This window comes from Streptomyces sp. NPDC029956 (assembly GCF_055574655.1).
Map to the genome: position 1 here is coordinate 139081 of NZ_JBVHZJ010000007.1, position 56299 is coordinate 195379.

Annotated in this window: 48 protein-coding genes, 1 tRNA gene, 6 pseudogenes and 1 riboswitch (2 of these 56 running past the window's edge); of the genes and pseudogenes, 33 read left to right on the forward strand and 22 right to left on the reverse strand. The window is 72.5% G+C overall.

The annotated features are described in order from the left end of the window. The 5 genes from ACZ4XX_RS07890 to ACZ4XX_RS07910 form a co-directional block, all read left to right on the forward strand. A protein-coding gene (locus tag ACZ4XX_RS07890) for a phosphorylase family protein (protein WP_468507064.1) crosses the window boundary here: on the forward strand, positions 1–468 show its 3' portion. The gene continues 192 nt to the left of window position 1, outside the view; 468 of the gene's 660 nt are visible here — the last part of the coding sequence; its start codon lies off the left edge, out of view; the stop codon is at positions 466–468. A gap of 7 nt (positions 469–475) precedes the next feature. Further along, complete coding sequence (gene hpnH, locus ACZ4XX_RS07895) at positions 476–1498, forward strand: adenosyl-hopene transferase HpnH (protein ID WP_467628798.1); 1023 nt, start codon at positions 476–478, stop codon at positions 1496–1498. Positions 1499–1560: 62 nt separating this feature from the next. Further along, complete coding sequence (locus tag ACZ4XX_RS07900) at positions 1561–2946, forward strand: aspartate aminotransferase family protein (protein ID WP_468507065.1); 1386 nt, start codon at positions 1561–1563, stop codon at positions 2944–2946. 73 nt (positions 2947–3019) lie between these two features. After that, positions 3020–3679 (forward strand): helix-turn-helix domain-containing protein, encoded by a 660-nt coding sequence (locus tag ACZ4XX_RS07905; protein ID WP_468507066.1) that lies wholly within the window; start codon positions 3020–3022, stop codon positions 3677–3679. Positions 3680–3723: 44 nt separating this feature from the next. Continuing rightward, positions 3724–3879: a DUF6126 family protein gene (locus ACZ4XX_RS07910; protein WP_198955821.1), complete on the forward strand. Its 156-nt coding sequence runs from the start codon at positions 3724–3726 to the stop codon at positions 3877–3879. A gap of 7 nt (positions 3880–3886) precedes the next feature. Here ACZ4XX_RS07910 and ACZ4XX_RS07915 read toward each other — a convergent pair whose 3' ends face one another. After that, on the reverse strand, positions 3887–4708 hold the full coding sequence (locus tag ACZ4XX_RS07915) for a tyrosine-protein phosphatase (protein ID WP_468507067.1): 822 nt from the start codon (positions 4706–4708) through the stop codon (positions 3887–3889). A 388-nt stretch (positions 4709–5096) separates the two neighbouring features. Further along, a riboswitch (cyclic di-AMP (ydaO/yuaA leader) is annotated at positions 5097–5256 on the forward strand. Positions 5257–5260: 4 nt separating this feature from the next. Between ACZ4XX_RS07915 and ACZ4XX_RS07920 the strand changes: the two genes are divergently transcribed. Continuing rightward, positions 5261–6265 carry a M23 family metallopeptidase gene (locus tag ACZ4XX_RS07920; RefSeq protein ID WP_468507068.1) on the forward strand — a complete coding sequence of 335 codons (1005 nt, stop codon included), beginning with the start codon at positions 5261–5263 and terminating at the stop codon, positions 6263–6265. Positions 6266–6428: 163 nt separating this feature from the next. Continuing rightward, positions 6429–7223 carry an SGNH/GDSL hydrolase family protein gene (locus ACZ4XX_RS07925; protein WP_468507069.1) on the forward strand — a complete coding sequence of 265 codons (795 nt, stop codon included), beginning with the start codon at positions 6429–6431 and terminating at the stop codon, positions 7221–7223. Here the strand turns inward: ACZ4XX_RS07925 and ACZ4XX_RS07930 are convergent. From ACZ4XX_RS07930 to ACZ4XX_RS07950, 5 genes and pseudogenes are all read right to left on the reverse strand, one after another. Next, positions 7210–8088, reverse strand: coding sequence for an STM4011 family radical SAM protein (locus ACZ4XX_RS07930; RefSeq protein ID WP_468507070.1), 879 nt, complete (start codon positions 8086–8088; stop codon positions 7210–7212). The genes ACZ4XX_RS07925 and ACZ4XX_RS07930 overlap by 14 nt on opposite strands. Before the next feature lie 99 nt (positions 8089–8187). Continuing rightward, on the reverse strand, positions 8188–9525 hold the full coding sequence (locus tag ACZ4XX_RS07935; RefSeq protein ID WP_468507071.1) for an STM4012 family radical SAM protein: 1338 nt from the start codon (positions 9523–9525) through the stop codon (positions 8188–8190). Beyond that, positions 9522–10343: an STM4013/SEN3800 family hydrolase gene (locus ACZ4XX_RS07940; RefSeq protein WP_468507136.1), complete on the reverse strand. Its 822-nt coding sequence runs from the start codon at positions 10341–10343 to the stop codon at positions 9522–9524. Before ACZ4XX_RS07940 ends, ACZ4XX_RS07935 begins: the two co-directional genes overlap by 4 nt. A gap of 81 nt (positions 10344–10424) precedes the next feature. Beyond that, positions 10425–11534: pseudogene (locus ACZ4XX_RS07945) on the reverse strand (STM4014 family protein); the annotation flags it as partial. After that, positions 11531–12496, reverse strand: coding sequence for an STM4015 family protein (locus ACZ4XX_RS07950; protein WP_468507072.1), 966 nt, complete (start codon positions 12494–12496; stop codon positions 11531–11533). The pseudogene ACZ4XX_RS07945 and the gene ACZ4XX_RS07950, both read right to left, overlap by 4 nt. A gap of 342 nt (positions 12497–12838) precedes the next feature. On the opposite strand from ACZ4XX_RS07950, the gene ACZ4XX_RS07955 reads away from it, so the two are divergent. From ACZ4XX_RS07955 to ACZ4XX_RS07965, 3 genes are all read left to right on the forward strand, one after another. Further along, positions 12839–13165 carry a hypothetical protein gene (locus ACZ4XX_RS07955; RefSeq protein WP_467714574.1) on the forward strand — a complete coding sequence of 109 codons (327 nt, stop codon included), beginning with the start codon at positions 12839–12841 and terminating at the stop codon, positions 13163–13165. A gap of 25 nt (positions 13166–13190) precedes the next feature. Then, positions 13191–14282: a DUF6745 domain-containing protein gene (locus tag ACZ4XX_RS07960; protein WP_468507073.1), complete on the forward strand. Its 1092-nt coding sequence runs from the start codon at positions 13191–13193 to the stop codon at positions 14280–14282. A 173-nt stretch (positions 14283–14455) separates the two neighbouring features. Then, positions 14456–15223: an SIMPL domain-containing protein gene (locus ACZ4XX_RS07965; protein ID WP_468507074.1), complete on the forward strand. Its 768-nt coding sequence runs from the start codon at positions 14456–14458 to the stop codon at positions 15221–15223. 254 nt (positions 15224–15477) lie between these two features. Here the strand turns inward: ACZ4XX_RS07965 and ACZ4XX_RS07970 are convergent. Together ACZ4XX_RS07970 and ACZ4XX_RS07975 are read right to left on the reverse strand one after the other, a co-directional pair. Beyond that, a pseudogene (locus ACZ4XX_RS07970) lies at positions 15478–16065 on the reverse strand (TetR/AcrR family transcriptional regulator); the annotation flags it as partial. A gap of 39 nt (positions 16066–16104) precedes the next feature. After that, entirely contained in the window at positions 16105–17304 is a 1200-nt protein-coding gene (locus ACZ4XX_RS07975; RefSeq protein ID WP_468507075.1) for a glutamate dehydrogenase, read from the reverse strand. 229 nt (positions 17305–17533) lie between these two features. Here ACZ4XX_RS07975 and ACZ4XX_RS07980 point away from each other — a divergent pair, with 229 nt between their 5' ends. The 7 genes from ACZ4XX_RS07980 to ACZ4XX_RS08010 all read left to right on the forward strand — a co-directional run bounded on the left by ACZ4XX_RS07980 (position 17534) and on the right by ACZ4XX_RS08010 (position 23324). After that, the gene (locus ACZ4XX_RS07980) at positions 17534–18841 is read left to right on the forward strand and encodes an MBL fold metallo-hydrolase (RefSeq protein ID WP_468507076.1); all 1308 of its coding nucleotides are present in this window, start codon (positions 17534–17536) and stop codon (positions 18839–18841) included. Positions 18842–19231: 390 nt separating this feature from the next. Further along, positions 19232–21064 (forward strand): sensor histidine kinase, encoded by a 1833-nt coding sequence (locus ACZ4XX_RS07985; protein ID WP_468507077.1) that lies wholly within the window; start codon positions 19232–19234, stop codon positions 21062–21064. A gap of 5 nt (positions 21065–21069) precedes the next feature. Then, complete coding sequence (locus tag ACZ4XX_RS07990; protein ID WP_468507078.1) at positions 21070–21510, forward strand: roadblock/LC7 domain-containing protein; 441 nt, start codon at positions 21070–21072, stop codon at positions 21508–21510. Continuing rightward, positions 21507–21878 carry a DUF742 domain-containing protein gene (locus ACZ4XX_RS07995; protein WP_468507079.1) on the forward strand — a complete coding sequence of 124 codons (372 nt, stop codon included), beginning with the start codon at positions 21507–21509 and terminating at the stop codon, positions 21876–21878. The genes ACZ4XX_RS07990 and ACZ4XX_RS07995 overlap by 4 nt, the downstream gene beginning before the upstream one ends. Beyond that, on the forward strand, positions 21856–22479 hold the full coding sequence (locus tag ACZ4XX_RS08000; RefSeq protein WP_468507080.1) for a GTP-binding protein: 624 nt from the start codon (positions 21856–21858) through the stop codon (positions 22477–22479). The genes ACZ4XX_RS07995 and ACZ4XX_RS08000 overlap by 23 nt, the downstream gene beginning before the upstream one ends. Next, a complete protein-coding gene (locus tag ACZ4XX_RS08005) occupies positions 22476–23048 on the forward strand; it encodes a GAF domain-containing protein (RefSeq protein ID WP_468507081.1) in 573 nt (190 codons plus the stop codon). Before ACZ4XX_RS08000 ends, ACZ4XX_RS08005 begins: the two co-directional genes overlap by 4 nt. A gap of 202 nt (positions 23049–23250) precedes the next feature. After that, positions 23251–23324: transfer RNA gene (locus tag ACZ4XX_RS08010), tRNA-Pro, on the forward strand. Between the two features lie 216 nt (positions 23325–23540). Here ACZ4XX_RS08010 and ACZ4XX_RS08015 read toward each other — a convergent pair. Then, complete coding sequence (locus ACZ4XX_RS08015; RefSeq protein WP_468507082.1) at positions 23541–24257, reverse strand: peptidoglycan-binding domain-containing protein; 717 nt, start codon at positions 24255–24257, stop codon at positions 23541–23543. A gap of 518 nt (positions 24258–24775) precedes the next feature. Between ACZ4XX_RS08015 and ACZ4XX_RS08020 the strand changes: the two are divergent. Further along, positions 24776–25105, forward strand: a pseudogene (locus tag ACZ4XX_RS08020) (hypothetical protein); the annotation flags it as partial. Positions 25106–25173: 68 nt separating this feature from the next. Here the strand turns inward: ACZ4XX_RS08020 and ACZ4XX_RS08025 are convergent. From ACZ4XX_RS08025 to ACZ4XX_RS08035, 3 genes and pseudogenes are all read right to left on the reverse strand, one after another. Continuing rightward, a complete protein-coding gene (locus ACZ4XX_RS08025; protein WP_468507083.1) occupies positions 25174–28515 on the reverse strand; it encodes a S8 family peptidase in 3342 nt (1113 codons plus the stop codon). Between the two features lie 418 nt (positions 28516–28933). Then, on the reverse strand, positions 28934–30169 hold the full coding sequence (locus tag ACZ4XX_RS08030) for a serine hydrolase domain-containing protein (protein ID WP_468507084.1): 1236 nt from the start codon (positions 30167–30169) through the stop codon (positions 28934–28936). Between the two features lie 476 nt (positions 30170–30645). Further along, positions 30646–31116, reverse strand: a pseudogene (locus ACZ4XX_RS08035) (RrF2 family transcriptional regulator); the annotation flags it as partial. Between the two features lie 110 nt (positions 31117–31226). Between ACZ4XX_RS08035 and ACZ4XX_RS08040 the strand changes: the two are divergent. After that, positions 31227–31973, forward strand: coding sequence for an SDR family oxidoreductase (locus ACZ4XX_RS08040; RefSeq protein WP_468507085.1), 747 nt, complete (start codon positions 31227–31229; stop codon positions 31971–31973). A gap of 203 nt (positions 31974–32176) precedes the next feature. On the opposite strand, the gene ACZ4XX_RS08045 is transcribed toward ACZ4XX_RS08040, so the two are convergent. Then, positions 32177–33391, reverse strand: a complete 1215-nt coding sequence (locus ACZ4XX_RS08045) for a glycoside hydrolase family 64 protein (protein ID WP_468507086.1) — start codon at positions 33389–33391, stop codon at positions 32177–32179. A gap of 523 nt (positions 33392–33914) precedes the next feature. On the opposite strand from ACZ4XX_RS08045, the gene ACZ4XX_RS08050 reads away from it, so the two are divergent. The 3 genes and pseudogenes from ACZ4XX_RS08050 (at position 33915) to ACZ4XX_RS08060 (ending at position 35744) form a co-directional block, all read left to right on the forward strand. Then, positions 33915–34739, forward strand: coding sequence for a class I SAM-dependent methyltransferase (locus ACZ4XX_RS08050; protein WP_468507087.1), 825 nt, complete (start codon positions 33915–33917; stop codon positions 34737–34739). A gap of 111 nt (positions 34740–34850) precedes the next feature. After that, positions 34851–35042: an ATP-binding protein gene (locus ACZ4XX_RS08055; RefSeq protein ID WP_468507088.1), complete on the forward strand. Its 192-nt coding sequence runs from the start codon at positions 34851–34853 to the stop codon at positions 35040–35042. Continuing rightward, a pseudogene (locus tag ACZ4XX_RS08060) lies at positions 35039–35744 on the forward strand (response regulator). Before ACZ4XX_RS08055 ends, ACZ4XX_RS08060 begins: the two are co-directional and overlap by 4 nt. Positions 35745–35794: 50 nt before the next feature. Here ACZ4XX_RS08060 and ACZ4XX_RS08065 read toward each other — a convergent pair. Continuing rightward, complete coding sequence (locus ACZ4XX_RS08065; RefSeq protein ID WP_468507089.1) at positions 35795–36088, reverse strand: hypothetical protein; 294 nt, start codon at positions 36086–36088, stop codon at positions 35795–35797. 425 nt (positions 36089–36513) lie between these two features. On the opposite strand from ACZ4XX_RS08065, the gene ACZ4XX_RS08070 reads away from it, so the two are divergent. Continuing rightward, a complete protein-coding gene (locus tag ACZ4XX_RS08070) occupies positions 36514–37320 on the forward strand; it encodes a VOC family protein (RefSeq protein WP_468507090.1) in 807 nt (268 codons plus the stop codon). Positions 37321–37421: 101 nt separating this feature from the next. Here the strand turns inward: ACZ4XX_RS08070 and ACZ4XX_RS08075 are convergent, their stop codons facing one another. Both ACZ4XX_RS08075 and ACZ4XX_RS08080 read right to left on the reverse strand, forming a co-directional pair. Then, positions 37422–37766 (reverse strand): GNAT family N-acetyltransferase, encoded by a 345-nt coding sequence (locus tag ACZ4XX_RS08075; protein WP_468507091.1) that lies wholly within the window; start codon positions 37764–37766, stop codon positions 37422–37424. A gap of 111 nt (positions 37767–37877) precedes the next feature. Then, on the reverse strand, positions 37878–38801 hold the full coding sequence (locus tag ACZ4XX_RS08080; RefSeq protein ID WP_468507092.1) for a pirin family protein: 924 nt from the start codon (positions 38799–38801) through the stop codon (positions 37878–37880). 111 nt (positions 38802–38912) lie between these two features. On the opposite strand from ACZ4XX_RS08080, the gene ACZ4XX_RS08085 reads away from it, so the two are divergent. Continuing rightward, a complete protein-coding gene (locus tag ACZ4XX_RS08085) occupies positions 38913–39518 on the forward strand; it encodes a carboxymuconolactone decarboxylase family protein (RefSeq protein WP_468507093.1) in 606 nt (201 codons plus the stop codon). Here the strand turns inward: ACZ4XX_RS08085 and ACZ4XX_RS08090 are convergent. Beyond that, positions 39508–40236, reverse strand: coding sequence for a YoaK family protein (locus tag ACZ4XX_RS08090; protein ID WP_468507094.1), 729 nt, complete (start codon positions 40234–40236; stop codon positions 39508–39510). The two genes, ACZ4XX_RS08085 and ACZ4XX_RS08090, sit on opposite strands and share 11 nt — an antisense overlap. A 177-nt stretch (positions 40237–40413) precedes the next feature. On the opposite strand from ACZ4XX_RS08090, the gene ACZ4XX_RS08095 reads away from it, so the two are divergent. Beyond that, the gene (locus ACZ4XX_RS08095; protein WP_468507095.1) at positions 40414–40707 is read left to right on the forward strand and encodes a hypothetical protein; all 294 of its coding nucleotides are present in this window, start codon (positions 40414–40416) and stop codon (positions 40705–40707) included. A 78-nt stretch (positions 40708–40785) separates the two neighbouring features. Here the strand turns inward: ACZ4XX_RS08095 and ACZ4XX_RS08100 are convergent, their stop codons facing one another. Continuing rightward, positions 40786–41037 (reverse strand): EF-hand domain-containing protein, encoded by a 252-nt coding sequence (locus ACZ4XX_RS08100; protein ID WP_468507096.1) that lies wholly within the window; start codon positions 41035–41037, stop codon positions 40786–40788. A gap of 212 nt (positions 41038–41249) precedes the next feature. Between ACZ4XX_RS08100 and recQ the strand changes: the two genes are divergently transcribed. Next, positions 41250–43358: a DNA helicase RecQ gene (recQ, locus tag ACZ4XX_RS08105; protein WP_468507097.1), complete on the forward strand. Its 2109-nt coding sequence runs from the start codon at positions 41250–41252 to the stop codon at positions 43356–43358. 101 nt (positions 43359–43459) lie between these two features. Here the strand turns inward: recQ and ACZ4XX_RS08110 are convergent, their stop codons facing one another. Continuing rightward, on the reverse strand, positions 43460–44737 hold the full coding sequence (locus ACZ4XX_RS08110; RefSeq protein ID WP_468507098.1) for a YhgE/Pip domain-containing protein: 1278 nt from the start codon (positions 44735–44737) through the stop codon (positions 43460–43462). A 267-nt stretch (positions 44738–45004) separates the two neighbouring features. On the opposite strand from ACZ4XX_RS08110, the gene ACZ4XX_RS08115 reads away from it, so the two are divergent. Both ACZ4XX_RS08115 and ACZ4XX_RS08120 read left to right on the forward strand, forming a co-directional pair. Then, positions 45005–47563: an ATP-dependent Clp protease ATP-binding subunit gene (locus ACZ4XX_RS08115; RefSeq protein ID WP_468507099.1), complete on the forward strand. Its 2559-nt coding sequence runs from the start codon at positions 45005–45007 to the stop codon at positions 47561–47563. A 3-nt stretch (positions 47564–47566) separates the two neighbouring features. Beyond that, positions 47567–47731: a hypothetical protein gene (locus tag ACZ4XX_RS08120; RefSeq protein WP_468507100.1), complete on the forward strand. Its 165-nt coding sequence runs from the start codon at positions 47567–47569 to the stop codon at positions 47729–47731. A 54-nt stretch (positions 47732–47785) separates the two neighbouring features. Here ACZ4XX_RS08120 and ACZ4XX_RS08125 read toward each other — a convergent pair whose 3' ends face one another. The 3 genes from ACZ4XX_RS08125 to ACZ4XX_RS08135 all read right to left on the reverse strand — a co-directional run bounded on the left by ACZ4XX_RS08125 (position 47786) and on the right by ACZ4XX_RS08135 (position 52133). Further along, positions 47786–48721, reverse strand: coding sequence for a LysR family transcriptional regulator (locus ACZ4XX_RS08125; protein ID WP_468507101.1), 936 nt, complete (start codon positions 48719–48721; stop codon positions 47786–47788). Positions 48722–48874: 153 nt separating this feature from the next. Continuing rightward, positions 48875–49711 (reverse strand): formate dehydrogenase accessory sulfurtransferase FdhD, encoded by an 837-nt coding sequence (gene fdhD / locus ACZ4XX_RS08130; RefSeq protein ID WP_468507102.1) that lies wholly within the window; start codon positions 49709–49711, stop codon positions 48875–48877. 109 nt (positions 49712–49820) lie between these two features. After that, entirely contained in the window at positions 49821–52133 is a 2313-nt protein-coding gene (locus ACZ4XX_RS08135) for an FdhF/YdeP family oxidoreductase (RefSeq protein ID WP_468507103.1), read from the reverse strand. Between the two features lie 297 nt (positions 52134–52430). Between ACZ4XX_RS08135 and moaA the strand changes: the two genes are divergently transcribed. From moaA to ACZ4XX_RS08160, 5 genes and pseudogenes are all read left to right on the forward strand, one after another. Next, positions 52431–53450, forward strand: a complete 1020-nt coding sequence (gene moaA, locus ACZ4XX_RS08140; protein ID WP_468507104.1) for a GTP 3',8-cyclase MoaA — start codon at positions 52431–52433, stop codon at positions 53448–53450. A gap of 110 nt (positions 53451–53560) precedes the next feature. Continuing rightward, entirely contained in the window at positions 53561–54880 is a 1320-nt protein-coding gene (locus tag ACZ4XX_RS08145) for a molybdopterin molybdotransferase MoeA (RefSeq protein ID WP_468507105.1), read from the forward strand. Positions 54881–54928: 48 nt separating this feature from the next. Continuing rightward, entirely contained in the window at positions 54929–55204 is a 276-nt protein-coding gene (locus tag ACZ4XX_RS08150) for a MoaD/ThiS family protein (protein ID WP_468507106.1), read from the forward strand. Positions 55205–55323: 119 nt separating this feature from the next. Beyond that, positions 55324–55541 (forward strand): annotated as a pseudogene (locus tag ACZ4XX_RS08155) (hypothetical protein). A 215-nt stretch (positions 55542–55756) separates the two neighbouring features. Then, positions 55757–56299: the start of an FUSC family protein gene (locus tag ACZ4XX_RS08160; protein WP_468507107.1), read on the forward strand. It continues 1185 nt past the right edge of the window; the window shows 543 of its 1728 coding nt (coding positions 1–543); the start codon lies at positions 55757–55759; its stop codon lies beyond the right edge, outside the window.

Consider the following 56299-nt stretch of genomic DNA (forward strand, 5'->3'; position numbering starts at 1 on the left):
GACGCCGCCGTCATCGCCTCGGGCTTCTGCGCGGGGCTCGCGCCGGGGATGCACCCGGGGGACCTGATCGTCGCCGACGAGACCCGCGGTCCCGACGGCACGATCTCCTGCACCGGGACCGATCTCCTGGTGAAGGCCCTGGTCAGGGCCGTGCCCGGGCGGGCCGTCCACACCGGGCCGCTGACCGGCTCCGACCATGTGGTGCGCGGTCCCGAGCGGGCCGCGCTGCGTGCCACCGGCGCCATCGCCGTCGACATGGAGTCCGCCGCGACGCTGGGCACGGCCCGGGGCGGTCCGGGGCCGGACGCCCGCCCGGTTGCGGCCGTCCGGGTGGTCGTGGACGCTCCAGAACATGAACTGGTCCGGATCGGCACGGTACGCGGGGGAATATCGGCCTTCCGTGTTCTTCGTGCCGTCCTTCCCGCATTCTTCGAATGGCACCGTTCTTTGCTGCTCCCCAGGAGGTGAGCGAGTTATGGCCATGCCGCTCCGTCAGTCCATCCGGGTCGGGACCTACCTCTTCGAACAGAAGCTCCGCAAGCGTGAGAAGTTCCCGCTGATCGTCGAGCTCGAGCCGCTGTTCGCCTGCAACCTCAAGTGCGAGGGCTGCGGAAAGATCCAGCACCCGGCAGGTGTCCTCAAGCAGCGCATGCCGGTCGCCCAGGCGGTCGGCGCCGTCCTCGAGTCCGGCGCGCCCATGGTGTCCATCGCGGGCGGGGAGCCCCTGATGCACCCGCAGATCGACGAGATCGTGCGCCAGTTGGTGGCCAAGCGGAAGTACGTCTTCCTCTGCACCAACGCGATGCTGCTGCGCAAGAAGCTGGAGAACTTCACACCCTCGCCGTACTTCGCCTTCGCCGTGCACATCGACGGCCTGCGCGAGCGGCACGACGAATCCGTCGCCAAGGAGGGCGTGTTCGACGAGGCGGTGGCGGCCATCAAGGAGGCCAAGCGGCGTGGTTTCCGCGTCACCACCAATTCGACCTTCTTCAACACCGACACCCCGCAGACCATCATCGAGGTGCTCAATTACCTCAACGACGACCTCCAGGTCGACGAGATGATGATCTCGCCCGCGTACGCGTACGAGAAGGCCCCCGACCAGGAGCACTTCCTCGGCGTCGAGCAGACCCGCGAGCTCTTCAAGAAGGCCTTCGCCGGGGGAAACCGGCGCCGCTGGCGGCTCAACCACTCGCCGCTCTTCCTGGACTTCCTGGAAGGAAAGGCGGACTTCCCGTGCACCGCCTGGGCCATTCCGAACTATTCGCTCTTCGGCTGGCAGCGGCCCTGCTATCTCATGAGCGACGGATACGTCCCCACGTACCGTGAACTCATCGAGGAGACCGACTGGGACAAGTACGGCCGCGGCAAGGATCCGCGCTGCGCCAACTGCATGGCGCACTGCGGCTACGAGCCCACCGCCGTCCTCGCCACCATGGGTTCCCTCAAGGAATCCCTGCGCGCTGTCAGGGAGACCGTCTCGGGGAACAACGGGTGACCGACCGTGAAAGGGCGACCGCCCACGAAGCCGATGACCACCCAGGGAACGGGTGAGCGACCATGAAGGGTGAGTTCGACGTGCGGGCGCTGCTCGCCGAGCGCGGCGGCGAGCGGTACGAGCTGCACGCCCGCCATCTCAACCACCAGCTGCCGCGCATGCTCCACACCATCGGCTTCGACAAGGTGTACGAGCGAGCCGAAGGCGCCCACTTCTGGGATGCCGACGGGGTCGACCACCTCGACATGCTCGCCGGCTTCGGCGTGATGGGCCTCGGACGACACCACCCCGTCGTCCGCAAGGCCCTCCACGACGTCCTGGACGCCCAGCTCGCCGACCTCACCCGTTTCGACTGCCAACCGCTGCCCGGGCTCCTCGCCGAGCGCCTGCTCGCCCACAGCCCGCACCTCGACCGGGTCTTCTTCGGCAACAGCGGCACGGAGGCCGTGGAGACCGCCCTGAAGTTCGCCCGGTACGCCACCGGGCGGCCCAGGGTCCTCTACTGCACCCACGCCTTCCACGGGCTCACCACCGGCTCCCTCTCCGTCAACGGGGAGAACGGCTTCCGGGACGGCTTCGCCCCGCTGCTGCCCGACACGGCGATCGGGCTCGGCGACCTGGACGCCCTGGAGCGGGAGCTGGGCAAGGGCGACGTGGCCGCCTTCGTCGTCGAGCCCATCCAGGGCAAGGGCGTCCACGAGACCCCGCCGGGCTTCCTGCGCGCCGCGCAGGAGCTGTTGCACCGGCACGGGGCGCTGCTCATCGCCGACGAGGTGCAGACCGGCCTCGGCAGGACCGGCGACTTCTACGCCTACCAGCACGAGGACGGCGTCGAGCCGGATCTGGTCTGTGTCGCCAAGGCGCTCTCCGGCGGCTATGTGCCGGTCGGCGCCACCCTCGGCAAGGACTGGATCTTCAAGAAGGTCTACTCGTCGATGGACCGGGTCCTGGTCCACTCGGCGAGCTTCGGATCGAACGCGCAGGCCATGACGGCTGGGCTCGCCGTCCTCTCGGTCATGGAGGACGAGGGGACGGTCGCGCACGCCCGCCGGATCGGCGACCTGCTCTCCGGGCGGCTGAAGGAGCTCGTGCCCCGGTACGAGCTGCTCCACGAGATCCGCGGGCGCGGACTGATGATCGGGATCGAGTTCGGCCGGCCGTCCTCGCTGGGCCTGCGCGGGCGCTGGACCATGCTCCAGGCGGCCCGGAAGGGTCTCTTCGCCCAGATGGTCGTCGTCCCGCTGCTCCAGCGGCACCAGATCCTCACCCAGGTCTCCGGGGACCATCTGGAGGTGATCAAACTGATCCCGCCGCTGGTGATCGACGAGGCGGACGTGGACCGGTTCGTCACCGCGTTCACCGCGGTCATGGACGACGCCCACGGGGGCGGCGGACTGATGTGGGACTTCGGGAAGACCCTGGTGAAACAGGCCGTCGCGCAGCGCTGACCGTATGACCCCGGGCTTTTGCCTCTGAGGCAAGAAACTTGCCTCAGAGGCACGATCCTGGCGGAATGGACGCATGGACCACGTCCCCGGGGAGACCTCCCCGGACCCCGCCACCCCGGCCCCCGGCGTTCCGGGCGCCGCCGGCCCCGACGTCCTGCCGGACGTCGCCCCGCAGCTGCGGGCCCTGCGCCGCCGCCGGGGACTCACCCTGGAGGCCGCCGCCCAGCGGGCCGGCCTCTCGCCGGCCCACCTCTCGCGCCTGGAGACGGGGAACCGGCAGCCCTCGCTCCCCATGCTGCTCGCCCTCGCCCGCATCTACGGTACGACGGTCTCCGAGCTCCTCGGCGAGACGCCCCCCGAACGGGACCCCGTGGTCCGCGCCGGACGCTCCGAACCCGTCGAGGCCGACGGCTGGATCTACCGCCAGGCGGGCGGCGCCGGGCGCGCCCTGCAGTGCCTGCGGGTCCACGTGCCGTACGCCACCCGGGGCGACATCGTGCGCGTCCACCCCGGCGAGGAGTGGATCCACGTCCTGGAGGGCCGGGTGCGGCTCGCGCTCGGCGAGGCCGTCCACGTCCTCGACCCCGGGGACAGCGCGCACTTCGACTCGCTGACCCCGCACCGGATCGGGGCGGCGACCCCCGGCGGGGCCGAGCTGCTCTTCGTGCACACACTGATGCAGAGCCCCGTCGCCGAGCTGTGTCTCGGCGACGGAACTCCGCACCGGCGCTGATCCCGCGTACTCCTTCGACCTTCCTTCGAAAGAAAAGGACCGAGATGTCCGAGAAGTCACGAGCTGTCACCGGTGAAGAGCGAGGCGAGGGCAAGTTCCCCAAGGGTCTCGTCCTGCGCCTCTTCGCCTATCTGATCGCCGGGCACCTCTTCGCCGGCTTCCTCTACCTGCTCTTCATGCTCGGCGGGCAGAACCAGTAGGTCCTGCTCACGCCTCCGTGAGCAGTCGCTCCCGCAGCCGCTCACGGGTCTCGGGGGACAGCTTCAGGCCCTCCGTGAGGTAGGCGTCCACCGAGCCCCAGGTCGCCTCGATGGTCTCGAAGGCGCCCCGCAGATACTCCACCCGCGCGTCGAACAGCGGGCTCAGCAGCTCCATCACCTCGGGCGACATCGCATCCGGGGCGGTGGAGCTGCGGCGCACCTTGTAGCGGCGGTGCGGGTCGTTCGACTTCACGTAGTCGGCCTCGATCGCCTCCCGCTCGACCCCGAGGGCCAGCAGGGTGATCGCGATGGAGAGTCCGGCGCGGTCCTTGCCGGCCGCGCAGTGCATCAGGGCGGGGAGGCTGTCCTCGGCCATGGCGTGCAGGATCCGGCTGTGCTCCGCGGTCCGCTCGACCACCATCTTCCGGTACGAGTCGGACATTCGGGTCGCTGCCTTGCCGTCGCCGAGGATGCCCCGCAGCTGCTCGATGTCGCCGTCGCGGACCAGCTTCCAGAACTCCTTGCCGTCGGCCGGGTCGTTGAGCGGTATGTTCACGTTCCGCACGCCCGCAAGATCGACGTCCGGGCCCTCGATCTTCCGGTCGGCGAGGTTCCGGAAGTCGAAGACGGTGTGCAGTCCGAGCGAGTCGAGGAAGACGACGTCCTCCTCGGTGGCGTGGGCGAGGTGGCCGCTGCGGAAGAGACGGCCGGGGTGCACGGCGCGCCCGTCCGTCGTCGGCAGGCCGCCCACGTCCCGGAAGTTGCGGACCTCGGCCAGCTCGGGTTCGTTCGCTTCGATGGGCGGGACCTGCGGCAGCTGCTGCGTCACGGATGCTCCTGGTGGTCGACGTTCGGGTGCCCGACGCGAGATCGGTTCCAGGGGCAATCATCCAGGTGGGGCCGTGTCCTCGCACCCCCCTGGACGGGAATGGGTGATCTGTCCGAATTAGGGCGTTGCGTATAACGCGCCCTGTTTACAGGCGAGATGGGCCCAGGCGCGTGAGCAGGGTCATAGAAGTGACGGATCGTGGCCGACGGGCCGAAGCAATTGCCGTACGGAAAAGGGAAATCGAGGGTCCGTCATCCACGGAGGGTGACCGGCTTTCCCGGGGAAATGCCGTACCCGGAATGCCGGGAAAAATCATTGGCTTGTTCGCGCCGACCCCGCTCGTCTAGCGTCACCGTCAATCCGGTCGGACCGCCGAATCCTGCCACCGTCCGGAATTCCACTCATCCCATGCGTGGCAGGAGCGGGGGACCCAGGAAGTACGCCGGTCCCGCGATGCAGGACGGCTTGGGGTGAAGCCGCGTGAGAGCGCGGCCGGGCATCTCCAGTCCGAACCCGACAGCTCACCTCGCAGGCGCCGGAGAGGAATTCGCCATGCCCGCGAAGGGTAAGCACCGCCGCATCAAGTCCAACCGCCTCACCCGCGGAATCGCCGCCGCCGGTACGGGAGGCGCCGTCGTCGCCCTCCCGCTCCTCGGTGCCACCGGCGCCCAGGCCGCCCCGGCCGCCGCTCCCGGCCAGGCCGTCACCGCGGCCGCCCAGGTGAAGGCCCCCGCCGTCGCCAAGGCGGCGCCCACCGCCAAGCAGGCCGCGCCGAAGACGTACTCCGTCGCGCGGGGCGACTACCTGTCGAAGATCGCCGCCGAGCACCACCTCGCCGGCGGTTGGCAGAAGCTGTACGCGGACAACCGTCAGGTCGTCGGCGAGAACCCCTCCCTCATCCTGCCCGGCATGAAGCTCACCCTCGGCGCCAAGAGCACCGCCAAGGCCGCCGCGCCGAAGAGCGCCGCGCCCAAGGCCGCCGCGCCGAAGAGCGCCGCGCCCAAGGCCGCCGCGCCGAAGAGCTCCGCGAAGAACGGCGACACCTCGCGCGCCTCCCGGAGCAGCGAGCGCTCCTCCGCCCCGGCCGCGAGCGCGCCCTCCTCGGACACGTCCGCCGCGCAGACCTCGAAGTCCTCCGCCGCGACCTCTGCCTCCGGCTGGTTCGCCCCGGTCAGCGGCGGTATGTCCACCCCGTACCGCGCCTCGGGCTCCATGTGGTCCTCCGGCTACCACACCGGTGTCGACTTCATGGCCTCCACCGGCACCACGATCGTCGCGGTCGGCCCCGGCACCGTCTACTCCGCGGGCGACGGCGGCGCGTACGGCAACCAGGTCGTCATCCAGCACGCCGACGGCACCTTCTCGCAGTACGCCCACCTCTCCTCGATCTCCGTCTCCGCCGGCCAGACCGTGAGCGGCGGCGAGCAGATCGGTCTCTCCGGCGCGACCGGCAACGTCACCGGCCCGCACCTGCACTTCGAGATCCGCACCGGGCCGGAGTACGGCTCCGACATCGACCCGATCTCCGCCCTGCGTCAGCACGGCGTGAGCATCTGACGCACCGTCGTCACCCGGAGGCCCGGCACCCACGTGCCGGGCCTCCGGCGTGTTCCCGGTCTATTCCGGCTTGGCAAATTCTTTATCGGTGGCATATGTCACCCTGCGTCAACCCCTCCTTACGGTCGCGTAGGTCACATCCGAAGGGGAAGGATGTGCTCCTGTGGCAGACGATTCGAGATCAACAGACAAGCATGCAATCGGGTCGTACGCGGCGATCGGTGACAGCTTCACCGAGGGCGTCGGAGACCCCGGGCCCGACGGGACGTACGTCGGCTGGGCGGACCGCTTCGCGGTGCTGCTCGCCGACCAGCTGCCGGAGCACGACGCCTTCCGCTACGCCAACCTGGCCGTACGCGGGCGCCTCCTCGACCAGATCGTGGCGGAACAGGTTCCGAGGGCGAAGGAACTCGCCCCCGACCTGGTGACCTTCTGCGCCGGCGGAAACGACATCATCCGCCCCGGCACGGACCCCGACGAGGTCGCCGAGCGCTTCGAGCGCGCCGTCGCCGAACTGACCTCCGCCGTCGGCACCGTGATGGTGACCACCGGCTTCGACACGCGCGGCGTCACGCTCCTCAAGCACCTGCGCGGCAAGATCGCCACGTACAACGGGCACGTCCGGGCCATCGCGGACCGCTACGACTGCCCGGTCCTCGACCTCTGGTCCCTGAGGTCCGTGCAGGACCGACGCGCCTGGGACGACGACCGGCTGCACCTCTCCTCGGACGGCCACACCCGGGTCGCGCTGCGCGCCGCCCAGGTCCTCGGCATGCCGGTGCCGGCCGACCCGGACCAGGCGTGGCCGCCGGTACCCCCGCGCGGCACGCTCGAGGTGCGCCGCGACGACATCCACTGGGCCAAGGAGTACCTCGTGCCCTGGATCGGGCGCCGGCTGCGCGGCGAGAGCTCCGGCGACCACGTCGAGGCGAAGCGCCCCGACCTCATGCCCCTGTAGTTCCGGGGATCGTCGGCGGGTGCACGACGGCGGGGATCCGCTCCAGGACCCCGCCGGCGAACACGTCGTACAGCGGCAGCGTCTCCAGATGGACGTAGCCGATGTGACAGTCGCAGACGGCGAGGGGACAGGCCCGGGGACGGAGGGCGGCGCGGTACGAGCCGTCGTACAGGTTCCCCAGCTCGGCCTTGACGAAATGGCAGCGCCGTACCGTCCCCTCGCCGTCCACCGAGATCACCGACTCCCCGGTCCGGCACGGCAGCCCCGCCGAGCGGTGCGGATGACGGCTGTACGGGAAGAGCGGATCGATCCGCGTCCACTCCGCGGCCTCCGCGTCGGTGTACGTGTGCCCCTCGGCCGCGTTCACCCAGAGGTACACGTGCGCCGGAAGCGCGGCCCGCAGCCGCCGGGCGTGCTCCGCGTGCTCGGGAAGCCCGACGACGCCGACGCTGAAGCGGACGCCCCGCTCCGCCAGCTCCCCGCACGTGGCGAGGAAGCGCTCGTAGGGCGTCTGTCCCGGGTGGTACGTGCACCAGAGCGCCACGCTCTCCGGGTCCGCCTCCGCCAGCCAGTCGGTCCGGCAGCTCAGGTTCGTCTGGATCGCCACCCGCTCCACGTGGGGCAGCCGGGACAGCTCGACCAGCGCCCGCCGGTACCAGGACCGGACCAGGCCCTCGCCCCACGGGGTGAAGAGGACGCGCAGCCGGTCCCCGGTCTGCCCGGCGGCCCACCCGGTGAACCGTTCGAGCGCCGCCCGGTCCGCGCGCAGCTGCTCCCGGCTGTCCCGGCGCTTGGCGAACGGGCAGTACGGACAGTCGAAGTCGCAGGAGGAGAGCGGCCCGCGGTAGAGCAGGGTCAGGTCCATGCCCCGGTCCGTGATCGGGCTCGGGCTCGGCGACGGTGTCAGGTCTCTGCCCGGGCCGGTGCCCGGGATCCGCGACGGAGTCAGGTCCACGGCCGCCGCCTACTTCGGCTCGTACGCGGCCATCGCGGCCCGCACCGAGGGGGAGAAGAGCTCCGGGCCGAGGCCGTCCGAGTGGGCCAGGCCCTCGGGGGAGAGCCGGAGCAGCCCGGCCGGAGCCTCCTCGTCCAGCCAGCCCAGGGCCTCGAACCGGTCCAGCTCCGCCGGGAAGTCCGCGAACGGCGAGGCGCCGAAGCGCTCCTCGTACCCGGCGACCGGCATGCCCTCGGCCTGGAGCAGCGACTGGAGCAGATGGCGGCGCCTGGCCTCCCCGGCGTCGACCCACCGGCCGACCTCGGCCCGCGAGAAGTCCGCGGTCTCCGTGTAGGCGTCGATGATCGTACGGATCTCCCGCATGTCGACGGCGTAGTCGAAGGAGTAGTGGAGGGCCGAGGTGTACGAGCGGGCCCCGCAGCCCAGGCCGATCATCCCGTCGGTCTGGCAGGCGTAGTCGTCGGGACCGAGCGGTGCGGCGTCCGTCCGGCGGAACATCCGCATCGACACCTGCTCGTAGCCGTGGGTGAGAAGACGGTCCCGGCCGTACCGGTACAGGCGCAGCCGCTGCTCGTCCCACTCACGGTCGGCGGCGGGGGACATCCGGCCGAGGCCGGTGAGCGGCCGCACGTACAGCGGATAGAGGTACAGCTCCTCCGGGCGCCAGGCGAGGGCGGCGTCGAGCGAGGAGCGCCAGGACTCCTCGGTCTGTCCGTCGATGCCGTAGATCAGGTCGATGTTGAGCACGGGGACGCCGGTGTCCCGGATCCGGCCGAGGGCCGATTCGACGTCGGCGCGGCGCTGAGGGCGGACGGCCGCCCGCGCCTCGGCCTCCACGAAGCTCTGCACCCCGATGCTGAGCCGGGTCGCGCCCCGCTCGGCGAGCAGGGCGAGGCGGTCGGCGGTCGCCGTCGCGGGGGAGGTCTCCACGGACAGCGGCACCGCCCGCAGATCCACGCCCACCCGCTTCTCGGCGATGTCGCAGAGCCGCTCCAGCTCGCCGGCGGTGAGGAAGGTGGGCGTTCCGCCGCCGAACGCGGCCGTCGCGAACCGCACCGGATCCCGGTCCCCGAGGGCCTCTCGGACGGCCGTGGCCTGGCGGTCGAGCGCGTCGAGATAGCGCGTGGTCAGCTCGTCGGGGGCGCCGATCCGGGTGAAGAGATTGCAGAAGCCGCAGCGGACCTCGCAGAACGGTATGTGCGCGTAGAGGGAGAGCGCGTCCTTCGGCTCGTCCCGCCAGAGCGCGGCGAGCGAGGGCGCGGGGTCGGGGAGCGGCCGGTACGCCGTCTTGTGCGGGTAGGCGTAGACGTAGCTCCGGTACGGACGCGGGGCGGCGCTGTCGCTCATGCCACGGCCTCCCGCTCCGGGCCGGCGAGCTCGAACTGCGTGTACGGGACCGTCCACACGACCTCGTGGCCGAGCCGGTGACCGGTGTACCCGTCGTCCCCGTACGCGGTGCCGTGGTCGGAGCAGACGATCGCGAAGCACGGCCGGCGGCTGCTCATCGCGGCGAAGAGCCGCCCGATGTGCCGGTCGACGTACTCCAGGGCGGCGGCGTGGGTGGCCCGGGAGTCACCGGTCTCGCGGGTGGCGCCCGGCAGGTGGAACCAGTTGGGCTGGTGCAGCGCGGATACGTTGACGAAGAGGAACAGCCGCCGCTCGTGCGGGAGTGCGGCGACCACCTCCTCGGCGCGGGCGACCTGCGACTCGAAGGAGGTGGGAGAGGCGACGCCGAACGACGGCTCCCAGTGGCTCTCCTGGAACAGCCCGGGGAGCACGGTGCCGAGCGGCGGCTGCTGGTTGAAGAAGCCGACACCGCCGACGCAGACCGTCCGGTAGCCCGCGCCCGCGAGGGCGGAGACGAAGTCCGGGGTGTCGTGGACGTAGGTGCCGTCGGCGGTCGTCTCGCTGCCGGCGAAGCGGGCCGCGAACAGCCGCGGGTGCGGGCCGGGGGAGTCCGGCGTCGGCAGGAATCCGGCGAAGATCGCCTGGTGGGAGGCGTAGGTGAAGCTGCCGGGCGCGTGGCGCCGCTCCCAGGCACCGCCGGGGAGATGACGGGCCAGGTTCGGGATGCGGCCCGCGGCCGCGAGCTCGACCGCCACGTCGTACCGCAGTGTGTCGAGGGTGACCAGGAGCAGATCGTGGCTCCCGACGATCGTGTTCATGTCGGGCTGGTTCACGCGGTGCTCGTTCCTGTGGTGCTGGTGCTGGTGCTGGTGCTGGTGCTGGTGCTGGTGCGGGTGCGGGTGCCGGTGGGTGCGGGGGAACTGCGCGGCGACCTGGGCCGCGTACGTGTCGAGGCCCTCGGCGCCGCTGCCGGGCAGACCCGTGAGGCCCGGCAGCAGATCGCCGAAGGCGTTGACCTCGCCCACGGCGAAGCGGCGCCAGCCCGTCGAGGGCAGCAGGTCGACGCCCACACAGCGGGTGCCGGGGAAGACCGCGGCGGCCCGCTCGCACACGTCGAGCGCGTCCGTCCACCGCGCGCCGGCCGCGGCGATCGCGGCCCGGGCCGCGAGCAGATCGCCCCGGGCCCCGCCCAGATGCAGATTGGTCATGGGGGAGCGGCTGGTGCGCAGTACCGCGTGGGTGGCCCGCCCGTCGATCACCACCACCCGCAGGTCGGCCGCCCGGCCGCCCTGGGCGGCCTTGGGCAGCCAGCGCTCGACGTGCAGCCCGTCGGGGGCGAGCGCGTCCACGATCGCTCCGACCTCGCGCTCGCTCGTGTAGCGCCGCACCCGCAGGGAGTTGAAGAGCCGTCCGTCGGGCCCGCGCTCCACCGAGGTCGTGGCGTGGACCCGGCCCGCGCCGTTCGTCTCGACCGCGAGCACCCCCGAGGCGGAGGAGCCGTGCGCGAGCTTCACGAAGACCCGGCGCAGTCCGGACTCCGACGTCAGGGCCCTGACGTCGGCCCAGCCGCGGACGACCGGGGCGGAGGGACCGGACGTCGGCGAGTCGGGCACCGGCACCCCGGCCGCACGGAGCAGGCCGTGGCTCAGCCGCTTGTCGAACAGCTCCGTCAGCTCGGCGGGGTCGTCGACGAGTGCGGCGCCCGCCTCGGCGACGGACCGGGCGAGGTCCGCGGTGGCGGCGACGAACCGCGCGTACCAACGGCCGGTGCCCTCGACCCGTGCCGGATCGTCGACCTCCCGGAGCAGCCGGTCGGCCTCCGGGTCCTCGCCGGGCGAGTCCAGGCGTACGGTCTCGCCCTCCGCGAAGCGCGCCGCACCGCGCAGCACCTCGGGCCAGGACACCACCCGCGCCCCGGGCAGCCCGGCGGACCGCAGCGCGTCCTGGAAGAACGCGACGCGGCGGCCCGCCGGATCCCCGACGACCACGAGGCGCGGGTGGGCGGTCATTCGGCGACCGCGACGTACCGCCAGACCCGGCCGTCCCCCTCGTCGTCCGCCTCCTGCGCGTCGTCGAGGTCGACGACCACGCCGTGCGGGGCGAGCGCGGCGAGCACCCGCTTCCGCATGTCCTCCGACAGGTAGTGGTGGGAGAGGTCGAGGTGGCCGAGGTGGGTCAGCGGCTGCCCGTCGAGCAGGGCCGCCGCGCCCTCGTCCGTGAGGACGCCCATCGACAGGTCGAGCCGCTCGATCCGGGCGAGGACGGGGGCGCCCGCCACGGCGGCGGCCACGGCGTCCTGGATCACGCTGTTGCGCAGGCCGAGCGAGCGGAGGGCGGGGAACGCCGCGCCGGAGAGCAGCGGCGCGAGGTCGTCCGCCGTGCTGTCGCCGCCGTACTCGTCGGTGCCGAGCCAGAGTTCCAGCTTCTCCAGGGCGGGCAGGTCACTGCCCACGATCCCGCGCACGACCTCCGCGCCCAGACCGCCGGTCTCCACGACCAGGCTCTCCAGACCGCTGTGCCGGATCGAGGGGAAGGCCAGGTGCGAGCCGCCACGCACACCGAACTCCCGCAGGGCCGGGTAGGCGGCGAGCAGCGGAGTCACATCGGACTGGACGATCCAGGAGATCTCGCAGTCCTCGCCCGTCATGTCGCCCAGGAAGACCGCCTCCAGAGAGGTCAGCCGGTTGTTGGCGGCGATGAGTGCCGTGACGATGTCCGCCGAGGAGTTCTCGTACGCCTCGTCCCAGCCGCCGACGACCAGGGCGCGCACCCGGCCCACGTCGACCGTCTTCAGGAACCGCTCGAACTGCGGGCCCCACTGCTCGTCGTCGTCCTCGCAGTAGGTCGGGGACGAGATCCGCCAGGCGACCGCCGCGGCGTCGGGCAGTTCGACCCGCGTGTCCGATTCCGTGTCCTGGAAGGGGAACACGGGCAGCCCGTGGAATTCCTCGAGGTAGTGGCCAACGGTCATGACTGCGCTCCCGGCGACGGACGGCGTGGTTCGGCTGATGGCAAGAGTTCTACCAAGCGGCACCGACAACGCCCTCCGCCGGGTGGGCCCTCGGCGGAGTCCGGGCCGGAGCCGGGCCCCGACGGTGCCCGCAGTCCGGCTCCGACCGTGCCCGCAGTCCGGCTCTTACGGCGCCCGCAGTGCGGCCCCGAGGGTGCGCGAGTCCGGCTCCCACGGTGCGCGAGTCCGGCTCCCACGGTCGACCGCGGACTTCGAGTCGGAGCCAGGGCCCGATTGTCAGACCCGGCCTCTAGCGTCGTTCTCGTGTTCGGCCCCACCGCGCCGAACGGGGAGGGGAGAGCCATGTACCGGCAGGGAGACGTACTGATCGCGCCCGTCGAGGAGACGGCCGTTCCGGAGCGGGTGAAGGCTGCCGCGGGAGAGCCGAGGGACGCGCGGGGCCGGCTGGTCCTGGCCCTGGGCGAGGTCACCGGGCACGCCCACGCGATCCCCGGGCCCGGCCGACTCGTCCGGGAGCCGGGGCCCTTCGGCCCGCTGCTGCTCGAACTCCCCGAGGGCGGCCGGGTGGTGCACGAGGAGCATGCCCCGATACCGCTGCCCAAGGGCTGGTACCGGGTGGTGCGCCAGCGGGAGTACGTGCCCGGGGCGTACCGGATCGTCGCGGACTGACCGAGAGAGACCTGGGGGCTTCCACATGAACCACGCCGACACGAACCACACCACCGCACAGGACAGGTGGCGGTCCGTCGCCGCGGCCACCGGCCCCGCCGACCGCGCCGCCGCGGAGGCCGGAGTCCGGCTCGCCTACCGCTCGGCGGGCCTCGCCGAACCTGCGCGCGTGCTCTGGGCGGACTCGCCGCTCGCGGCCGTCGCGCTCGTACGGGGACTGGGGGACCAGGGCCGTTCGGTCCGGGACGAGGTCCGCACCCGGCCGTGGGCCGAGGAGCGGCGCCGGCTCCACGACGCCCTCGGACCCGCCGGCTGGGCTGCCCACTGGCAGGCGACCGGGGCCCATCTCTGGGACCTCACCCGGAGCCTGGCCGACCGGATACGGGCCGGCGTGGCGGAGGCCGCGACCGCCGTCGGCCCGGACGCGCCGGGCGCCGGTGCCGCTGCCGGGGACGGCGGGGCCGCCCGTCCGGCGTCTTCCGGAAGGGAGGCGGCCGCCGTGCGGCTCGTCCTGCTCGACGCGGTGCTCGGTCAGCACGGCGCGGCCTGGCTCGCCGCCTTCGACGGTCACGGGGACCGCCTCGCGGGCCTCGCCGCCGTCGCCGGACAGGCGGGCTGGTGGTGGCCGTACGAGAACGTCGCCGTGGTCTGCGAACGGCCCGTCGAGCTGCACCGGGACGAGGCCGGGCGGCTCGACCGGGGCGACGGCCCCGCGCTGGCCTTCGCCGACGGCTTCGCCCTGTACGCCTGGCGGGGGATGACCGTGCCCGCCGACTTCCTCGCCGGGCTCGCCGGTCTCACCCCGGAGCGGATACGGGAGGAGGAGAACGCCGAACTGCGGCGCGTGATGCTGGAGTACTACGGCTACGACCGCTACCTCGCCGCCTCGGGCGCACGGCACGAGCACCGCGACGAGACCGGCGTCCTGTGGCGGATCGAGCTGGCCGACGACGAGGACGTGGCGATGGTCGAGGTGGTCAACTCCACGCCCGAGCCGGACGGCAGCCACCGCACGTACTGGCTCCGGGTCCCGCCCACGACACGGACCGCGCGGGAGGGCGTCGCCTGGACCTTCGGGCTGCACCCCGACGCGTACGAGCCGCTCGTCCAGACCTGAGCGCACGGCCGGGGAGCGGCGACCCGGCAGCGCCGGTCCGGCCGTGCGGAGAGGTGACTGGTACGGAGAGGTGAAGGGCGCCGGCGGTCGGGAGTGGCGTCCCGGAGGCGGCGGTGGCGGGTGCTGGGATGTGCCCGCCGGAGCCCCGGCACCCAGCCTCGAAGGGACCGCCTGTGACGATCCGCCGGCCAAGCGCCGCCCGCACCGCCCGTCTGCTCGCCGCGACCGCCGTGCTCGGCGGGCTGCTCGTCGGCACCGCGGCGCCCGCCCTGGCCGTCGCGTCCGAGCGGACGGCCCCGCGTGCCCTCCGGGCGGAGGCACCCGCCACGGTCACCGTCACCGGCCACGGCCGCGCGTCCGCGGCGCCCGACCTGGCCATCGTCTCCGTCGGGGTCGAGGCCACCCGTAAGACGGCGAAGGAGGCGATGGCCGCGCAGAACACCGCCGCCGAGACGCTCCTCGCGGTGCTGGACAAGCAGGGGATCGCCGAGCGGGACATCCGTACCGACAGCCTCTCGCTGTCCCCGGTCTACACGCAGAACGCCGCGGGGGAGAGCAAGGTGACCGGCTACCAGGCAGGGCAGTCCTTCTCCGTGAAGGTCCGGGAGATCGACCGGGCCGGCCAGGTCATCGGCGCCGTGAACGACGCCACCGGGGACTCCGGCCGGATCAACGGTGTGGTCTTCGACGTCGCCGATCCGTCGGCCCTGCGGGTGAGGGCACGCGAGGCCGCCTACCGGGACGCGTACGACAAGGCGGCGCAGCACGCCCGGCTCAGCGGCCACGAGCTCGGCCGGCTCGTCTCGCTCAGCGAGGGGGAGTCCGCGCGCCCCGGTCCCGGTGCCGTCCCCGGCGTCGCCCATGACGAGGCGAGCGTCCCGATGGCCCCCGGTGAGATCGAGGAGCAGGTCACGGTCTCGGCGGTCTTCGAGCTGGTGTGACCCGGTGCGGGCGGCCCTGAGGCCCCCTGCCGCCGCCCGGAGCGGTGGTGGGGCGCCCGGGGGGCGGTGGTCGGTGCCGGAGGCGGTGGTCAGGTGCCGGAGGGCGCGTCGTGGCCGTCCCGGCCCGTACCCGTGCCCTCGCCGACGGCCGTTCCCGGGCCTTCCTCCCTGCCTCCGCCCTCGCCCCCGCGTTCGCCCTCGTCCCTGCCCCCGCGTTCGCCCTCGTCCGTGCCCCCCTGCTCGCCCTCGTCCGGCAGGTTCAGCTCGCGGGCGAGGGCGGCGTCGGCCCAGCGCAGCATCGCGGTGCGGGAGAGGGAGCCGGCGTAGGCCGTCGTCTGGACGGCGAGACCGTCGAGGAAGGCGGTGAGCCGCCACGCGGCGGCCGCCGGGTCGGCACAGCGGAACTCCCCTGCCTCCGCCCCCTCCGCGATCACCCGGGTCAGCGCCGCCTTCCACTCCTGGTCGAGGGAGGCGGAGACCCGGCGCAGCTCGGGGTCGCGCAGGGAGGCCGCCCAGCCCTCGATCCACAGCCGCCAGCCCTTGGCCTGTCCGGTCGGGGCGTACCAGCGCACGGCGGCCCGGAGGCGGCGTACGGCGCTGGAACGGCGGCCGAGGAGCCGGCGCAGATGGGCGAGGTCGGCCTCGGCGGCGTGCGCGAAGGCCGCGGCGACCAGTTGTTCCTTGGACGAGAAGTGGTAGAGCACCAGGGCGTTGCTCACCCCGAGCACCGAGGCCACGTCGGCGATCCGGACGGCCGCGACCCCGCGCGCCTCGATCTGCTCGACGGCGGCCCGCAGCAGCTCCTCCCGCCGCTCGGCCACGCTCAACCGCACTCTCGCCACGTCACGCACCTTACACAGCACGTGACGCGGGCATGATCGTCAGCGGCTCGGGTCGGGGTCTCCGTACCAGCCGTAGCGTTCGGTGATCTGCGGCAGCCGCTCGTCCACCAGCGCGTGCGCCGCGGCGCGCGGGCTCGTGCCGTCCGCCTCCGCCCGGTCGAGCATCCCGTCGACGAGCGTCCGCATGGCCCCGCGCACCCGGGCGAAGGCCTGGTCGGCGTCGGCCTCGATGTCGCCGAAGAGCGTCCACCACCACCAGGCGTTCGTGCACGAGTTCACGACCACGTCGGGCAGGACCGTGACCCCGCGCGCGGCGAGGGCCTCCTCGGCCTCGGGCAGGACCGGCATGTTCGCCGCCTCGGCGATCCAGCGGGCCGTGATCCGTCCCTGGTTCCCGGCGTCGATCGCGTACGAGACGGCCGCCGGGACCAGCACCTCCGCCTCGGCCGCGAGCCAGGCGTCCCCCGGCTCCTCACGGTCGCCGGGCCGCAGGGCGGAGCGGTCGACGGCGCCGTGGGCGTCCCGGGCGGCGAGCAGCGCCTCGACGTCGAGGCCGTCCGGGTTCACGATCGTGCCCCGGACGTCGGCCACGGCCACCACCCGAAGCCCGGCGCGTGCCAGGAACCGGGCGGTCGCCCCGCCCATCGTGCCGAGCCCCTGCACCGACACCCGGGTCCCGGCGTATCCCCGGTCGGCCCGGTCGAGGGCGGTGAGGACCGACTCGGCGACCCCCAGTCCGCCGACCAGCTCGTCGAGGCCGATGCCGTCGACCTCGATCGCGAAGGCCTCGGCGAGCCGCTCGCGGGCCGCCGCCTCGTCGTCCAGGAGCGGGTACACGGCCTGCACGGAGGAGACCAGGCCCGCCTCGGCCACGGCGCGGTCCACCAGGTCCTGGGTGAGCCCCAGGTCCTCCCCGGTGGTCCAGAACCGCTCGACGTACGGCCGCATCGCCCGCAGATAGCGCACGAGGACGCCGTAGGCCTCGGGGGAGCGGGGGTCGCAGTCGATGCCGCCCTTGGCGCCGCCCAGCGGCACGTACCGGGCCTTCGGGTCGTAGTGCAGGGCCTCCTTCATGGTCATCCCGCGGGCGAGCCCGGTGACCTCCTCGACCGTGCAGCCCTCCCGCATCCGCAGGCCGCCGCTGGCCACCCCGCGTACGAGCCGGTCGATCACCAGATGACCCCGGCGTCCGGTCACGTGGTCGGTCCAGCCGACGGAAAGCAGCGGGGCGGAACTCATCGGTCGTCTCCTCGGGAGGCGGGGCCCATGCGGGCCGGCTGGTGCGGGCGGCGAGTTCGTACGGGCAGGCGGGCGAGCTCGTGCGTGCGGGCGCGCTCGTACGGGCGGGGCGGGAGGCCGGTGGGACCGGTTCCGCATACTGAATGGCGGTTCAGTATGGCTGACGGCCCCGGCCGTTCGCGGCGAGGGCCGCCCATAATGGAACGACCCCCAGAGATCAGGAGGTCCTGTGACCGGTACCGGCTCCGACCGTTCGCCGCGGGCCCGGCTGCGCGCGCTGCGCCCCGAGTCCTTCGGCGCGGACCCCACGGGTGAGCGCCTCGCCCGTATCCACCGCTCGCCGAATTTCGCGGACGGGATCTTCCAGAACCCCGAACCCGCCCGACGCGGCCCCTCGGGCTCAAGTGTCGAGTTCGCCAAGATGTACTTCGACAAGGAAGGCCGTTCGCGCCGCGCCCCCACCGGCACGATCCCGGTCCATCCCACCACGGTCGCCGACCTGGCCAGGCCCCCGGCCACCGGGCTGCGCCTGACCTGGATGGGGCACTCCGGAGTCCTGGCCGAGATCGACGGGCACCGGGTGCTCTTCGACCCGGTCTGGGGAGAGCGCTGCTCTCCCTTCCCCTTCGCCGGCCCCAAGCGGCTCCACCCGGTGCCCGCGCCGCTCGCCGCCCTCGGTCCGGTCGACGTCGTCGTGATCTCGCACGACCACTACGACCACCTCGACCTGCCGACGATCAAGGCACTCGCCACCACCGACACCGTCTTCGCGGTGCCGCTGGGCGTCGGCGCCCACCTGGAGCGCTGGGGGGTGCCCGCCTCCCGGCTCCGCGAGCTGGACTGGGACGAGTCCACCGAGATCGGTGAGCTGCGGCTCACGGCCACCCCGGCGCGGCACTTCTGCGGCCGCGGACTGCGCAACCGGCAGGTGACGCTCTGGGCCTCCTGGGTCGTGACGGGCCCCTCCCACCGGATCTTCCACAGCGGGGACACCGGGTACTTCTCCGGATTCAAGGACATCGGCGCGGCCCACGGCCCCTTCGACGCCACCATGATCCAGATCGGTGCCTACTCGGAGTTCTGGACCGACATCCACATGACCCCCGCCGAGGGCATGCGGGCGCATCTGGACCTCCAGGGCGGCGAGCCCGCCGGGGTGATGCTGCCGATCCACTGGGGCACCTTCAACCTCGCCCCGCACCCGTGGGCCGAACCGGGGGAGGGCACCGTCGAGGCCGCTGCCGGAGCCGCCCAGCGGATCGCACTGCCCATCCCGGGCGAGCCCTTCGAGCCGGGCGCCGAGCAGGTGCCCGACAGTCCCTGGTGGCGTCCGGTCGCCCGCGTCCCCTCCGGCGGATGGGCGGCGCCGGAACTCACCGACGGTGACGGTCCGCCCGTCGGCGTGTCCCACGGGAGGGCGGACGCGAACGCGGATGCAAACACGGATGCGAACACCGGCGCGGACGTAGGACGGACCTCCGACGGGCCCGGCACGGACACCGGCCGGGGTGCGCCGGAGGCGGCACGGACCCCCTGAGGCCGCGAGGGACCGGGCGGTCCGCGACCCCGACGGGGCTCCGGTCGGGGAGGATTTCCGCAGAGGGCGGAGGCGTGGGAGCGCCTCCGCCCTCTGTCGTTCCCGGTGCCCGGCGCTCCTCCGTGCCGCGATGTCGAGTTTCGGCCGAAGCATCTCGGCCCGTCAGGCCGGAGGCGTTACCAGAGCGGGCCGGTCCACGGGCAAGTTTGCCAACTGTGCATCGCACATGAACGGTTGACGACTACAGTGTGTGGCTGGTGATCATCGGTAGGCTCTTCGCGCATACGGCGCACATCCCCCTGAACCACTCCTCGCAGTCCCCCCGCCGTCCCCCCTCGCATTTCACCCGCAGTACACAGATTCCTGGGCACGTACGCACCAAGGACACCCATGTCTCAAGTTCGCGCACCCGCCTCGCGGTCCGATCGACGCGAAGGCGGCCGGCACGGCCGGTCAGGCGCCCGCCCCGCCCCCGGTACCGGTGGCAACCCCCCGACACAGCCCCCCGCGCCGCACGCCGTGGAAGCCCGTTTACGCCCCCAACTCCTCCGAACCTCCGTGCTTCCCGCCGTCGCGGTGGCGCTGGGCGGGGCCGCGGCCGTGCTCTTCACCCTCCGCTCCACCGGCGCCACCCCGACGCCCGGCCTCTGGGCCGCGCTCACCGGCGCCGCCGCGATCACGGTGGCCGCCGTGACGGCCGCCGCGCTCGGCGCGGACCGGGCCGCCAGGACGGTCCTCGACCGCTGCAACGCCCTGCGCCGCACCAGCGCCCGCGGCCGGAGCGAACTCCATTCGATCATCGAACAGCTGCGTAAGGGAGAAGGGCTTCCGCCCCGCCCCGAGCCGCCGACCCGCACCGCGTCGGGCGACGAGTTCGACCTGCTCTCCCAGGAGCTGACGCGCTCTCACGAGACCGCGGTGGCAGCGGTCGTACAGGCGTCCAGGCTCTCCAGCAGCGTCGGCGACGAACAGAAGGTCGAGGTCTTCGTCAACCTCGCCCGGCGCCTGCAGTCCCTGGTCCACCGCGAGATCCAGCTCCTCGACGAGCTGGAGAACGAGGTCGAGGACCCGGAGCTGCTCAAGGGCCTGTTCCACGTCGACCACCTGGCCACCCGCATCCGCCGCCACGCCGAGAACCTCGCCGTGCTCGGCGGCGCCGTCTCCCGCCGCCAGTGGTCCAACCCGGTCACCGTCACCGAGGTGCTGCGCTCCTCCATCGCCGAGGTCGAGCAGTACCCGCGGGTCAAGCTCGTCCCTCCGATCGACGGCGCGCTCCGGGGCCATGCCGTGGCCGACGTCATCCACCTCCTCGCCGAACTCGTCGAGAACGCCACGCTGTTCTCCGCGCCGCACACCACGGTGCTGCTCCGCGCGCAGTACGTCACGGCCGGCCTCGCGATCGAGGTCGAGGACCGCGGCCTCGGCATGCCCGTCGCCGAGCAGGACAAGATGAACGCCCTGCTCTCCGACCCCGACCAGGTCAACGTCGCGCATCTGCTCCAGGACGGCCGCATCGGGCTCTTCGTCGTCTCGGCCCTCGCCCGCCGCCACGGCATCGCCGTACGACTCCAGTCCAACATCTACGGCGGCGTCCAGGCCGTCCTCGTGCTCCCGGAGAGCCTCCTCGGAACCGACCCCGTGGGTCTCGCCCAGCACGAGCCCCGGACCGCCGCCGGGACCGCCGGATCCCCCGCGGCCCTGCCGAACCAGGTGCCGACGCAGCCCCAGCCCCAGCCGACGGCACAGTCGCTGATGCCGTCGCAGCCGTCGCCCCCGCCCCCGGTCACCGCCCCGGCGCCGCCAGGGGCCACCACCGCCCCGGCGTCGGCCCCGGCTGCCCCGGGGACGCCGATGACGGGCCCCGCCCACGACCCGCTCACCCACCCCCGTACCACCGAATGGCACCACGGCTACGCGGACTCCGGCCGGCCCTCCGCGACACCGGCGCAGTCGGCCGGAGAGGAACGCCCGGGCCCGCCGGCCTCCCTCCTCTCACCGCTCCCCCCGGCACCCGAGACCGACGGCCGGCCCACGCTCCCCAAGCGGCGCGCCCAGGAGCACCTCGTCCCGCAGCTGCGCGACGAACCGGTGGCCCGCAGGCCCGAGGAGCACGCCCTGCACGACCCCGGCCTGATGGCCGCGTTCCAGCGCGGCATCGGTCTCGCCGAGTCCCAGCCCGCCCCCCACGAAACGCCGCGTCCAGGCGACGCGCACAAGGAGTAGACACCATGGCGAGCAATGTGCCGACCGGCCATTCCTCGGACCTCGACTGGCTGCTGACCGGACTGGTCCAACGGGTCCCGTACACCCGCAGCGCCGTTCTGCTCTCCTCCGACGGCCTCGTGAAATCCGTCCACGGCCTCGACCCCGACGCCGCCGACCACATGGCGGCCCTCGCCTCCGGCCTGTACTCCCTCGGCCGCAGCGCCGGCGTCCGGTTCGGCGACGGCGGAGAGGTGCGCCAGGTGGTCGTGGAGCTCGACTCCACCCTCCTGTTCGTGTCCACGGCGGGCTCGGGCACCTGCCTGGCGGTGCTGGCCGGACGCGAGGCGGACGCCGCGGTCCTGGGGTACGAGATGGCGATGCTCGTGAAGAGCGTCCGGCCGTACCTGGTCACCCCCGCCAGGCAGGCAGCCGGAGCGGTGGGCGGCATCGGCCCGCGAACGTGACGCCCTCCCAGGAGGGGCCCTGGCTCGACGAAGCGGCCGGCCGGCTGATCCGTCCGTACGCCGTCAGCGGTGGCCGGACCAGACCGACCACCGCACTGGATCTGCTGTCCATGGTGATGGCGACCGGATCGTCCCCCCAGGCCCACCTGGGGCCCGAGCACAGCCTGGCCCTCGGGCTGTGCGACGGGCCCACCTCGGTGGCCGAGATCGCGGCGCACCTGCGGCTGCCCGCCGTGGTCACCAAGGTCCTGCTCTCCGACCTCGTGGACTGCGGGGCGCTCACCGCACGCGCTCCCGGGTTCCACGCCATCCCGACCGACCGTTCCTTGCTGGAGGCAGTGCTCGATGGCCTACGACAACGGCTCTGAGCGTCACGACAGTCGCGCGACCGCCCCGTTCCCCACCGCGCTCAAGATCCTGGTGGCGGGCGGCTTCGGCGTGGGCAAGACGACGCTCGTGGGCGCGGTCAGCGAGATCGAGCCGCTGAGCACCGAAGAACTGCTGACCTCGGTCAGCGCCGCCACCGACAGTCTGGAGGGCGTGGAGTCCAAGACCACGACCACCGTGGCCCTGGACTTCGGCCGCATCACCCTCGACGACCGCCACGTCCTCTACCTCTTCGGCACACCGGGCCAGGAACGTTTCTGGTTCCTGTGGGACGAGCTCTGCGAGGGTGCTCTCGGGGCGGTCGTCCTGGCCGACACCCGTCGGCTCCAGGAGTGCTTCTCCGCCGTGGACTTCTTCGAACGGCGGGGCATCCGGTTCGTCGTGGCGGTCAACGAGTTCGACGGAGCCTTCCGCTACGAGCCGGACGAGGTACGGGCCGCGCTCGACCTCAGCCCGGAGGTGCCGGTCGTCCTCTGCGACGCCCGGCTCTCCAGCTCGGGCATCCGCACCCTGCTGACCCTCGTCCAGCACCTGCTCACCACCATCCCGGCCGCCGTGCCGAGCTACGGAGCCCCGTCGTGACGTACGACCCCACCGGTCATCTCCTGCTGACCCCCGTCGACAAGGACGCGCCGGCCCGTGTGCGGCGGCTGCGCGAACTCGGCCTCGGGGAGGGGCCGGAGCCGGCGTTCGACGCGTTCGCCCACCGGCTCGCGGAGGTGACCGGAGTCCCGTTCTCGATGGTCAACTTCATCGACGAGAACCGGCAGTTCTTCGCCGGGCTGCACACCCCCGAGGGCGCACACACGGGCAGCGACCCGGGCGCGGCCGGCGCGGGCGCCGGCGGCGTCGGCCGCTTCATGGCCCGCGACCACGGCTACTGCCCGCACGTCGTGGTGCGCCGGAAGGCGCTCGTCCTGGAGGACGTCTGCGACTACCCGCGCTTCGCGGGGAACCCGGTCGTGGACGAGATCGGCATCCGCTCCTACATGGGGGCGCCGCTGATGGACCGCACGGGAGTCGCCCTCGGCACCATCTGCGTGGTCGACACCGACGTCCGGCCGTGGGGGCGCGCCGGGCTCGAGACGATCAAGGCGATGGCGGCCGAGCTGATGGAGCAGATCAACCGTCGAGAGGGCGGCATGTACTGACCGTCCTGCCCGGGACGCCATGCGGGGAGCCCGGTACGGCGACGACCGGGGCGGTGAGGCGGTGCGCGTCACGGAGCGTGAGTGTTCCGTCTCTCGCGTGCACCGCCTCCGGGCGCGGGGAAAGGGTTCGTGACCACCGGGGAAAGTGCGGTATTGTTCTCATGCGCGTCCAGCCGGGGGAAACCCCAGGTCAGACGGGCAGCGGGACGTGGCGCAGCTTGGTAGCGCACTTGACTGGGGGTCAAGGGGTCGCAGGTTCAAATCCTGTCGTCCCGACTTTTCGAAGTCGTCGATCGAGGGGCCGTTTCAGAGCAATCTGAAACGGCCCCTCGATCGTTTTCGCGACCCGTGGGCGACCAACTCGCCTTGACCGTGACAGCGGTCGAGCGCGATGACCGGCCCCTGCGGTCGGGCGACGGCCAGGACGCTCCCGGGCCCGGACCGCGTGCTTCCGTGGCTCCCGGCACCCGGCTCCCTTCGACGTCGCACCCCTCATCCGATGTCGCCCAGGTCGTCCCATCCGCCGCGGTCGCCGCGCCCCGGACGATCGCCGCGACCGGTCTCGGCCCGAAGGGCGGCGCGGGTCAGGGGACCGTAGACGCCTCGCTCCTCCGGGATGGCGTGGAGTCTCTGGAAACGGCTCAGGGCCACCTCCAGGAGGGGGCCGAACACGCCGTCGGTCGATCCGACGTACAGGTAGAGCCGATGGAGCCGACGCTGCAGGTCCTCGACCTCGGGTCCGGTGCTTCCGAGGCGGAGGACCTGCCGGTCCGGGCGCTCGGACGGCGGGGAGGTGCGGGTCGGATCGGGGCGGTGGGTGGCGGGGCGCGTGGGCGGTGGGGATGTCCGCGGCGCGGCGGGCGGCGCCGTCGAGACCGCCGGGTGGGTGGAGGCCGTCGGCTGCGCGCCGGCCGTGCCGGCGGCCGGGGGAGTCGCCGTACCGGTGCGCGTGGCCGGGGGCGTGGTGGCCGGCGTCGCGGTCGGCGGAGGTGTCCTCGGCCCCGACGCCCGGGTGGGGGAGGGCGGTTCGGCGTCCGTGGTCTCCTGGGGCGGCGGGAGATCGGGCATCGTGAGGGTCAGCTTGTCCGCGGGCTCCCGTTCCATGGCCGAGGTCAGCCCCACCGACAGTCCGATCCCCGCCGCGAGCGCACCTGTGATCAGGAGCGGCAGCGACATGCCGCCCCGGCTCTCGCGCTTGGGGCCCGCCATGGTCCTCCGCACCCGCGGGGCCCTCCTCATGTGCCGGGGTTTCCCCGCCCGGTGGCGCGCGCGAGAGCCACCTGCCGTGGCGACCGTCGGTGGGCCCGGCGTGGCGTCGAACAGCTCGACGTCCTGCACGCGAGCCCCCGGACCGTCGCCGGCGGGGCCCGCGACCTTCCCGAAGATGTCGTCGCCAGGTGCGGGACATGGCTCCGGTGCGGGGGCGGCGCTGGGTGCGACTGCTGTGGTCAGGGCAGTCCTGTTGCGCATGCGGATGCTCCATATGTGGTGAAGCCGTGAAGGTCGGAAGGAGTCGAGGAGACTTTGACCGTCGGTCAAGACAAGCGTCAACTGCGGACGAGTGACGCAAAATCGGGCACTCGCGACGTTGATTCTTAAACAACTCTTAATAAGTGACGCACATCACCTCCCGCACATCGGGGTAGGTCTGACGTGCCACCAGATCGGTCTCCGTCCATGCGACTTCACGGGGCGAGACCCCCGACACCGCGCTCGTCGGGCGCACGCTGCTGGATCTGCTGCCGGCGTCCGGCGCGCGGCTGATCCCGGGTTCGGCGCGCCGCCCGGATCGGGCGGACGAGCGGGGCCGTACCGAGCCGTGCGGATGATCGCCCGGCGCGCGGACGGCGGCGAGTTCCCGGTGGAGGTGACCGGCGTCGGCCTGGAGGACGGAGGAGTCCCCGCTCGCCGACACCCTGAGGTCCGGCCGGAAGCACCGTGTGCGCGGCCAGGTCCTGTGGTCCGAGGCCGGCGACCGCGTACCCGTCGACCTCACCACCGCACCAGTACGCGACGGGGAGCGGGTGACGGGCGAAGCCCCCCGGGAGCGGGACCGCACGGCGCCACCACCCGGGGTGGTGACGCCGTGCGGGGCGTGCGTGGTCGAACGGCTAACGCGGCGGCGTCACTTGCCGAGCCACGCGTTGTGGAGGGTCAGCGTCGAGGTGTTGCCCTGCTTGTCCTCGACCACGGCGGAGAGCGAGATCCCGCCGTCCTTCGCCGGGCTCTTCACGGAGATCGCGCCGTTCCGGACCGGAACGCGCTGCCAGGTCTTCCCGTCGTCGTAACTCACTGAAATCTGGAGCGACTTGAGATTCCTACCGGCCGCGGAGCCTTGTATGGTCACCGGGACGACGACCTGAGCGTGCTCCGGGGCCCGCGAGGTGAGATCGACGGGGGCCGCGAAGCGGACCGTGGACACCGGCAGTGCGGTGGTGGCTGTGACCTGCTTCGAACGGAACGTGAAGGCGGTCTCGACCCGTGTCGAGGTGGCGGCGAGCTGCGCCGAGCGCTCGACGGAGGTCACCAGCCGGTACTCGGCGTCGGATCCGTCGACCGTGAAGGGCTTCCATCCCGTCAGCGGGTCGTCGTTCTCGCCGACCTCGACACCGTCGCGGTACAGCGTCGACGTGGCCGAGACGGACGGGGAGTAGCCCGTGTGACCCTTGCCGTCGGCGAACAGCGGCAGCGCGCCGACGATGTGCTGCTCGCCCGTCGCCGGGTCGGGCGCGGTGCGGAACACGCCCGCGGTCCCGCCGAGGAGCGGGCCGAAGACGCCCGTGCCGAACGTCTCCCGGTACGTGCGGCCTGCCGCGTAACGCTTCGGCCGGACCATCTCCCAGCTGCCCTCGACGGCCGGGTAGCCCCACTGGTCGGGCTCGCCCACCTGGTCGAACCTGGTGAGCCACTCGACGTTGTCGGCGGTGGAGACGTAGAAGGTGCGGGTGCCCGGCGCCGGCTGCGGGTCGTAGAAGCCGTTGCCCTCCGGCGCGCCCGGGATGCGGGCGAAGGGGGAGACGAAGGCCGACCTCCCGGGGACGGAGGCGCCGAGGCCGACCTTCAGGGTGGCCAGCTCGTTCGCCTTCACGTGCTTGGTGTAGCCGGTCGAGACCTTGTCCGTCTTCCCGCCGAAGGCCACCGAGTACTGGCTGGTGGCGTCCTTGAGGAAGTGGGCGTCCCAGGTCTGCAGCAGCGAGCCGTCGGTGACGGCCGGACCCATGTGGGCGGTACGGAAACCGGCGAAGCTCCCGAGGGCCCAGCCGCTGCCGACACGGCCGATGTCGGTGCCGCCGAGCTCGTAGTACGTGCCGCCGTGGTCCACCGAGTCGATGCCGGGCACGGTGAGGTCCACGGGCTTGGCGGTGCGTGCGTCGGAGGTGACGGTCGTGTCGCCGGAGACCTTGAGCATGGGCTGGGCGATCCAGTCGGTGCCCTTGGTGTAGTCCGACGGATCCTGGTAGACCGCCGTGCTGAAGGTGTACGAGCCCTTGGGGACCCGGATGGTGTGGCTGCCCGGCTCGTTGTCGATACGGGTGATGAGGCCGGCTGCCGCACCCGAGACGCCGATCAGCGTGCTGCTGTAGTTCTGGGCGTCGGCGCCGTCGCGGCCGACGGTACGGAGCGTGACGTCGTACGACTCCGCCTCGCGTACGGCCACCGCGGCCGTACGCACGGACTGGCCCGCGGTGGTGGCGGTGACATAGCCCGAGTAGCTGCCGTCGGCGGCACCGATCCGGGTGTCGGCGGTCAGGTCGACCTCGGCCCGGCCGCCGGCGGGCACGGTCACCTTGCCCGCTCCGAGCGTGAAGAATCCGGCCGGGGCCGGCTTGCCCTGCGGGTCGAGCGTGGCCACCGACAGGTCGAGGGTCACGTCGGCGGTCCCGAGGTTGCGGTAGGCGACCTTCCGGGTGACGGGCCGGTCGTCGGCGTGCGGCCACAGCGCCGTACCGAAGTTCAGCGAGACCGGGTCGGCGATGACGCTCTGGGCCAGTGCCTTGTCGACCTGGACACGACCGGAGCCCTGCTGGAAGGCGGTGTGGTCGCCGCCCTTGGCGGACGCGGTCAGAGCGCCCTTGAGCTCCGTGGACTTCCAGTCCGGATGACGCTGCTTCAGGATCGCGGCCGCGCCCGCGACATGCGGGGTGGCCATGGAGGTGCCGTCGATCTGCAGATACCCCGGAGCGGGGTGCGGGGTGCCGGGACGCGTGTCGATCTCGCTGCCGGCCGCGGCGGCCGCGGCGATGGCCACGCCGGGTGCGGTCAGGTCCGGCTTGACGGCGCCGTCGCCGACGCGCGGGCCGGTGCTGGAGAAGGGCGCGAGGCGGTCGTCCCTGTCGACGGCGCCGACCGTGAGCGCGGCGTCCGCGCTGCCGGGCGAACCCAGCGTCGAGGCGCCGCCCTCGCCCTCGTTGCCCGCGGCGATCGCGAACAGGATGCCCTTCTCGGCGGACAGCCGGTCGACCGCCTCCTCCAGCGGGTCGACGCCGGGGCTGTCGGGGCCGCCGAGGCTGAGGTTGATCACGTCCGCGCCTTCGGCGGCGGCCCACTCCATGCCGGCGAGGACGGCGGAGTCGTCACCGAAGCCGTTGTCGTCGAGGACCTTGCCGCTGATCAGCTTGGCGCCGGGGGCGACGCCCTTGAACCGGCCGCCGGACCTGGCGCCCGTACCCGCGGCGATCGAGGCGACGTGGGTGCCGTGTCCGACGCGGTCCACGGCGTCGGCGGCGGCGGAGAAGTTCTTCTCGCCGACGACCTGGGAGCGGAGGTCTTCATGGGTCTTGTCGACGCCGGTGTCGAGGACGGCGATCGTGACGCCCGTACCGTCGTACCCGGACTCCCACGCCTTGTCGGCGCCGATCTGCCGGACACTGCGGTCCAGGCTCGCGGCCCGCACCCCGTCCAGCCACACCTTGCCGATGCCGGAGGCGGTGGCCCGCAGGCCGCTGCTGCGCCGGTCGGTCAGCGCGTCCCATACCTGCGCGACGTCGTCCGGGGAGGTACGGATGGCGTCGGCGTCGAGGGTCGGGAACGTCCGCCGCAGTCGGGTGTCGCCCGCCGCGCGCACCTCGGCCCGTGCGGCACCGGCACCCCCCTCGTACTGCACGATCAGTTTGAGCCCGTCCCGATGGCTCTCGCGCAGTCGCGCGTCGGTGAGCACGTCGAGGTCGAAGAGCCGCTCGTCCAGTCTGCCGGCGGCTATCAGGCGCTGCGCGTCGCTGGGCACGACCAGCGTGCGGTCGTTGATGCGCTGCACCTGGACGGGTATGTGCTCACGGCCTCGGGCGGCCTCGAAGCCCACCATCCGGCCCTTGGTGTTCACCACCACGCGGTCGCCGGTGACGAGGGTGATCCGCTGGGCGCCGCCGGGGCGCGGGGTGTCGGACGTGGCCGTCGCGGGGCCGGTCGTGCCTGCTACCAGGGCCACGGATGTGGCCGCTGCGATGGTGAAGGCGCTTGCTCTCTTCACATGTGCGCGCAAGTCTCCCCCAGGAGCTTGGGATGAGGTCGAGTGGTCGGTTCCGGCCGGGACGCAAGGACGCCCGCCACCGGTCAGCGCAGTATGTGAGCTGATCAACAACGGGGCGGGCGTGGGGGATTGAGCTGCGTGGTTTCCGGCCATCGCGAAGGCCCCGAGTTCGATGGGGCCACGACGGCTCCGTGACGGCACTGTGACGACCGGGCGATCCTTGTGCGACACCGGCCGCCCCGAACCCTCCGCATCGCAGTACCCGCCGACCTTCCGGGCGGCGCCGCGTTCACGGCCGGAGCGCGTCCCTCCTCTTGGCCGTATCCGTGCCCTGGGGAAGGGCCTTCCTCCAGGGCGCGGGAAGCCGGCCGACGACGCGCGACGCCCGGGGTGGGGCGCCGCCGCGGCGAGGCCCGGGTCAGCCGAAGTCGGGGACGGGGTGGTCCGGGGCGAGGGCCGCGGCGATGCGCTGGGCGATGGTGTGGGCGCTGTGTCCGGCCTCGGCGGTGGGGCCGTCCGTGGTCGAGACGGCGATGGCCAGGCGCTTCGACGGGAGGTAGGCCTGGGAGGCGGAGTAGCCGAAGAACAGCGGGTGTTGGGCGATCCATTCGCCCAGGATCAGCACGCCCATGCCGTAGTGGGTGACCTCGGTGTTCGGCAGGCAGACCGTCGCGGGGCACGTCTTGGTCGCGTGACCGAGGCCGACCGTTCCCGGGTTCAGGAGTTCCCGGTACGAGGCAGGGGACACCAGCTCGCCCGAGCCGATGCCGGCGGCCGAGCGGGCCAGGTCGCAGATGTCGGTGGTCTGCACCGCGCCGGGGGCCGTGGTCCAGGAGGGGTTCCAGAAGGTGGACTCCTCGTACGTCCCCCGATCGGCGGTGAAGGCGTGCAGGACGGGCTCGGGGATGTCGGGCGTGAAGCTGTTCCGGGTCTCGCGCAGTCCGAGCGGGCGCAGGACCTCGTGCCGGAGCAGGACGTCGAGGCGGGTCCCGGTGATCTTCTCCAGGGCGGCGCCGAGGAGGACGAAGTTCGCGTGCGAGTAACTCCAGTTGGTGCCCGGCTCGTACCAGCGTGGACGGCTCGTCGAGATGGCGACCAGTTCCCTGGCCGTCCACTGGCGGAACGGGTTCGCGTAGACGCTCTCGCCGAACCCGGCGGCGGTGACGTAGTCGACGAGCCCCGTGGTGGAGGCGGCCAGCATCCGCAGGGTGATCCGGTCGCCGTCCTCGAGGTCGGGCAGCCAGCGAGCCACGGGGTCGTCGAGTCGGACCTTGCCCTGGTCGACCAGGCGCAGCAGCGCGGTGCCCAGGTAACTGATCGCGATGTTGCCGTTCCGGAAGTGCACGGCGGGGGTGGCCGGCACGCCCGTCATCGACTCGCCGAGCGCGGCGGTGACGACCTCGCGGTCGCCGGCCGTGACCCGCACGATCACGGACCTGAGGTCCATCTCCGCCTTGGCCCGCTCGGCGATCCCGAGGACCTCGCGTGCCGGGCCGCGGTCGGGAAGCCGGGAGGCGACGCAGGGACGGCGGTCGTGGCCCTCGCCGCCGGTGGGGCCGCCCACGGCCGCGACCGGGGAGCCGAGCGCGAGGAGTGCGGTGACCGCGGTGACCGCGGCGACGCGGGACCGGAAGGGGGAACGGGCTGATCTCATGGCGGGAGTATCGGCCGTGGCGTACCCGCCCGGTGGTGGAGCCGCCGCCGCCCCGCACGCATGTCACCCGTCAGGACCGCGCTCGCGGACCCGTCAGGACCGCGCTCGCGGGCCTGCCCGGAGGACGGTGGGCGCGTGGGCTTCGCCTCGGATCCGGCAGGTGTCGGTGCCCGTCGGTCCGGCCGCGCCGGTGGTCGTGCCCGCGTCCGTCGGCCCGCCTCGGCTCCGGCAGGTGTCGGTGCCCGTCGGACCGGCCGCGCCGGTGGTCGTCCCGCGCCCGTCGGCCCGCCTCAGCTCCGGGAGGCTTCGGCGCCCGTCGGTCCGTCCACGCTCGTGGTCGTATCCGTGCCCGTGCCCGTGACCGTATCCGTATCCGTATCCGTGCCCGTGCCCGTGCCCGTGCCCGTGCCCGTGCCCGTATCCGTATCCGTGCCCGCAGTTCCGCCCGCGCCCGCGCCCGTGGCCGCGTCCGTTCCGGACGTCAGCCAGGTGCCGATGCCCGGGAGCGCCTCCGGCCCGCTCTCGCCCTCCACCGTGGTGACGAGATCGGCGATCGTGGTGCCCGCGAGCGAGGCCCTCCACGCGGCTTCCGCGGCCCCCATCGCGCGGGCGATCGGGCAGGCCTTCGTGCACTTCTCCGGTGGGGTCGCCAGCGGTCCGCGCTGCCGGATCTCGGTGCAGACGAACGCCGGATCGGGCCCGTCGACCGCCTGTACGACATCGAGCAGGGTGATCTCGGCGGCCTCTCTGGTCAGCACGTATCCGCCGGTCTTCCCCTGGACGGAGCGCACCAGACCGGCCCGCGACAGTGCCTGCATCTGCTTGGCCAGGTAGCTCGGCGAGACGTCGTGCAGCTGTGCGAGCCGGGCCGCCGGCACCGGGCGGCTCGCGGCCGTGAGCACCACACAGCAGTGGAGCGCCCACTCCACACCACCGGACAGTTTCATGTCGCCTCCCCGTTTGACTCGGACACATACTATCCGAGTATCATCTCGGACATCGGGTATCCGAGTTTGCGCTCCAGGGGCCCCGCCGGGCCCACGAAGGAAGGCACACCATGAAGATCACCGTCATCGGCGGCACCGGCCTCATCGGCTCCCAGGTCGTCGCCATGCTCCAGAACGCCGGCCACGACGTGGTCGCGGCCTCCCTGTCCTCGGGGGTCGACCTGCTCACCGGTGCAGGCCTGGACGAGGCGCTCGCAGGCGCCCACACGGTCATCAACGTCAGCAACTCCCCGACCTTCGACGACCGGTCGCTCGACTTCTTCCGCACCACCGTGGGCAACCTGCTCGACGCGGGTGAGCGCGCGGGCGTACGCCACCAGGTCGCGCTCTCGATCGTCGGCGTGGACCAGGTACCCGACCTGGACTACTACCGGGCCAAGGTGCTCCAGGAGGACCTGCTGCGCGACGGCCCCACCCCGTACTCGATCGTCCGCGCCACCCAGTTCTTCGAGTTCATGGACGCCGTGATGTCCTGGACGGCGACCGACGGCGAAGTCCGGCTCCCCGCCACGCCGCTGCAGCCGATCGCGTCCGCGGACGTGGCCGCCGCCCTCGCCGACGTCGCCGTCGGGGAACCGCTGAACGGCACGCTCGACGTCGCCGGACCCGACGCCCTCGCGCTGGACGAGATCGGCCGGATCACCCTGGCCGCCCGCGGTGACGACCGCCCGGTCGTCGTCGACGGCGGGGCCGGCATGTTCGCCGCCGTCCGCGGCGACGTCCTCACCCCCGGGCCCGGCGCGCGCCTGGCCCCCACCCGCTATCGCGACTGGCTGAGCGCCTCCCTCGCCGGCTGATCGCACGAGGGGTCGGGGACGGCGGGGGAGGGGCCGGCCCCGTCGACCCGCCGGTGGAGTCGACGGGCCGACGGCTCGGAGGGGCCTCGGCCTGGAGGCCCTGGGCTCGGGAGGTCCTCGGCCCGAAGGGTCCTCGGTTCCGTGAGGACCCGGTTCGGGAGGGGCCTCGGTTCGGTGGGCCGGTGGTCGGCCCGGACGCTGCCCTAGTTGAACGGGTCGAGCGTGACGTACGCCTGCTGCGGGTTCCCGTCGTGCACCAGGGATTCGTGCGCGCCGACGTCGTCGAAGGCGAAGCCGTACGCCTTGCCGTCGGCCATCTGGGCGTGGATCTTCCGGGAGTAGTGGTTGGTCACCGCGTCCTTGTAGAAGCCGGCCGACGACGTGTCCGGCTGGTTCGGGTTCGTCAGCAGGGTGGAGCGGTTGTAACCCGCGCAGAGCGTACGGGAGATGGGCCCGCGCACCTGGTCGTTGGGGGCGTCGAGGTGCTTGTAGCAGCCGAAGACGCTGTCGGAGTCGGGCTTCTGGAACGAGGTGACGACGGCCCCGGACGTGTTGGTGAAGTTCATGACGTTTCCGGAGACCCGGCCGAAGTACTTCACGGAGGGCTGGTTCGCGAACGGCGTCACGGTCAGGGTCGACGAGGCGTACTTGGTCCAGACGCGGTTGATGTAGTCGTTCATCACCCCCGAGGGCAGTGCCCCGGCCTCGATGCCGTGACCCGGGGCGAGGGCACGGAGCACGGTGCCGTCGGCGCGGGTCTGGATGAGGTTGGCCCAGCCGCCGGGCTGGCCACGCAGGGCGTCGTAGAAGCCGCGGTAGCCGCCGGGCTTGAGGCGGCCCGTGTTCGCGACGGTGCCGTCGGGGCGCTTCACGCCGACGGCGTAGGGCGCGGAGACCATGTCGACCTGGGTGCTGTTGATCCAGATGCCCGCGTCGTTGAGCGTGTATTCGGACCAGTTGAAGAGGATGTTCCTGTTGGGGTCGCTCGGGTTCTGGACCGCGGGCTGCACGAGGCCGCCCGTCGCCACCTTGAACACCAGCTTCTGTCCGTAGCTGAAGTAGATCCGGCCGGAGAACTTCGGCAGCCGGATCGTCATCGACCCGCCGTTGGCGGGACCGGTGATGGCGGCGTCCGGTGCGGGAACGGGGACGGAGCCCCCGGCCGGCCAGGGGTGGAACGTGCCGTTCGCGTCGGCCCAGCCCTGTCGGCCCGTCGAGAGCTCGGTGCCGAGGTTGTAGACGTAGACCTGTTCGCCGCGACCCGAGTTGTTCGTGAAGGTGAGCGGAATGGTCGCGGGAACGGCGGCCTCGACGGTGTCGGACGGGCCGGCGACGGTGACGACGGTGCCGATCGACGCGGCGGCGGCCAGGGTCACGAGTGCGGCGCGGCCGTGCCTGCGCCTGCGGTGTGCGGACACGTGGGGCTCCTCGGAGGTGGGGACTCCGTGTGGGGGGAATCCGTGGGCGGTTGGGGGGACTTGGGGTCCTGAAGGGATTGAGAGCGCTCTCAAGAATGGTGAGGGTGAGATGGACCTGTCAATGCCTGGGGGTGGGGTGATGCGGGTCGGGGGTGGGACGGGGGGTGGGTTCGGAGGAGGGCCGGGACGGGCTCGCCGCGGGGCGCGAGGCCGCCCGATCGGCGCAGGTACGGCGCGCCTCGGCCGACCGGGACGGGCTCGCCGCGGGGCGCGAGGCCGCCCGATCGGCGCAGGTACGGCGCGCCTCGGCCGCTTGCGCGGTGGTCCGTGGAGGATCGACGGGAGGTGGGCCGCGGTGTCGGTGTCCAGGGCGTCGGCGACGCTGCCCGGCCGCCCGGAACCGCCCCGCCACCTGGAGAGATCCGGTCATGACACTGTTCGAGGACCCGCTGTTCCCGTGCCTCGCCGGCCAGGCGCCGGAGCGCGTCGAGGCCGACGCCCACCCCGTCGCCCCGGTGGCGGCGTGACCGCCGTCCCGCGCGGGGACGCGCCGGGTGAAGGCCGTTACGGCGAGGCCGTGTTCCCTCCCGAACGGGCGGGCGAGGGCGAGCGCATCGACTTCGGCGCGCTCGCCTACGACGACATCACCATGGCGCGATTCCGTGCGCTCGGGGTCGGTCCGGGATGGCGGTGCCTCGACGTGGGTGCCGGCACGGGCACCGTCTCCCGTCGGCTGCTCGACGAGGCCGGAGTGACGGGCGTGCTCGCCGTGGACCGCGACGTACGCTTTCTCGTCGAGCGCCCCGTGACCGGCCTCGACGTCATCGAGGCCGACGTCACCGACCCCGGCTTCGACCCCGGGCGATTCCGGCTCGTCCACGCGCGATTCGTGCTCATGCACCTTCCCGAGCGGGACCGGGTGATGAGCCGCCTGGCCGAACTCGTCGAACCCGGCGGTGTGCTGGTGCTGAGCGACGCGGTGGACCTGACGAGCGACCGGGCTCCCGGCACTCCGTACACCACGGTGATGCGGGCGATGTGGCAGGCGTTGAAGGAGACCATCGGCACCGACGTCTCCTGGGTTCCGTCGTACCCGCTGCTGCTCCGCGGTGCGGGCCTCGTGCCCGTGGCCGCCGAGATCCACGTACCGCCGCTGCTGGCGGGGAGTCCGATCAGCCGCTTCTGGGCGGACACGTGGGAACGGAGCAGGGGGCCCATGCTGGCGACCGGTCTGGTCGACGACGCGGCCGTCGACGAGGCGCTCCGGTACCTGGGATCCGACGAATGCGCCGCGCTCTCGGCAGGCATGCTCACGGCCTGGGGCCGGAAGCCGGGGGAGAGCCTGTAGGCGTCGATACGGGTCGATGCGGGGCGATTCGCATCGACCAGGGTCGGCCGCCGGCCGGCCTGCGAGGGCCACGTCACCGCCGCCCGCGCCGACACCGTGCGGGTGCGCCGGGTGGCCGGTCGCCTCGAGGTCACGGTGTCCGACGACGGCGCGGGCGGTGGGCAGGGGCCGGGAACACGGCGGGGCGGCAGCGGGCTGGCCGGGCTCGCGGCCAGGGTGGAGGCGCTGAGCGGAACGCTCGCCGCAGCACCGGTGCGGGACGGTTGGCGGGTCGCCGCGACGATGCCCCTGGAGGGCCGATGAGCATCAGGGTTCTGCTGGCCGACGACGACGAGGCGATCCGCAGCGCGTACGGGATCATCCTCGGCGCCCAGCCGGACATCGACGTGGTCGGGGCCGCCGCGGACGGTCTCGAGGCGCTCGAACTCGCCGGGCGGCTGCGGCCGGACGTGATCCTCGCGGACATCCGGATGCCGCGCCTGGACGGTCTGGAGCTGACCAGGAGGCTCGGTGCGGAGTCCCGGGTCGTCGTGGTCACCACCTTCGACCTCGACGAGTACGTGCACACGGCCCTGCGGGAGGGCGCGGCGGGCTTCCTGCTGAAGCGGTCGGGCCCGGCGCTGCTCGCGGAGGCCGTACGCGCGGCGGTCGCCGGGGACGCACTGATCAGCCCGCAGATCACCGGACGGCTGCTGAGGCGACTCTCCTCGCCGCGACCGGAACGGGCCGACGCGCGTACGGGTGCGGGAGGGCCCGTCGCCGCCGCCGGCGCGATGGTCCGGCCGCCACGGAGGCGCTGACCGCACGGAAAGCGAGATCGCCGGGCTCGTCGGGGAGGGTGCCACCAACGCCGAGATCGGGGCGGCCCTGTTCATCACGCCGGGGACGGTGAAGAACCACCTCGCCACGATCCAGCCCAAGATCGGGGCTCGCAACCGGGTCGGCATCGCCGCCTGGGCCCGGGAGCACACCCGCGTCGACACCCGGGAGCCCCGACACGGGTGATCCCGCCCGCACTGGAGCGGGCCGTGGCCGCCGCGCGGGCGGCCGGGGTCTCACCCGCCGGGGGTGATGGCGTCCAGTCCCTTGGCCAGGTCCTCCGGGTTCATGACCGGCGAATAGTGCACCTTGGCGTTGAGCTTGAGGAAGAACGGCTCCGAGATCTTCGGCATCAGCGACGGATCGGCCATGTCGAAGAAGAGGTACCCCGTCCGGCAGCCGTTCTCGACGGTGAAGTAGGCCGCTTCGGGGCGGAGCTCCCGGAGGGTCTCCTCCATGATCTTCCGAAGCGTGCCTGCTCGGATGGCCTCGTTCGAGGCCGGGGTGTCCATCTCGACCTTCAGGAGCATGCGCATGATGGTCGCTGCCTCTCCCGACCGGGCGGGCACTCTGCCGGCTACGCCCTCGACACCCGGACGTGCTCGGTTCCAGCGTCCCTCTTCCCCTCCGGCGCGACCACTCGGCGGGCGTACGCCGCCTCCGTGCTGCCGCGCAGAACACGAAGAGCGGCGAGATCAGCCCGTCGTGGAAACCGCCTTCGATGTGGAGGGCTCGAACGCGGTCCTGCCGAGCGGCGGGTCGAGGCCGAACCACGGGCGCGCCAGGAGTGCTCGAACGGGGGGAGCCGGTCGTCCACCTCGGCGAGAGACTCCGGCCGCAGGTGGAAGGAGCGATGGCGTCCGTCGACGCGCGAGGGGTCGTGTCCGGTGCGAGGCTGAGGGCGTACCCGGCGTACCCGGCGTACCCCCCCCTGGAACCGCGAAAGGCCTTCGCCATGATCACCACCGACTTCGTTCCCGGCTCCCCCTGCTGGCTCGACCTCGGCGCCCCCGACGTCCCGGCCGCCGCGGCCTTCTACGGCGGTGTGCTGGGGTGGGACTACGAGTCCATGGGGGAGGCGGAGGGGGAGGACGGCATGGAGGGCGGGATGTTCCGGAACGACGGGAAGATCGTCGCCGGCCTCGGCAAGCTCACCGAGAAGGGCGCGCGTTCGGCCTGGATGATCTACTACAGCGTCGCCGACGTGGACGCCACGACGCGGGCCGTGGAGGAGGCCGGCGGGACCGTGCGCGTCGCCCCCATGGACCTCGACGAGTGGGGTCGGATGGCGCAGTACAGCGACCCCCAGGGCGGCCAGTTCGCCGTCTGGCAGCCGGGCTCGAACAAGGGTGTCGAACAGGTCGACACGCCGGGCTCGTTGTCCTGGACCGAGCTGTACACGAGCGACGCCGAGGCGGCGAAGCGGTTCTACGGCAGCGTCCTCGGCTGGCAGTACAGCGAGATGCCGATGCCCGGCGGGGAGGGCACGTACACGATCATCACCCCCGCCGGACTGCCCGAGGAGCGCATGCACGGCGGTCTCATGCAGGTGAGCGAGGCGGACCTCGCCCTCGCGCACGGACGGCCGTACTGGCACCCCGTCTTCGCGGTCACCGACTGCGACGCCGCGGTCGCCAGGGTCACCGCGGGCGGCGGCAACGTCCAGATGGGACCGGACGACGCGGAGGGCGTCGGACGGCTCGCCGTCTGCCTCGACCCGTCGAACGCGGACTTCGTCGTCCTGGCCCCGCCCGCCGGCTGAACGGCCCCGCGGCCCGGCTCGCCGGGTGAACGGCCCCGCGGCCCGGCCCTGCCGCGCCTCGGCCCTCGCCGCAGCCGGATGGGGCCGGGGCCGGCGCGGGGTCAGCGGGCCAGCCGGCCGTCCAGCCACTGCAGCACCTCGGGCGTCACCGGGTCGGTGATGTCGGCGAACTCCTCGTGCTTCTTCAGGAACTTGGCCACGTACGGGCAGACCGGAACGATCCGCATCCCGGAGGCGCGCACGTCGGTCAGGGCCTGCTCGACCAGGATCGAGGCGAGGCCCTGGCCCGCGTAGGCGTCGTCGATCTCGGTGTGGAAGAAGACGCGCCGGTCGTCGCGGTCGCGATATGCCGTGAGGCCGGCGCGCCGGTCGTCGACCAGGATCTCGTAGCGGTGCCGGGGGTCGACGCGGCGGACGACGGGGGTGGTTGCTGCCTGCTCGGTCATGACGTGCCTTTCGGGTCGAACGATGCGAACGATGCCTACGGTCCGTGGAGTCCGTGGAGTCCATGGAGTCGGTGAAGTCCACGGAGCCTGTGAGGTGCGGCGGTAGGCGGCTCAGGCGCGGGGCGGGTTTCCCCGGGGGGTGAGGGCGGCGTTCGGCAGAGCAGGGGCGGGGAGGCGGTCGCCGGGGTAGCCGTCGACGTGCCCGAAGCGGTCGGAGGCGCGCTCCCACTCCTCCCTGGCCTCCGCGATGTCCTGGTTGCTGCGGCCGATGAAGTTCCACCACATGACGATCTCCTCGCCGAACGGCGTACCGCCGATGAGGACCGCCCGCGCGCGCAGGTCGGACCCGTTCGTCAGGGTCAGCGTGTCGTGTCCGGTGTCGACGTAGCCGAGTTCGGCCGGGCGGAGGAGGGTGCCGGCGAACCGGACGTCCCCTTCGTCGACGAGCAGACCGTGCTCGTGTGCCGGATCGACGGGAAGGGTGACCGTGGCGCCGGGGTCGATGAGGAGTTCGGCCCCGAGGAGCGGGGTGAAGGTGCGTACGGGGGAGGTCTCGCCCGCGAGCGAGCCGAGGAACACCCGGAGTTCCGCACCGTCGAGCCGCACCGGCTCGGGGGCGTGGTGCTGGAAGTCGCGGTCGGCGTGGCGGTGTTCGTCGGGCAGTGCCACCCACAGCTGCACTCCGTGCAGGACGGTGGTGCCGGGGGTGGAGACCTCGGTGTGGCTGATGCCGTGACCGCCGGTCATGAGGTTCAGTTCCCCGGGCCGTACGAACGCGTGGCTGCCCAGGCTGTCGCGGTGCTCTATCTCCCCGCTGAAGAGCCAGCTCACCGTCTGCAGACCGGTGTGCGGGTGGGGGGCGACGTCCATGCCGCCGGACTCGGCGACCCGGTCGGGGCCGTAGTGGTCGGCGAAGCACCAGGCGCCGATCAGGGTCCGGGAGCGCTGGGGCAGGGTGCGCCGTACGGTCATGGCGCGCGGCCCGCCCAGCGGGACGTCCCGCGCGGAGAGAATCTCGACCTCCGTGTCGCTCATGTCCGACCCCTCTCCCTGCGTTCTCGTCGCGCGATATAGTTTCGCTTTCAACAACTATAGATGATCATAGCCTCAGAACCCGTGACGCGCACGGATTCATCGAAGGAGCGCATGGTGAACGACGCGAACAACGACGCGAACAACAACCCCGGCAACGACACGAACGGCGCGAACGACGGCGCGAACGGCCGGAACGGCGTGACGGACGGCCGACGGGTCTACCTCGACAAGCAGAGCCCCACGGCCTACCGGGCGCTGGTCCACACCGCCGACGCCGTCCGCGCGACCGCCGCAGACGCCGGGCTCGACCGGATCCTGGTCGAGCTGGTCAACCTCCGCGTGTCGCAGATCAACGGTTGCGCCTCCTGCCTCGACGTCCACACCAGGGCCGCGCTCCGGGCCGGCGAGACGACCCGGCGCCTCGGCGTGCTCCCCGCCTGGCGGGAGACCGAGCTCTTCACCGCACGGGAACGCGCGGCCCTCGCCCTGGCGGAGGCCACGACCGACCCGTCGGACGGTCTCGCGCAGGACCGGGCGTACGGCACGGCGCGCGCGGTCCTGACCGACGAGGAGATCTCGGCGGTGATCTGGGTGGCGATCACCATCAACGCGTTCAACCGGGTGTCGATCCTGAGCCGTCATCCCGTACGCGACGGGTCCTCGGCCCCCGCCCCCCTCCCCGTCTCCGCCCCGCTCCCGGTGGACGCTACGGCCTGACCCACGCCGCTTCGGTGGCCGCCAGACGTCTCGTGACGGCGGCGGCCACCGCCAGCACGGCGAGGGCCGCTCCCAGGGCGACCGTGAGTCCGGCGTCGAGAAGCAGGGCGCCGACGAGGGCGCCGAGCACCAGCGCCAGGACGGACAGGATCTGCCGACCGCGCCGGGGAGCCTCGCCACCGGACGGAGCGGAACCCGAGGCCAGGCCGGTCAGCGTCTGGGTCAACACGGTCGTGGTCAGGTCCGGCACGCCGATGCGGCGGGCCACCGCGGTCTGCACCCCCATGGCCAGGCCGAGGGCGACGATCAGGGTGTACCGGCCCGGCGTGCCCACCCTGTCGTGCGCCACGAGGGCGATGACGAGCGCCGCCGCGACGAGCGCCGCCTGCAGGGCCAGTGCCGAGGCGAGCAGTCGCCCGCGGTGCGCGGCGAACCGGGTGCCGAACCGGCCACCGGCCACCGCGCCGACGAGGAACGAGGCCAGGGACACGAGCGTGGCGGGCGCGGACAGGCCCTCGGCGCCCGCGAGGGCGAAGCCCAGGAGCGCCACGTTGCCGGTCATGTTGGCCACGAAGACCTGCCCGAGCCCCAGATAGCTCACCGCGTCCACCAGCCCGGTGACCACGGTCAGCGCCAGCATGAGCGGCGGCAGCGGCCCGTGCCGGTCCCCCTTGGGCGGCACCAGAGTGCGAGCGACGTCCACCAGCAGCTTGCGCATCCCTCGGACGCTCCTTCCGCGACGGGGCCGTGGCCAGGTTCCGGAGCCCTCCTGTGACGTACACCGATGCACCCCCGATCGCGTGCGTCGCCACGCCGGAGCGGCCCGCGCACCGTGTCGCGCCCCTCGTCACGACCTGCGGCCGTGTCCGTCGGCGGGGCGGGGCGTTGTGAGGGTGTGATCTCTACACGACGCATTTCCTCAGTTCTCGCCGTCGCAGCCGCCTTCTCGTGCCTCGGCGCGTCCGCCGCGCAGGCCGTCGCCACCACCAGTCCGCTCGGCCCGCCGATCAACCCGGTCACCGAGCTCGACGCGCTCGCCACGACCGGGATTCCCGAGGAGTCCAAGGCGCAGTTCCCCGGCATCGCGGATCAGCTCGGTGGGCTCAGCCGGGTGCACGACGTGCAGCAGCTCCACCAGCTCACCGATCTGGCCGCCCCGGTCACCGGGCTTCTGCCCGAGATCTCCTGACCGGTCCTCCCGGTCGGCGTACCGGCATCGCGCGGACTGCGCGGTGCCGGTTTCCTGTCGTACGGGTACGGACCGGTGTCACCAGCCGAAGCGACGGTCGATCAGGGCGGCGAACTCCTCGAACGACAGGACGCGGTCGCCGTTCTGGTCGGCCTGGTCGAACAGGGCCGAGGCGTCGTCGTCGGTCCCCACGCCCCACACGGGGATCACGCCCTGGGCGGCCAGGGTCGGGCCCTTGACCCGCAGCGCGTTGATGATCTCGATGCGCGTCAGGCTGCCGTCATGGTCGAGGTCGAGCGCGTCGAAGAGAGTACGGGCCTTGTCGCTCATGATGTGTCCTGCTTCCCTGTGGCCGCGGCTGGTGCATCGGCCGATGCGTCCCTGTGCAGAAGGACGCAGGGTTCGCCCCGCGCGTTGCCTCGGAGCTCGTCATCGAGCGTAGTCGCGTGGCGCGGGGCGGGGTGCGAACGAGGGGGCGGGAGGTCGTCCACAGGCTTCGGCGGTGCGGCCGGGGTGTCCGTGGCGGCGGATAGGGTGGGTGAATGGTCCTTTCCGACGGCTCCGCCGTGATCTCCGAGGCAGCGCAGGTGCTTCACCGCGTCTTCGGTTACAGCTCCTTCCGAGGCGAGCAGCAGGAGATCATCGAGCAGGTCGTCGACGGCGGCGACGCCCTCGTGCTGATGCCGACCGGCGGCGGAAAGTCCCTCTGCTACCAGATTCCCGCCCTCGTCCGGGACGGCACCGGCGTCGTGATCTCGCCGCTGATCGCCCTCATGCAGGACCAGGTGGACGCGCTCAGGGCCCTCGGTGTGCGGGCCGGGTTCCTGAATTCGACCCAGGATCCGTACGAGCGGCAGGCCGTCGAGCAGGCCTTCCTCGCCGACGAGCTCGATCTGCTCTATCTGGCTCCCGAGCGGCTCCGCACCGAAGGCACCCAGCGGCTCCTCGACCGGGGCAGGGTGTCGCTCTTCGCCATCGACGAGGCGCACTGTGTCGCCCAGTGGGGTCACGACTTCCGGCCCGACTACCTCGCGCTGTCCATGCTCCACGAGCGCTGGCCCAAGGTGCCGCGGATCGCGCTGACCGCCACGGCCACCGAGGCCACCCACAAGGAGATCGCCGCCCGGCTCGGCCTCGAGGACGCCCGGCACTTCGTCGCCGACTTCGACCGGCCGAACATCCAGTACCGCATCGTCTCCAAGAACAGCCCGCACAAGCAGCTGCTGGAACTGATCAGGACCGAGCACGACGGGGACTCCGGAGTCGTCTACTGCCTCTCCCGCGCCTCGGTGGAGAAGACCGCGGCACTCCTCGTGGAGAACGGCATCGACGCCGTCCCCTACCACGCCGGCATGGACGCCCGTACGCGCGCGGCGAACCAGGCCCGCTTCCTCCGGGAGGACGGGGTCGTCGTGGTGGCGACCATCGCCTTCGGCATGGGCATCGACAAGCCCGACGTGCGTTTCGTGGCCCACCTCGACCTGCCCAAGTCCGTCGAGGGCTACTACCAGGAGACCGGCCGCGCCGGGCGCGACGGCGAGCCCGCCACCGCCTGGCTGGCGTACGGCCTCCAGGACGTGGTCCAGCAGCGCAAGATGATAGACGGCTCCGAGGGCGACGAGCAGCACCGACGCGGCCTCGCCATGCATCTGGAGGCCATGCTCTCGCTCTGCGAGACGGTCGACTGCCGCCGCGTCCGCCTCCTCGACTACTTCGGCCAGTCCGGTCAGCCCTGCGGCAACTGCGACACCTGTCTGAACCCGGCCGAGTCCTGGGACGGCACCGTCGCCGCGCAGAAGCTGCTGTCCACCGTGTGGCGGCTGGCCAAGGAGCGGCGTCAGAAGTTCGGCGCGGGACAGATCATCGACATCCTGCAGGGCAAGAAGACGGCCAAGGTCATCCAGTTCGACCACGACGGCCTCTCGGTGTTCGGCGTCGGGTCGGAGCTGGGCACCGCCGAGTGGCGCGGGGTCGTGCGGCAGCTCCTCGCGCTGGGGCTCCTGGCCGTGGAGGGCGACTACGGCACGCTCGTGCTCACGGAGGAGAGCGGCGAGGTGCTCGGTGGGCGCCGCACCGTCACCATGCGGAAGGAGAAGGCGCCGGCCGCCGCCTCCCGCAAGGAGTCCGGCGGGCGCTCCGGTAAGGGCTCCCGAGTGCCGGTCGACCTGCCGGTGGCTGCGGTCCCGGTCTTCGAGGCGCTGCGTGCCTGGCGGGCCGCGGCGGCGCGCGAGCAGGGCGTCCCGGCGTACGTCGTCTTCCACGACGCCACCCTGCGGGAGATCGCGACGCGGCTCCCCACCACGGTCGAGGAGCTCGGCACCGTCGGTGGCGTCGGCGAGGCCAAGCTGGTGAAGTACGCCGAGGGCGTGCTGGAGGCGCTGGCGGAGAGCGGGGCCGACGCCGCGGCGGCCGGGTCGGGGACGGTGCCTCATGCGGCTCCCGCCGCCGGAGCCCCCGCCGGTCCCGCCGGTGCGGCCGATTCGGCCGCCCCTGTCTCCGGGGCGCGGTCCGCGAGTGCCGTGCCCTCCGTGCCCTCCGTGCCTTCCGTGCCCTCCGCTCCGGAGTCCGAGGCTCCGTACGACGAGGAGGAGCCGCCCTACGACTGGGACGGGATGGAGGAGCCGCCTCCGCCCTACGACGACTGGCGGTAGGTGGGCCCGAGGGCGAGGGATTCCGCCCTCGCCTCCGTACCCCTCGCCTCCGTGCCTCTCGACCCCGTACCGCCAAGCCCGTACCCCCGGCCCCGTGCCCGTCAGGCGGGCTGCGGCGTGAGGCGGCGCAGGCCCCGGCGGTCGTAGTACCGGGTCATGGCGAAGCCGAACACCAGAGCCAGAGCCGTACCGACGGCGATCATGATCCAGCCGCGGGCCAGCCCCGCGTCGGCGCGGGCGTCGAAGTAGAGGATGGCCCGGACGCCGGCGCTGAGCTGGTGCATCGGCTCGAAGACGCCCAGGAAGCGGAAGAAGCCCGGGGTGGCCTCCAGGGGGACGGTCGCGCCGGAGGAGGGGAGGGCGAGGGCGATGAAGACGAACATGGAGACGAGCTGCCCGATGCCGCCGAACGCGGCGTTGATGGCCTGGACGCCCAGACCGACGGCGACCGTCGCGCAGTAGGAGAAGAGCCACAGCATCGGCAGGTGCGAGGCGTCCATGCCCAGGACCGCGATCGTCGACACCATGACGAGCGTCGTGGTGAGGAGTGAGACGCCCGCCGTCATCAGCATCTTCAGGACCAGCGTCTGCGTGCGGTCGATCGGGACCGTCGGATGCCGGGAGTGCCAGGGGCCGATCTCGCTGTCGGCGTAGCCGAGCGCGGTGTCGACGCCGCTGTTCACGAGGTTGCCGCCGATGAAGCCGCCGAGGACGAGCAGCAGGGTGTAGTAGAAGGCCGTCAGGCCGAGACCGCTGTGCCGGCCGATCGGATGGCCGACCTGGGTGGCGACCGCGACCGGGTCGGTCAGGAGCAGCCGGGTCGTCGGGACGTCGGTGGCGGCGGAGAGCTGCTTGCCGATGCTCAGCGAGGCCTGACGGGCCGCGTTCTGGTTGATCTGGGCCGCGATCGACGAACCCAGACTGCCCAGGCCGGGATTGGTGAGCACGGTGATCGTCGGCCGCACCGTCGCTTGGTTGGTGGTCAGGGCGGCGACGGACGCGGTGAAGTTCTCCGGGACGACGAGGGCGCCGAAGATCTCGCCGGACGCCAGCGCGTCCTGGGCCTGCGCGCGGTCGAGCCGCCGCCAGTCGACGCTGGTCTTCGAGGAACCGGCGGCGACGATCCCGTCGGTGATCTGCTTCCCCAGCGTCTCGCGCTGTCCGGGGAGCGGGGTGCCCCGGTCCTCGTCGACCAGGGCGACGGGCAGCCGGTGCAGGTTCTCGTTCGGGTTGAGGATGCCGCCCATGTAGAGGAGGGAGAGGCCCACGGCCACCAGTGCGCTCAGGACGGTCGGTACGAGCCACAGTCTGGGGTTCCGGACGAGGGTCCGGGCGCGGACCTGCGGGTCGGGGGTGTGCGGGGGGATCGCGGACGTCATGGGGTCATCGTCGACGCGCGCGCCGTCGAGGCGGGGATTGCGGCCCGTACGGGTGGGGTGGGCGTGTCGGGCTCCGGGAAGTGCTTCGGGAACGACTCCGAAGAGCGGTCTGGGACGAGCCAACGGGAAAAGCTCCAGGACAGGCTCAGGGAAGGGCCCCGGGAGGGGCTCCGGGAGGGCGCCGGTCCAGGGGCTTCCACTCCGGTTGCGTCGCCCGATGCGTCACGTTTGAGTGGGAATGACCCCTCATGCGTCTCTGGAGCTGACATGTCGATGGCGTTCGGTTCACCCTTCGGTTCGTCCGATCCGTTCAGCGACATGCTGAACCGGTTCTTCGGAATGTCACCGGCGTCGTCGCCCCCGGCCGTGCAGCGCGTACCGATCGGCCGTCTCCTGACCGAGTCCTCCCACGAGCTCCTCAACCTGGCCACGCGGAAGGCCGTCGCGGACGGCACGTCCGACCTCGACACGGAACACCTCCTGTGGGCGGCGACCCAGGTCGACCCCTCGCGCAGGCTGCTGACCCGGGTCGGCGTCGATCCCCAGGCGCTCGCCGCCCAGCTCGACGAGGTACTGCCCAGGGAGGCCGGCGAGCCCTCGTCGGAGCCAGGACTCACCCCGGCGGCCAAGCGCACGCTCGCCGCCGCCTACGGCCGCTCGCAGGAGGCGGGCGTCTCGTACATCGGACCCGAGCACATCCTCGCGGCTCTCCTCGACGACTCCGACTCCGGGGCGGCCCGGCTCCTCGGCGCGGACGACCACGACGTGAAGAGGCTGCGCGGACTCACGGACCAGGCGGTCCGCTCCGACGGCGGTGCCCCGGCCGCCGGAAAGGAGCCGAAGCAGCCGGCCACCACCCTGGACGAGTTCGGCAGGGACCTGACGGACGAGGCGAAGGCCGGCAGGCTCGACCCGGTGGTCGGCCGCGCCGAGGAGATCGAGCAGACCATCGAGATCCTCTCGCGGCGCTCCAAGAACAACCCCGTGCTCATCGGTGAGCCCGGCGTCGGCAAGACCGCCATCGTCGAGGGCCTCGCCCAGCGGATCGTGGCCGACGAGGTGCCCGACACCCTGAAGGGCAAGCGGGTCGTCTCCCTCGACCTGTCCGGCCTCGTGGCCGGAGCGCAGTACCGCGGCCAGTTCGAGGAGCGCCTCAAGAAGGTCATCGAGGACGTCCAGGAGGCCGGCGGCGACATCATCCTCTTCATCGACGAACTCCACACGGTCGTCGGCGCCGGAGCGTCCGGCGAGGGCGCGATGGACGCGGGCAACATGCTCAAGCCCGCCCTCGCGCGCGGCGAGCTGCACGTCGTCGGCGCGACGACGATCGACGAGTACCGCAAGCACATCGAGAAGGACGCCGCACTCGAACGGCGCTTCCAGCCCGTCCTCATCCCGGAGCCCACGGTCGAGGAGACCGTGCAGATCCTCGAAGGACTGAGGGACGCGTACGAGGCCCACCACCAGGTCCGGTTCGCCGACGGCGCCCTCGCGGCGGCGGCCGAGCTCTCCGACCGGTACATCGGCGACCGCTTCCTGCCCGACAAGGCCATCGACCTGATGGACCAGGCGGGCGCGCGCGTACGGCTGCGCAGTGCCGGGCGCTCCACCGAGGTCGTCGGCCGGGAGGACCGGCTCGCCAAGCTCCGGCGGGAGAAGGACCAGGCCGTGGCTGCCGAGCAGTTCGAGAAGGCCTCGGACCTGAAGCGGCAGATCGCCGAGGGGGAGGGCGAACTCGCCGGCATCGAGGAACGCCGCGAGGGCGTCGTCTCGGTCACCGCCGCCGACATCGCCGACATCGTCTCGCGCCGCACCGGCATCCCCGTCTCCCAGCTCACCGCCAGCGAGAAGGAGAAGCTCCTCAAGCTGGAGGAGGAGATGCACGCCCGGATCGTCGGCCAGGACGAGGCGGTCACCGCGGTCTCCGAGGCCGTACGCCGCAACCGCGCCGGCATGGGCGACCCGAACCGCCCCGTCGGCTCGTTCCTCTTCCTCGGCCCCACGGGAGTCGGCAAGACCGAACTCGCCAAGACCCTCGCCGAACTGCTCTTCGGCGAGGACGACCGCATGATCCGGTTCGACATGAGCGAGTTCCAGGAGAAGCACACCGTCGCCCGGCTCGTCGGAGCGCCTCCCGGATACGTCGGTTACGAGGAGGCCGGCCAGCTCACCGAGAAGGTGCGCCGCAACCCGTACAGCGTGGTCCTCTTCGACGAGGTGGAGAAGGCGCACCCCGACGTCTTCAACACGCTGCTCCAGATCCTCGACGACGGGCGGCTCACCGACGGACAGGGCCGCACGGTCGACTTCCGGCACTGCGTCATCATCATGACGTCCAACATCGGCGCCCACCGGATCCTCGCCCACGAGGGCGACGCGGCCGAGCTCAAGGGCGAGCTGATGGAGGACCTGCGGGGCCGGTTCCTGCCCGAGTTCCTCAACCGCATCGACGACATCATCGTCTTCCACAGCCTCACCGAGCAGGACCTGTCGGAGATCGTCGACCACCTCCTGGACCGCAGCAAGCACCGGGTGCGCGCCCAGGGCATGACCCTCGAGGTCACCGAGGCGGCGAAGAAGCTGCTCGTGGCCCACGGCTACCAGCCGGAGTTCGGCGCGCGCCCGCTGCGCCGCACGATCCAGACGGAACTCGACAACCGCATCGCCTCCCTGCTGCTCGGCGGCGAGGCGGAGCCGGGGGACACGATCGTCGCCGACGTGATCGACGACTCCCTCCACTGCACGATCCAGAAGGGCGACGGCGCCGGAGCCGGGACGACCCCCGAGGCCTTCGCGACGGCCGCCGCCACCGACGGCAAGGAGTGACCGATGGCCCCGCACCACAAGTCGAACGAACAGGTCGAGGGCGACCCCGGCACCGGACACAGCCGCGGCATGCCCCGTCGCCCGGACGAGGACGAACTCAAGGAGCGTCTGGAGGAGGACCGCGAGGAGGTCGGACTGCCCCCGGACGGCGAGCGGCAGGCCGACTAGGCCGGTCTCCGGCGGCGCGGGTCGGGCGGGATCCGGAGGAGACGGTCCGGCCACTCAGCCGCCGGACAGGCCCTGGTCCACCGGCAGCCGCTCCAGGGCGGCGGCCACATCGGTCTGGCCCGCGACCTCACGGAGGGCGCGGGCCAGCACCGATCCCGGCTCCCGCGCGATCGTCACCAGACCCATCGGCACCGACCGGGCCGGCTCGACCAGCGGCACCGCCCGCATGCCGTGCGGCACGCCGAACACATGCAGCCAGGTGTGCGGCACGATGCTCGCCCACCGGCCCGTTCTGACATGGGCGAAGAGCGCGGCCACCGAGTCCGTCTCGACCCGCGGCGACGGCCGCACCCCGGCCTCCGCGAACAGCTCGTCCAGGACCCGGCGCCCCTGCATCGCCTCCGTCAGCAGACACAGCGGCAGCCGCGCGGCCTCCGCCCAGGTCGCCGTCGCCCGGTCGACAGGAGTGTCGGCGGCGCCGGTGAGGAGCACGTACCGCTCCTCGTACAGGGGCACCGTCCGGAACTGCTCCCCGAGGCCCTCGTGGAGGTACGTGATCCCGGCGTCGATCTCGAAGTTCCGCACCTGCCGGAGCACGTCATCCGACTGGAGGTCCGCTGTCACCTCCACCGTGACCAGCGGATGCGCCAGGCAGAACGGCGCGGTCAGCAGGGCGACGGCGCCGGTCGCCGTCGGCACCGAACCGATCCGCATCCGGCCGCTCAGACCGGTACGGAGATGACCGACCTCGCTCGTGAGGGCGTCACGGTCGGCCAGGATCCGCTGGGCCCACACCACGATCCGCTCGCCCTCGGGCGTGAGGCCCTCGTACTTGTGGCCGCGCAGCACCAGCGGGACGTCGAGCTCGTCCTCCAGCTTGCGGATCGCCTCCGAGAGCGCGGGCTGGGAGACGTGGCAGGCCTGGGCGGCGCGGGCGAAATGGCGCTCGCGGGAGAGGGCCACCAGGTATTCGAGTTGGCGGAACAGCACCCCACGGGTCTACCCGACGGGTCGGCGGAACACCAATCGCCCCACCGCGGCCGGCCGACTCCCGGAACGTGACGCCGACTGCCGGAACGCCACGCCGGCCGCCGGCACGGACGCAGGCTCCCGGCGCGTACGCCTGTTTCGGGCACGTACGCGTCAGGCCACGGGCACGGAGCTCAGCCGCTCGTCGCCCGTGTACACGTTCATCGAGGACCCGCGCAGGAAGCCGACCAGGGTCAGCCCGCTCTCCGCCGCGAGGTCGACCGCGAGCGAGGACGGCGCCGAGACCGCCGCGAGCAGCGGGATCCCGGCCATCACCGCCTTCTGCACCAGTTCGAACGAGGCGCGGCCGCTCACCATCAGGACCGACTCGCGCAGCGGCAGCAGTCCCTCGCGCAGCGCGTGGCCGACGACCTTGTCGACGGCGTTGTGCCGGCCGACGTCCTCCCGCAGGCACACCAGCTCGCCCTCGGCGGTGAAGAGCCCGGCGGCGTGCAGCCCACCCGTGGTGTCGAAGACCCGCTGGGCCGCCCGCAGCCGTTCCGGCAGGGCCGTGAGGACGTCCGTCCCGATCCTCAGTGGGTCCTCGGCGACCGACCAGGCGGCCGTCGTGCGGACCGCGTCCAGGCTGGCCTTGCCGCACAGACCGCACGAGGAGGTCGTGTAGAAGTTCCGTTCGAGGGACGCGTCGGGGGCGGCGACGCCGGGTGCCAGACCGACGTCGACGACGTTGTACGTGTTGCCGCCGTCGGCCGTGGCCCCCGCGCAGTAGCGGATGCCGGCCACGTCCTCGGCGGAGTGCACCACGCCCTCGCTCACCAGGAAGCCGACCGCGAGGTCGAAGTCGTCGCCCGGGGTCCGCATGGTCACCGTCAGCGGACGGCCGCCGACCCTGATCTCCATCGGCTCCTCGGCGGCCAGCGTGTCCGGGCGGTAGGAGGAGTCCCCCTCGCGCACGCGCAGGACGCGCCGCCGTACGGTCACTCGTCCCATGGTTCGTTCCTCTCCTCGGAGCGCCGCTCCGACGGTGCTCGGTCTGCGGCCCGGTCGTCCGGTCGCCCGGTCGTCCGGTCGTGCCGTTCGGGGGCTGTCCACGACTCTGTCACGGGGTCGGCGCAGGCATCGCCCCGGGCGACCGTTCGAGGCGGACGACGACTCCCTTCGAGGTCGGGCAGTTGCTGATGTCGGCGACGCTGTCGAGCGGCACCAGGACGTTGGTCTCCGGGTAGTACGCCGCCGCCGAGCCGCGGCTCGCCGGGTACGCCACGACCCGGAAGCCCGCCGCCCGGCGCTCCCGCCCGTCGTGCCAGACGCTCACCAGGTCCACGGTGTCACGGTCGGCGAGGCCGAGGTCCGCCAGGTCGGCGGGGTTCACGAGGACGACGCGGCGGGCGTCGTGGATCCCCCGGTAGCGGTCGTTCGGCGCGTACCAGACGGTGTTCCACTGGTCGTGCGAGCGCAGCGTCTGCAGCAGCAGATGGCCCTCGGGTATGTGCGGCATCGTGAAGTCGTTGCGGGTGAAGACGGCCCTGCCGCTCGGGGTCGGGAAGACCCCCCGGTTCACCGGGTTGGGCAGCGTGAAGCCGCCGGGCACGGCCACCCGGGCGTTGAAGTCCTCGAACCCGGGGACGATGCGCGAGATCCGGTCGCGGATGGTGCCGTAGTCCGCCTCGAACAGCTCCCAGGGGACGGCCGGCTCGTCGCGCAGGGTCCTGCGGGCCAGCCGGGCGATGATCGCGACCTCGCTGAGCAGGTGCGGGGAGGCCGGCGGCAGCTTCCCCCAGGAGGCGTGGACGTCGCTCATCGAGTCCTCCACCGTGATGAACTGCTCGCCGGTCGCCTGCACGTCCCGGTCGCTGCGCCCGAGCGTGGGCAGGATGAGGGCGGTGTCGCCGCAGACCGTGTGGGAGCGGTTGAGCTTCGTGGAGACGTGCGCGGTGAGCCGGCACTTCCGCATCGCGGCCTCGGTGACCTCGCTGTCCGGGGTGGCCCGGACGAAGTTGCCCGCGACACCCAGGAACACCGTGGCGCGGCCCTCGTCCATGGCGCGGATGCTGTTCACCGCGTCCAGACCGTGGTGGGCCGGCGGGGTGAATCCGAACTCGGCCTCCAGGGCGTCGAGGAACTCCTGCGGCATCCGCTCCCACACCCCCATGGTGCGGTCGCCCTGAACGTTGCTGTGGCCGCGCACCGGGCACACGCCCGCGCCGGGCCTGCCGATGTTGCCCCGGGCGAGGAGGAAGTTCACCACCTCACGGATGGTGGGCACCCCGTGCTTGTGCTGGGTCAGCCCCATCGCCCAGCACACGATGATCCGCTCGCTGCTCAGGACCTGCTCGAACACCTCCTGGATCTCCTCGCGGGACAGCCCCGTCGCGGCCAGGACGTCCTCCCAGGCGATCTTCCGGGCGTGTTCGGCGAACCCCTCGAAGCCGGTCGTGTGCGTACGGATGAACTCGTGGTCCAGTACGGTCCCGGGAGCGGCGTCCTCGGCCTCCAGGAGCAGCCGGTTCAGGGCCTGGAACAGGGCGAGGTCGCCACCGGCGCGGATGTGCAGGAACCGGTCGGCGATCGGCGTGCCGCGGCCGATGATCCCGCGGGCCCTCTGCGGGTGCTTGAAGCGCATCAGACCGGCCTCTGGCAGCGTGTTGACCGCCACGACCCGGCCGCCGTTGCGCTTGGTCTCCTCGAGCGCCGACAGCATCCGGGGGTGATTGGTGCCCGGGTTCTGCCCCACGACGAAGATCAGGTCGGCGTGGTGGATGTCGTCGAGGGAGACACTGCCCTTGCCGATGCCGAGGGTCTCCGACATGGCGGATCCGCTGGACTCGTGACACATGTTTGAGCAGTCGGGAAGGTTGTTCGTGCCGAACGCGCGGGCGAAGAGCTGGAGCAGGAAGGCGGCCTCGTTGTTCAGCCGGCCCGACACGTAGAAGAGGGCCTCGTCGGGGGAGTCCAGGTCCCGCAGCTCGTCGGCGAGCAGCCCGAGCGCCTCGTCCCAGCCGATCGGCTCGTAGTGGGTCCCTCCGGGGCGCTTCACCATCGGCTCGGTCAGCCGGCCCTGCTGGTTCAGCCAGTAGTCGGACATGCCGTCGAGCTCCGCGATCGAGTGCTCGCGGAAGAACTCCCGGGTGACGCGGCGCGAGGTCGCCTCGTCGTTGATGTGCTTGGCACCGTTCTCGCAGTACTCGTTCATGTGCCGCTGGCCCGGCGCGGGCTCGGGCCAGGCGCAGCCGGGGCAGTCGATGCCCTTGGGCTGGTTGATGTTCAGCAGCGTCAGCGCGGTACGACGCGGGGACGTCTGGCTCAGGGAGTACTCCAGCGCATGCGTCACCGCCGGCAGACCCGTCGCCCAGGTCTTCGGCGGGGTGACCTTCAGATCGTCGCTCGGATCGTCCTCGATGCGGCTGCTCATGACGGGTGCGCCTCGTCCTCTTCTGTGGGGGCCTTTGTTTCGGTCCCCTGCGTTCAGGGGATCGTGCGCCGAATATCCGCCTGTTCTCGGCGGGAAGTCAAAGAAGCGAATTCGATGAACCGACAAGTGCGGCCTATTGATGCGAACAGGCAGGTCAGATGGTTTCGGTGTGGTGGGATCGGCGCCACCGATCACGTAATAGAGAAACCCTCTTTGACTTCATCCCGGTATCCCTCGAAAGTGGTCGGCGGGTGAGAAATTCGCGACTGCCCCCGGGCAGAGGAAGAAGGCAGCCCCGTGTCCCGACCGCTCCTCGACAGGACCGCCGCGTCTCCGCTGACGGACCGCTTCGGCCGGGTCCACACGGACCTCCGGGTGTCGCTCACGGACCGCTGCAACCTGCGCTGCACGTACTGCATGCCCGCCGAGGGCCTCGACTGGCTTCCCCGGCCCGAGCTGCTCACCGACGACGAGGTCGTCAGGCTCGTCCGGGTCGCCGCGCAGCGGCTCGGCATCACCGAGGTGCGGCTGACCGGCGGCGAACCGTTGCTGCGCCGCGGCCTGCCCGGCCTCGTCGCCCGGCTGCACGCCCTGCCCGACGCCCCCGAGCTGTCCCTCACCACCAACGGCATCGGCCTGGCGCGCTGCGCCGACTCCCTGCGGGCGGCCGGCCTCGGCCGGGTCAACGTCAGCCTGGACACCCTGCGCCCCGAACGGTTCGCCGCGATCACCCGGCGCGACCGGCTCCCCGACGTCCTGGCGGGCCTGCGGGCCGCCCGCGACGCGGGCCTCACCCCGGTGAAGATCAACACCGTGCCGGTGCGCGGGGTCAACGACGACGAGATCGCCGACCTCGCCGCGTTCGCCGTCGAGCACGGCTACCGGGTGCGGTTCATCGAGTCCATGCCCCTGGACGCGCAGGGCGCCTGGGACCGGGTCCGGATGGTCACCGCGGAGGAGATCCTGGACCGCCTCGGTGAACGCTTCGAGCTGATACCGGCCGGACGGCGGGACAACGCGCCGGCCGAGGAGTGGCGGATCGCCGGCACGGACACGCCGGTGGGCGTCATCGCGAGCGTGACCCGCCCGTTCTGCGGCAGCTGCGACCGGGTGCGGCTCACGGCCGACGGACAGCTGCGCAACTGTCTCTTCGCGACGGAGGAGTCGGACCTGCGGGCCCTGCTGAGGAGCGGCGCGGACGGCGCGGCGATCGAGGCGGCCTGGCGCACCTCGATCGGCGGCAAGGGCCCGGGCCACGCCATCGACAGCCCGGAGTTCCGGCGCCCGGAGCGGCCGATGTCGGCGATCGGAGGGTGAGGCCCACGGCTGCCTCCCCCGTGGACGGCAGCCACGACGCGAACGGCAGCCACGACATGGACGGCGGACACGACGTGGACGGCGTACGACACGAGACGAGGAAGCGACAGATGACCGTGGCACCCCTGAGCGCGGCACCCGCGGCCGGTGACCCCGCAGTCCCCGCCGCGGGCGATCCCGTAGTCCCGGCCGCGGGCGACCCCGCAGTCCCCTTCGCCGGTCGGCCCGTGCCGCGCCCGCACGCCGTCGACTGGGGACGGGCCCGGTGCGTCGCCCGTGACGTCTCGCCCCTGGACGTCGTCAGCCACCCCCTCGGTGATGTGCTCGGGCAGGCACTCGCCCGGCCGTTGGCCGCGCTCACCGACCTGCCGCCGTTCGACAGCTCCGCGATGGACGGATGGGCCGTGGCCGGAGCCGGGCCCTGGCGGCTGCGCGGGCGGGGCGTCCTGGCCGGTGCGCAGCCGCCGCCGCTGGGCCACGGCACCGCCGTCCCCATCGCCACCGGCGCCCGGCTGCCCTCGGGGGCGGACGCCGTGCTCCGACGCGAGTACGGGGAGGTCGACGCCCGGACCGGGATGCTGTTCGACCGATCCGCCGGCGCGGGCCCCCTGGCGCCCGGACACGACATCCGACCCCAGGGGCAGGAGAGCCGCGCGGGCGACCTCCTGGTGCCCGCCGGTGCGACCGTGACCCCCGCCGTCCTCGGCCTCGCCGCGGCGGCCGGTTACGACCGGCTCGCCGTGCACCGCCGGCCCGTCGTCGAACTCCTGGTGCTCGGCGACGAGTTGCTGGAATCCGGGCTGCCCCGTGACGGCCGGGTGCGCGACGCGCTCGGGCCCCTCCTGCCGTACTGGCTGAGCGGGCAGGGCGGCGCGGACGTCACCGGCCGCCGCCTGGTCGCCGACGACTTCCGGTCGCTGTACGAGGCCCTGCGCGACTCCAGCGCCGATGTCGTCGTCACCACCGGCAGCACCGCCGCCGGGCCCGTGGACTTCCTCCACGACGCCCTCGGTGAGCTGGGCGCCGGGCTCCTCGTCGACTCCGTCGCCGTACGGCCCGGCCACCCCATGCTGCTCGCCGCACTGCCCCCGCGCGCCGACGGCCGACCGCGCCGCCTGGTGGGCCTGCCGGGCAATCCGCTGGCCGCCGTCGCCGGCACGGTGACCCTCGCCGTACCGCTGCTGCGCCGGCTCGGCGGACACGAGGATGCCGAGCCGCTCCGTACGACCTGCGCCGCCGCCCTGCCCGGGCACCCGAGGGACACCCGGCTGCTGCCGGTACGCCGCATCGCGGGTGCGGTGGCGCCGCTGCCCTTCGACGGGCCGGCCATGCTGCGCGGCCTCGCCGTCGCCGACGGGCTCGCGGTGGTGCCGCCCGGGGGCGTGGCCGTCGGGGGCGACGTCCAGGTCCTCCCCGTCCCCGGACCCTGACCCGCACGCCGACCGGCACGACAAGAACCCACCCGAGGAGGAGCACCCATGACATCGCCGACGACACCCGCCGGAACCACCCGCTACTGGGCGGCGGCGAGGGCCGAGGCGGGTACGCCCGAGGAGTCCTATCGCGCCGCGACCCTCGCCGAGGCACTGGACCGGGCCCGTGCCCGACGCGCCGACCGGCCGCGCTTCGACCGACTCCTGCGGCACTGCGCGTTTCTGGTGGACGGTCACCCGGTCGGCGGCCGGGATCACTCCGCCGTACCGCTGGCCCCAGGGGGGACGGTCGAAGTGCTGCCCCCGTTCGCGGGTGGCTGAGACCGACCCCGTACCACCCGCACCCTTCCAGGACCTCGACCATGACGCACCTGCCCTACGCCTCCGACGCCTCCGAGGCCTCCCATGTCTCCGAGGCCTCCCGTGCCTCCGACGATCCGATGCGCCTGCTCGCCGTACGGGACACCCCGCTCTCCCTCGACGAGGTGTACGCGGCCGTGGGCGACGACACCGCCGGTGGCACCGCCCTCTTCGTCGGCACCGCGCGGAGGCCTTCGCCGCCTGCGCGCGCCTGGTCGAGGACCTCAAGCACGAGGTGCCGATCCGGAAGCAGCAGATCTTCGTGGACGGCGAAGAGGAGTGGGTCGGCGCGTGCTGAGTGACCGGGACGAGCCGGACAACCGGGACGAGCCTGGCGGTCGGGAGGGGCCGGGCGGCCGGAAGGGGTCGCATGACCCGGAGGGGTGGGGCGGCCGGAAGCGGCCTGGCCGGGGGCGTGCGTCCACGGGAGCCGACACGACCGGTGGTCGGCGGCGGGCCTTCGGCCGGGTCGGGCGGGCGCTCTCCCCCCGGGGTGCGCTCGCGCTCCAGAGCGTGGACGGCGCCCTGTCCTTCGCGCTGCGCGCCGCCCTCGCCATGGCCGTGCCGGCGCTGCCGTTGGCCCTGGCCGGGCACGCCGATCACGCCGTCTACACGATGCTCGGCTCCTTCACCACCACCTTCGGCCGCAACATGCCCTACGCGCGGCGGGCCCGCGTGCTCGCGCTCGTCGCCGTGGCCATGACGGCATGCGTGGGTTGCGGTTCGGCGCTCGCCATGTGGGCACAGCCGCGGGACGGAGGAGCGGGCGCCGCCGTGACGGTCGCGGCGATGGCGGTGGTGGCCGGTGCGGCGAAGTTCGCATGCGACGCGGCCCGGCTGAGCGGCCTCGGCGCAGTCCTGCTGCTCTTCTCGTTCGCCGTCGCGGCCAACGGCTCCACCGATCCCGACGACATCCTCCTCCAGACGGCCCTGGCCGCGATCGGCGCGTCCGTGGCCTGGGTGCTCGCCGTCCTCGGGTGGTTCGTGCACCCGGACCGGCCGCAGCGCCTCGCCGTGGCGGCGGCGCTGCGCGAGCTGGCGGACCTGTGGGAGGCG

Coding starts and splice junctions, on each gene's coding strand:
- hpnH (WP_467628798.1), top strand. CDS start 476: ATGGCCATGCCGCTCCGTCAGTCCATCCGGGTCGGGACCTACCTCTTC.
- ACZ4XX_RS07900 (WP_468507065.1), top strand. CDS start 1,561: ATGAAGGGTGAGTTCGACGTGCGGGCGCTGCTCGCCGAGCGCGGCGGC.
- ACZ4XX_RS07905 (WP_468507066.1), top strand. CDS start 3,020: ATGGACCACGTCCCCGGGGAGACCTCCCCGGACCCCGCCACCCCGGCC.
- ACZ4XX_RS07910 (WP_198955821.1), top strand. CDS start 3,724: ATGTCCGAGAAGTCACGAGCTGTCACCGGTGAAGAGCGAGGCGAGGGC.
- ACZ4XX_RS07920 (WP_468507068.1), top strand. CDS start 5,261: ATGCCCGCGAAGGGTAAGCACCGCCGCATCAAGTCCAACCGCCTCACC.
- ACZ4XX_RS07930 (WP_468507070.1), bottom strand. CDS start 8,088: ATGGACCTGACCCTGCTCTACCGCGGGCCGCTCTCCTCCTGCGACTTC.
- ACZ4XX_RS07935 (WP_468507071.1), bottom strand. CDS start 9,525: ATGAGCGACAGCGCCGCCCCGCGTCCGTACCGGAGCTACGTCTACGCC.
- ACZ4XX_RS07940 (WP_468507136.1), bottom strand. CDS start 10,343: ATGAACACGATCGTCGGGAGCCACGATCTGCTCCTGGTCACCCTCGAC.
- ACZ4XX_RS07950 (WP_468507072.1), bottom strand. CDS start 12,496: ATGACCGTTGGCCACTACCTCGAGGAATTCCACGGGCTGCCCGTGTTC.
- ACZ4XX_RS07955 (WP_467714574.1), top strand. CDS start 12,839: ATGTACCGGCAGGGAGACGTACTGATCGCGCCCGTCGAGGAGACGGCC.
- ACZ4XX_RS07960 (WP_468507073.1), top strand. CDS start 13,191: ATGAACCACGCCGACACGAACCACACCACCGCACAGGACAGGTGGCGG.
- ACZ4XX_RS07975 (WP_468507075.1), bottom strand. CDS start 17,304: ATGAGTTCCGCCCCGCTGCTTTCCGTCGGCTGGACCGACCACGTGACC.
- ACZ4XX_RS07985 (WP_468507077.1), top strand. CDS start 19,232: ATGTCTCAAGTTCGCGCACCCGCCTCGCGGTCCGATCGACGCGAAGGC.
- ACZ4XX_RS07990 (WP_468507078.1), top strand. CDS start 21,070: ATGGCGAGCAATGTGCCGACCGGCCATTCCTCGGACCTCGACTGGCTG.
- ACZ4XX_RS08000 (WP_468507080.1), top strand. CDS start 21,856: ATGGCCTACGACAACGGCTCTGAGCGTCACGACAGTCGCGCGACCGCC.
- ACZ4XX_RS08015 (WP_468507082.1), bottom strand. CDS start 24,257: ATGGCGGGCCCCAAGCGCGAGAGCCGGGGCGGCATGTCGCTGCCGCTC.
- ACZ4XX_RS08030 (WP_468507084.1), bottom strand. CDS start 30,169: ATGAGATCAGCCCGTTCCCCCTTCCGGTCCCGCGTCGCCGCGGTCACC.
- ACZ4XX_RS08040 (WP_468507085.1), top strand. CDS start 31,227: ATGAAGATCACCGTCATCGGCGGCACCGGCCTCATCGGCTCCCAGGTC.
- ACZ4XX_RS08065 (WP_468507089.1), bottom strand. CDS start 36,088: ATGCTCCTGAAGGTCGAGATGGACACCCCGGCCTCGAACGAGGCCATC.
- ACZ4XX_RS08070 (WP_468507090.1), top strand. CDS start 36,514: ATGATCACCACCGACTTCGTTCCCGGCTCCCCCTGCTGGCTCGACCTC.
- ACZ4XX_RS08075 (WP_468507091.1), bottom strand. CDS start 37,766: ATGACCGAGCAGGCAGCAACCACCCCCGTCGTCCGCCGCGTCGACCCC.
- ACZ4XX_RS08080 (WP_468507092.1), bottom strand. CDS start 38,801: ATGAGCGACACGGAGGTCGAGATTCTCTCCGCGCGGGACGTCCCGCTG.
- ACZ4XX_RS08085 (WP_468507093.1), top strand. CDS start 38,913: ATGGTGAACGACGCGAACAACGACGCGAACAACAACCCCGGCAACGAC.
- ACZ4XX_RS08090 (WP_468507094.1), bottom strand. CDS start 40,236: ATGCGCAAGCTGCTGGTGGACGTCGCTCGCACTCTGGTGCCGCCCAAG.
- ACZ4XX_RS08100 (WP_468507096.1), bottom strand. CDS start 41,037: ATGAGCGACAAGGCCCGTACTCTCTTCGACGCGCTCGACCTCGACCAT.
- recQ (WP_468507097.1), top strand. CDS start 41,250: ATGGTCCTTTCCGACGGCTCCGCCGTGATCTCCGAGGCAGCGCAGGTG.
- ACZ4XX_RS08110 (WP_468507098.1), bottom strand. CDS start 44,737: ATGACGTCCGCGATCCCCCCGCACACCCCCGACCCGCAGGTCCGCGCC.
- ACZ4XX_RS08115 (WP_468507099.1), top strand. CDS start 45,005: ATGTCGATGGCGTTCGGTTCACCCTTCGGTTCGTCCGATCCGTTCAGC.
- ACZ4XX_RS08120 (WP_468507100.1), top strand. CDS start 47,567: ATGGCCCCGCACCACAAGTCGAACGAACAGGTCGAGGGCGACCCCGGC.
- fdhD (WP_468507102.1), bottom strand. CDS start 49,711: ATGGGACGAGTGACCGTACGGCGGCGCGTCCTGCGCGTGCGCGAGGGG.
- ACZ4XX_RS08135 (WP_468507103.1), bottom strand. CDS start 52,133: ATGAGCAGCCGCATCGAGGACGATCCGAGCGACGATCTGAAGGTCACC.
- ACZ4XX_RS08145 (WP_468507105.1), top strand. CDS start 53,561: ATGACCGTGGCACCCCTGAGCGCGGCACCCGCGGCCGGTGACCCCGCA.
- ACZ4XX_RS08150 (WP_468507106.1), top strand. CDS start 54,929: ATGACATCGCCGACGACACCCGCCGGAACCACCCGCTACTGGGCGGCG.